At 71.7% G+C, this 56,018-nt stretch carries 49 protein-coding genes and 4 pseudogenes (1 of these 53 cut by a window edge); 28 read left to right on the forward strand and 25 right to left on the reverse strand.

The genetic code is table 11. From position 1 onward, the window contains the following. Nucleotides 1-2: 2 nt before the first annotated feature. The gene (locus tag AC3ETA_RS31115; RefSeq protein ID WP_432196217.1) at nucleotides 3-704 is read left to right on the forward strand and encodes an SDR family oxidoreductase; all 702 of its coding nucleotides are present in this window, start codon (nucleotides 3-5) and stop codon (nucleotides 702-704) included. A 7-nt stretch (nucleotides 705-711) separates the two neighbouring features. Here AC3ETA_RS31115 and AC3ETA_RS31120 read toward each other — a convergent pair whose 3' ends face one another. Together AC3ETA_RS31120 and AC3ETA_RS31125 are read right to left on the reverse strand one after the other, a co-directional pair. Continuing rightward, nucleotides 712-2,073, reverse strand: coding sequence for a vWA domain-containing protein (locus tag AC3ETA_RS31120; RefSeq protein WP_432196218.1), 1,362 nt, complete (start codon nucleotides 2,071-2,073; stop codon nucleotides 712-714). After that, nucleotides 2,070-2,927 (reverse strand): AAA family ATPase, encoded by an 858-nt coding sequence (locus AC3ETA_RS31125; RefSeq protein ID WP_432196219.1) that lies wholly within the window; start codon nucleotides 2,925-2,927, stop codon nucleotides 2,070-2,072. Before AC3ETA_RS31125 ends, AC3ETA_RS31120 begins: the two co-directional genes overlap by 4 nt. Nucleotides 2,928-3,122: 195 nt before the next feature. Between AC3ETA_RS31125 and AC3ETA_RS31130 the strand changes: the two genes are divergently transcribed. After that, nucleotides 3,123-3,692, forward strand: a complete 570-nt coding sequence (locus AC3ETA_RS31130; RefSeq protein WP_432196220.1) for a TetR/AcrR family transcriptional regulator — start codon at nucleotides 3,123-3,125, stop codon at nucleotides 3,690-3,692. An 83-nt stretch (nucleotides 3,693-3,775) separates the two neighbouring features. On the opposite strand, the gene AC3ETA_RS31135 is transcribed toward AC3ETA_RS31130, so the two are convergent. Both AC3ETA_RS31135 and AC3ETA_RS31140 read right to left on the reverse strand, forming a co-directional pair. Then, nucleotides 3,776-5,086 (reverse strand): FtsX-like permease family protein, encoded by a 1,311-nt coding sequence (locus AC3ETA_RS31135; protein WP_432196221.1) that lies wholly within the window; start codon nucleotides 5,084-5,086, stop codon nucleotides 3,776-3,778. A 3-nt stretch (nucleotides 5,087-5,089) separates the two neighbouring features. Next, on the reverse strand, nucleotides 5,090-5,881 hold the full coding sequence (locus tag AC3ETA_RS31140; RefSeq protein ID WP_432196222.1) for an ABC transporter ATP-binding protein: 792 nt from the start codon (nucleotides 5,879-5,881) through the stop codon (nucleotides 5,090-5,092). A 171-nt stretch (nucleotides 5,882-6,052) separates the two neighbouring features. On the opposite strand from AC3ETA_RS31140, the gene AC3ETA_RS31145 reads away from it, so the two are divergent. Further along, on the forward strand, nucleotides 6,053-6,643 hold the full coding sequence (locus tag AC3ETA_RS31145) for a hypothetical protein (RefSeq protein WP_432196223.1): 591 nt from the start codon (nucleotides 6,053-6,055) through the stop codon (nucleotides 6,641-6,643). A gap of 280 nt (nucleotides 6,644-6,923) precedes the next feature. Beyond that, nucleotides 6,924-6,974, forward strand: a pseudogene (locus tag AC3ETA_RS31150) (hypothetical protein); the annotation flags it as partial. Nucleotides 6,975-7,120: 146 nt separating this feature from the next. On the opposite strand, the gene AC3ETA_RS31155 reads toward AC3ETA_RS31150, so the two are convergent. The 6 genes from AC3ETA_RS31155 to rhaI form a co-directional block, all read right to left on the reverse strand. Next, nucleotides 7,121-7,792 (reverse strand): LutC/YkgG family protein, encoded by a 672-nt coding sequence (locus AC3ETA_RS31155; protein WP_432196224.1) that lies wholly within the window; start codon nucleotides 7,790-7,792, stop codon nucleotides 7,121-7,123. After that, on the reverse strand, nucleotides 7,789-9,267 hold the full coding sequence (locus tag AC3ETA_RS31160; protein ID WP_432196225.1) for a LutB/LldF family L-lactate oxidation iron-sulfur protein: 1,479 nt from the start codon (nucleotides 9,265-9,267) through the stop codon (nucleotides 7,789-7,791). The genes AC3ETA_RS31155 and AC3ETA_RS31160 overlap by 4 nt, the downstream gene beginning before the upstream one ends. Continuing rightward, nucleotides 9,264-10,019 carry a (Fe-S)-binding protein gene (locus AC3ETA_RS31165; RefSeq protein WP_432196226.1) on the reverse strand — a complete coding sequence of 252 codons (756 nt, stop codon included), beginning with the start codon at nucleotides 10,017-10,019 and terminating at the stop codon, nucleotides 9,264-9,266. Before AC3ETA_RS31165 ends, AC3ETA_RS31160 begins: the two co-directional genes overlap by 4 nt. Before the next feature lie 70 nt (nucleotides 10,020-10,089). Continuing rightward, nucleotides 10,090-11,538 (reverse strand): rhamnulokinase, encoded by a 1,449-nt coding sequence (locus AC3ETA_RS31170; protein WP_432196227.1) that lies wholly within the window; start codon nucleotides 11,536-11,538, stop codon nucleotides 10,090-10,092. Then, nucleotides 11,535-13,574, reverse strand: a complete 2,040-nt coding sequence (locus tag AC3ETA_RS31175; protein WP_432196228.1) for a bifunctional aldolase/short-chain dehydrogenase — start codon at nucleotides 13,572-13,574, stop codon at nucleotides 11,535-11,537. Before AC3ETA_RS31175 ends, AC3ETA_RS31170 begins: the two co-directional genes overlap by 4 nt. 137 nt (nucleotides 13,575-13,711) lie before the next feature. Next, nucleotides 13,712-14,872, reverse strand: a complete 1,161-nt coding sequence (gene rhaI / locus AC3ETA_RS31180) for an L-rhamnose isomerase (protein ID WP_432196229.1) — start codon at nucleotides 14,870-14,872, stop codon at nucleotides 13,712-13,714. Nucleotides 14,873-15,158: 286 nt separating this feature from the next. On the opposite strand from rhaI, the gene AC3ETA_RS31185 reads away from it, so the two are divergent. The 10 genes and pseudogenes from AC3ETA_RS31185 to AC3ETA_RS31230 all read left to right on the forward strand — a co-directional run bounded on the left by AC3ETA_RS31185 (nucleotide 15,159) and on the right by AC3ETA_RS31230 (nucleotide 25,904). Continuing rightward, nucleotides 15,159-16,676 (forward strand): sugar ABC transporter ATP-binding protein, encoded by a 1,518-nt coding sequence (locus tag AC3ETA_RS31185; protein ID WP_432196230.1) that lies wholly within the window; start codon nucleotides 15,159-15,161, stop codon nucleotides 16,674-16,676. Continuing rightward, entirely contained in the window at nucleotides 16,673-17,713 is a 1,041-nt protein-coding gene (locus tag AC3ETA_RS31190) for an ABC transporter permease (RefSeq protein ID WP_432196231.1), read from the forward strand. Before AC3ETA_RS31185 ends, AC3ETA_RS31190 begins: the two co-directional genes overlap by 4 nt. Further along, nucleotides 17,706-18,680, forward strand: a complete 975-nt coding sequence (locus AC3ETA_RS31195) for an ABC transporter permease (RefSeq protein ID WP_432196232.1) — start codon at nucleotides 17,706-17,708, stop codon at nucleotides 18,678-18,680. Before AC3ETA_RS31190 ends, AC3ETA_RS31195 begins: the two co-directional genes overlap by 8 nt. 101 nt (nucleotides 18,681-18,781) lie before the next feature. Then, on the forward strand, nucleotides 18,782-19,864 hold the full coding sequence (rhaS, locus tag AC3ETA_RS31200) for a rhamnose ABC transporter substrate-binding protein (protein WP_432196233.1): 1,083 nt from the start codon (nucleotides 18,782-18,784) through the stop codon (nucleotides 19,862-19,864). Between the two features lie 17 nt (nucleotides 19,865-19,881). Next, nucleotides 19,882-20,202, forward strand: coding sequence for an L-rhamnose mutarotase (locus AC3ETA_RS31205; RefSeq protein WP_432196234.1), 321 nt, complete (start codon nucleotides 19,882-19,884; stop codon nucleotides 20,200-20,202). A gap of 41 nt (nucleotides 20,203-20,243) precedes the next feature. After that, the gene (locus AC3ETA_RS31210) at nucleotides 20,244-21,674 is read left to right on the forward strand and encodes a BNR repeat-containing protein (RefSeq protein ID WP_432196235.1); all 1,431 of its coding nucleotides are present in this window, start codon (nucleotides 20,244-20,246) and stop codon (nucleotides 21,672-21,674) included. Between the two features lie 84 nt (nucleotides 21,675-21,758). Beyond that, nucleotides 21,759-22,784, forward strand: coding sequence for a LacI family DNA-binding transcriptional regulator (locus tag AC3ETA_RS31215; protein ID WP_432196236.1), 1,026 nt, complete (start codon nucleotides 21,759-21,761; stop codon nucleotides 22,782-22,784). Between the two features lie 101 nt (nucleotides 22,785-22,885). Beyond that, nucleotides 22,886-24,187, forward strand: coding sequence for an alpha/beta fold hydrolase (locus AC3ETA_RS31220; protein ID WP_432196237.1), 1,302 nt, complete (start codon nucleotides 22,886-22,888; stop codon nucleotides 24,185-24,187). Nucleotides 24,188-24,215: 28 nt separating this feature from the next. Next, a complete protein-coding gene (locus AC3ETA_RS31225) occupies nucleotides 24,216-24,959 on the forward strand; it encodes a PIG-L deacetylase family protein (RefSeq protein WP_432196238.1) in 744 nt (247 codons plus the stop codon). Between the two features lie 32 nt (nucleotides 24,960-24,991). After that, a pseudogene (locus AC3ETA_RS31230) lies at nucleotides 24,992-25,904 on the forward strand (sigma-70 family RNA polymerase sigma factor). A gap of 1 nt (nucleotide 25,905) precedes the next feature. On the opposite strand, the gene AC3ETA_RS31235 reads toward AC3ETA_RS31230, so the two are convergent. Beyond that, nucleotides 25,906-26,106: a DUF5999 family protein gene (locus AC3ETA_RS31235; protein WP_271667375.1), complete on the reverse strand. Its 201-nt coding sequence runs from the start codon at nucleotides 26,104-26,106 to the stop codon at nucleotides 25,906-25,908. 158 nt (nucleotides 26,107-26,264) lie between these two features. Here AC3ETA_RS31235 and AC3ETA_RS31240 point away from each other — a divergent pair, with 158 nt between their 5' ends. Beyond that, a complete protein-coding gene (locus AC3ETA_RS31240) occupies nucleotides 26,265-27,095 on the forward strand; it encodes a pentapeptide repeat-containing protein (RefSeq protein ID WP_432196239.1) in 831 nt (276 codons plus the stop codon). On the opposite strand, the gene AC3ETA_RS31245 is transcribed toward AC3ETA_RS31240, so the two are convergent. Beyond that, the gene (locus tag AC3ETA_RS31245; protein ID WP_432196240.1) at nucleotides 27,057-28,580 is read right to left on the reverse strand and encodes a cytochrome P450; all 1,524 of its coding nucleotides are present in this window, start codon (nucleotides 28,578-28,580) and stop codon (nucleotides 27,057-27,059) included. The genes AC3ETA_RS31240 and AC3ETA_RS31245 overlap by 39 nt on opposite strands. A 115-nt stretch (nucleotides 28,581-28,695) precedes the next feature. Here AC3ETA_RS31245 and AC3ETA_RS31250 point away from each other — a divergent pair, with 115 nt between their 5' ends. Together AC3ETA_RS31250 and AC3ETA_RS31255 are read left to right on the forward strand one after the other, a co-directional pair. Further along, complete coding sequence (locus tag AC3ETA_RS31250; RefSeq protein WP_432196241.1) at nucleotides 28,696-29,304, forward strand: TetR/AcrR family transcriptional regulator; 609 nt, start codon at nucleotides 28,696-28,698, stop codon at nucleotides 29,302-29,304. 104 nt (nucleotides 29,305-29,408) lie between these two features. Continuing rightward, nucleotides 29,409-30,134, forward strand: a complete 726-nt coding sequence (locus AC3ETA_RS31255) for a DUF2470 domain-containing protein (RefSeq protein ID WP_432196242.1) — start codon at nucleotides 29,409-29,411, stop codon at nucleotides 30,132-30,134. Here the strand turns inward: AC3ETA_RS31255 and AC3ETA_RS31260 are convergent. From AC3ETA_RS31260 to AC3ETA_RS31270, 3 genes are all read right to left on the reverse strand, one after another. Then, nucleotides 30,102-31,328, reverse strand: a complete 1,227-nt coding sequence (locus tag AC3ETA_RS31260) for a lactonase family protein (RefSeq protein WP_432196243.1) — start codon at nucleotides 31,326-31,328, stop codon at nucleotides 30,102-30,104. The genes AC3ETA_RS31255 and AC3ETA_RS31260 overlap by 33 nt on opposite strands. Before the next feature lie 133 nt (nucleotides 31,329-31,461). After that, nucleotides 31,462-32,505, reverse strand: coding sequence for a hypothetical protein (locus tag AC3ETA_RS31265; protein ID WP_432196244.1), 1,044 nt, complete (start codon nucleotides 32,503-32,505; stop codon nucleotides 31,462-31,464). Nucleotides 32,506-32,550: 45 nt separating this feature from the next. Next, complete coding sequence (locus tag AC3ETA_RS31270; RefSeq protein ID WP_432196245.1) at nucleotides 32,551-33,804, reverse strand: FUSC family protein; 1,254 nt, start codon at nucleotides 33,802-33,804, stop codon at nucleotides 32,551-32,553. A 259-nt stretch (nucleotides 33,805-34,063) separates the two neighbouring features. On the opposite strand from AC3ETA_RS31270, the gene AC3ETA_RS31275 reads away from it, so the two are divergent. Continuing rightward, entirely contained in the window at nucleotides 34,064-35,398 is a 1,335-nt protein-coding gene (locus AC3ETA_RS31275; protein WP_432196246.1) for an erythromycin esterase family protein, read from the forward strand. Nucleotides 35,399-35,412: 14 nt separating this feature from the next. Here AC3ETA_RS31275 and AC3ETA_RS31280 read toward each other — a convergent pair whose 3' ends face one another. Continuing rightward, nucleotides 35,413-35,907: an FBP domain-containing protein gene (locus AC3ETA_RS31280; RefSeq protein WP_432196247.1), complete on the reverse strand. Its 495-nt coding sequence runs from the start codon at nucleotides 35,905-35,907 to the stop codon at nucleotides 35,413-35,415. A gap of 84 nt (nucleotides 35,908-35,991) precedes the next feature. On the opposite strand from AC3ETA_RS31280, the pseudogene AC3ETA_RS31285 reads away from it, so the two are divergent. Next, a pseudogene (locus AC3ETA_RS31285) lies at nucleotides 35,992-36,408 on the forward strand (DUF3626 domain-containing protein); the annotation flags it as partial. A 178-nt stretch (nucleotides 36,409-36,586) separates the two neighbouring features. Here AC3ETA_RS31285 and AC3ETA_RS31290 read toward each other — a convergent pair. Next, nucleotides 36,587-37,180, reverse strand: a complete 594-nt coding sequence (locus tag AC3ETA_RS31290; RefSeq protein WP_432196266.1) for a PAS domain S-box protein — start codon at nucleotides 37,178-37,180, stop codon at nucleotides 36,587-36,589. 190 nt (nucleotides 37,181-37,370) lie between these two features. On the opposite strand from AC3ETA_RS31290, the gene AC3ETA_RS31295 reads away from it, so the two are divergent. From AC3ETA_RS31295 to AC3ETA_RS31305, 3 genes are all read left to right on the forward strand, one after another. After that, nucleotides 37,371-40,529, forward strand: coding sequence for a cytochrome P450 (locus AC3ETA_RS31295; protein ID WP_432196248.1), 3,159 nt, complete (start codon nucleotides 37,371-37,373; stop codon nucleotides 40,527-40,529). A 60-nt stretch (nucleotides 40,530-40,589) separates the two neighbouring features. Further along, entirely contained in the window at nucleotides 40,590-41,867 is a 1,278-nt protein-coding gene (locus tag AC3ETA_RS31300) for an ROK family protein (protein ID WP_432196249.1), read from the forward strand. A gap of 64 nt (nucleotides 41,868-41,931) precedes the next feature. Then, nucleotides 41,932-42,171, forward strand: coding sequence for a hypothetical protein (locus tag AC3ETA_RS31305; RefSeq protein WP_432196250.1), 240 nt, complete (start codon nucleotides 41,932-41,934; stop codon nucleotides 42,169-42,171). A gap of 11 nt (nucleotides 42,172-42,182) precedes the next feature. Here AC3ETA_RS31305 and AC3ETA_RS31310 read toward each other — a convergent pair whose 3' ends face one another. The 3 genes from AC3ETA_RS31310 to AC3ETA_RS31320 all read right to left on the reverse strand — a co-directional run bounded on the left by AC3ETA_RS31310 (nucleotide 42,183) and on the right by AC3ETA_RS31320 (nucleotide 45,595). Beyond that, a complete protein-coding gene (locus AC3ETA_RS31310; protein WP_432196267.1) occupies nucleotides 42,183-43,190 on the reverse strand; it encodes an SDR family oxidoreductase in 1,008 nt (335 codons plus the stop codon). 100 nt (nucleotides 43,191-43,290) lie between these two features. Next, entirely contained in the window at nucleotides 43,291-44,253 is a 963-nt protein-coding gene (locus AC3ETA_RS31315) for an SDR family NAD(P)-dependent oxidoreductase (RefSeq protein ID WP_432196251.1), read from the reverse strand. Between the two features lie 331 nt (nucleotides 44,254-44,584). Next, nucleotides 44,585-45,595: a PHP domain-containing protein gene (locus AC3ETA_RS31320; protein WP_432196252.1), complete on the reverse strand. Its 1,011-nt coding sequence runs from the start codon at nucleotides 45,593-45,595 to the stop codon at nucleotides 44,585-44,587. Between the two features lie 137 nt (nucleotides 45,596-45,732). On the opposite strand from AC3ETA_RS31320, the gene AC3ETA_RS31325 reads away from it, so the two are divergent. Then, nucleotides 45,733-45,969 (forward strand): hypothetical protein, encoded by a 237-nt coding sequence (locus AC3ETA_RS31325; RefSeq protein WP_432196253.1) that lies wholly within the window; start codon nucleotides 45,733-45,735, stop codon nucleotides 45,967-45,969. Nucleotides 45,970-45,978: 9 nt separating this feature from the next. Here AC3ETA_RS31325 and AC3ETA_RS31330 read toward each other — a convergent pair whose 3' ends face one another. Next, complete coding sequence (locus AC3ETA_RS31330) at nucleotides 45,979-47,208, reverse strand: ricin-type beta-trefoil lectin domain protein (RefSeq protein WP_432196254.1); 1,230 nt, start codon at nucleotides 47,206-47,208, stop codon at nucleotides 45,979-45,981. A 509-nt stretch (nucleotides 47,209-47,717) separates the two neighbouring features. On the opposite strand from AC3ETA_RS31330, the pseudogene AC3ETA_RS31335 reads away from it, so the two are divergent. Next, a pseudogene (locus AC3ETA_RS31335) lies at nucleotides 47,718-48,395 on the forward strand (sulfite exporter TauE/SafE family protein); the annotation flags it as partial. Here the strand turns inward: AC3ETA_RS31335 and AC3ETA_RS31340 are convergent. Both AC3ETA_RS31340 and AC3ETA_RS31345 read right to left on the reverse strand, forming a co-directional pair. After that, entirely contained in the window at nucleotides 48,392-48,847 is a 456-nt protein-coding gene (locus AC3ETA_RS31340) for a VanZ family protein (protein WP_432196268.1), read from the reverse strand. The pseudogene AC3ETA_RS31335 and the gene AC3ETA_RS31340 overlap by 4 nt on opposite strands. 683 nt (nucleotides 48,848-49,530) lie before the next feature. Continuing rightward, nucleotides 49,531-50,193: a DUF4230 domain-containing protein gene (locus AC3ETA_RS31345; protein ID WP_432196255.1), complete on the reverse strand. Its 663-nt coding sequence runs from the start codon at nucleotides 50,191-50,193 to the stop codon at nucleotides 49,531-49,533. 201 nt (nucleotides 50,194-50,394) lie between these two features. On the opposite strand from AC3ETA_RS31345, the gene AC3ETA_RS31350 reads away from it, so the two are divergent. Next, a complete protein-coding gene (locus tag AC3ETA_RS31350) occupies nucleotides 50,395-51,348 on the forward strand; it encodes a ribose-phosphate diphosphokinase (protein WP_432196256.1) in 954 nt (317 codons plus the stop codon). Nucleotides 51,349-51,420: 72 nt separating this feature from the next. Next, entirely contained in the window at nucleotides 51,421-52,614 is a 1,194-nt protein-coding gene (gene tuf / locus AC3ETA_RS31355) for an elongation factor Tu (RefSeq protein WP_432196257.1), read from the forward strand. Nucleotides 52,615-52,651: 37 nt separating this feature from the next. Here tuf and AC3ETA_RS31360 read toward each other — a convergent pair whose 3' ends face one another. Further along, on the reverse strand, nucleotides 52,652-53,032 hold the full coding sequence (locus AC3ETA_RS31360; RefSeq protein ID WP_432196258.1) for an anti-sigma factor antagonist: 381 nt from the start codon (nucleotides 53,030-53,032) through the stop codon (nucleotides 52,652-52,654). 157 nt (nucleotides 53,033-53,189) lie between these two features. After that, nucleotides 53,190-53,627, reverse strand: a complete 438-nt coding sequence (locus AC3ETA_RS31365) for a MarR family winged helix-turn-helix transcriptional regulator (RefSeq protein ID WP_432196259.1) — start codon at nucleotides 53,625-53,627, stop codon at nucleotides 53,190-53,192. 103 nt (nucleotides 53,628-53,730) lie between these two features. Between AC3ETA_RS31365 and AC3ETA_RS31370 the strand changes: the two genes are divergently transcribed. Together AC3ETA_RS31370 and AC3ETA_RS31375 are read left to right on the forward strand one after the other, a co-directional pair. Then, a complete protein-coding gene (locus AC3ETA_RS31370) occupies nucleotides 53,731-55,182 on the forward strand; it encodes an aldehyde dehydrogenase family protein (RefSeq protein WP_432196260.1) in 1,452 nt (483 codons plus the stop codon). 23 nt (nucleotides 55,183-55,205) lie between these two features. Then, nucleotides 55,206-56,018, forward strand: partial view of an NAD(P)-dependent alcohol dehydrogenase gene (locus AC3ETA_RS31375; protein ID WP_432196261.1) — the 5' portion only. 294 nt of this gene lie beyond the right edge of the window; only the first 813 of its 1,107 coding nucleotides appear in the window; its start codon is at nucleotides 55,206-55,208; the stop codon falls past the right edge of the window.

Below are 56,018 nucleotides of genomic sequence, written 5' to 3' on the forward strand. Positions count from 1 at the left end.
TCATGACCACCATCGAAGGTTCCGTGGCCCTGGTCACCGGCGGCAGCCGCGGCATCGGCCGCGCCCTGGTCGCCGCCTTGTACGAGCGGGGCGCGAAGAAGGTGTACGCCACCGCCCGCGACCCGCACACCGTCACCCACCCGGACGCCGTGCCGCTGGCCCTGGAGGTCACCGACCCGGCGTCCGTGGCGGCCGCCGCCGAGCAGGCCCAGGACGTCACCCTGCTGATCAACAACGCGGGTGCCTCGGTCAACGCGAACTTCCTCGACTCGCCGGTCGACGACGTCCGGCGCGAGTTCGAGACCAACTTCTACGGACCGCTCCTGGTCACCAGGGCCTTTGTCCCCGTCATCGAAGGCAACGGCGGCGGCCACATCCTCAACGTCCACTCCGTGCTGTCGTGGGTCGGCATCGCCGGCTCCTACAGCGCCTCCAAGGCCGCCTTCTGGTCGCAGACCAACTCGCTGCGCCTGGATCTGAGGCCGCGCGGCATCGAGGTCACCGGGCTGCACGTCGGATACGTCGACACCGACATGGCCGCCCATGTCGATGCGCCCAAGTCCACGGCCGAGAGCGTCGCGGCGCAGGCCCTCGACGGGATCGCGTCGGGCGCCTACGAGGTGCTGGCCGACGACATCTCCCGGCAGGTGAAGGCCGGCCTGTCGGCGGATCCGGCCGCCCTCTACCCGCAGCTGGCCGCCTGACCAAGCCCTACTGGACCGGCAGCAGCCGCTCCACGAGCGCGCTGAGCTGCCGGGCGGTGCGGCACTCGTGCATCTCGACCAGCTCGGCGTAGGAAGGCGCGGCGGAGTCGCCCGTGCCCCAGCTGGAGCGCTGCTCCGGGTTCAGCCAGTACACGCGGCGTGCCTGGCCGGCGATCTGCCGTACGGCGGGCAGGTTCGGGTCGCTCATGTTCGTGCGGGCGTCGCCGAGGACGAACACCGTCGTGCGCGGTCCGACCGCGTCGCCGTACCGCTCGGCGAACTCGCCCAGCGCCATGCCGTAGTCGCTGCTGCCGTGATAGCCCGTGAGTGCGGCCTCCGCCTCGATCCGGGTGCTGAGCCCCTCCGGATCGGCGGTGCCGCGCTCCAGCAGCCCCGTCACTTCGTCGATCCGGTTGACGAAGGCGAACACGCGCACCTTGCTGAACTGGTCGTGCAGCGCCTGCACCAGCAGCATCGTGAAGTCCGAGAAGCCGGAGACCGACCCCGACACATCGCACAGCAGCACCAGTTCGGGGCGGGCCGGCCGCCGTCTGCGCAGCACCGGCCGCATCGGCACCCCGCCCGTCGACAGCGATCCGCGCAAGGTGCGGCGCAGGTCGATCGTGCCGCGCGCGGCACGGCGTCGGCGTGCCGCGAGCCGTGTCGCCAGCTTGCGCGCGAGCGGCTGAACGGCCCTGCGCAGCTCGGCCAGTTGGGCCTTCCCGGCGAACAGGAAGTCGACCCGGTCGGCGGTCGGGGCCACCGCCCGCCGGGCGATCTCGTCGCGCCCGCGCCGCTCGGCGACCCGGCGCCGCGCCTCCGCGGCCACCAGCCGGCGGAAGGTCTCGATGCGCCGCCGGATCTCGTCCTCCAGCAACCGGTCCGCGAACCCCGAACTCGCACCCCGCCCGCGGACGTCGTCGCGCACCCGGGCCAGCAGGGTCTGCGGGCGCAGCCGCTCCAGTGCCTGGTACGACGACCAGCCGTCCGACTCCGGAGAGGATCCGTAGCCACCGAAACCGTCCACCGCCTCCACCGCGAGGCGGCCCATCATGGCCTGGTCGTCGGCCGCCAGCGCCGCCGCCAGCCGGTCCCGCAGATCGTCCCGTCCCGCGGCCTTCTCCTCCGGCGCGCCGACACCGCGCGGGAAGTACAGGTCGAAGACCGGGTCGAACACCGGCCGTTGCCCTGTGCCGTGCAGCAGCGTCGCCGCCAACCCCTCCCGCAGCAGCTCCCGGTCCGTGAGGCCGAGCACCTCGATGGCCTGCGCCGCGTCCACGGTCTCGCCGGTACCGATCCGGATGCCGTGCGCGCGCAACGCGCCGACCAGGGAGGTCAACCGCTCCGCGACGCCCGTCGGGGTCGTCACAGGGCGTCCAGGTCGAGCTTCGCCGTCGCCTTGAGGACGTCGTCCTGATGCTTGAGCAGAACGCCGAGGGTGGCCTGTACGACCGTCTCGTCGAGCGAGTCGGCGCCGAGCGCGAGCAGGGTGCGCGCCCAGTCGATGGTCTCCGCGACCGATGGCACCTTGCGCAGGTCCATCGCCCGCAGCGCGCCGACGACGCGCACGACCGAGCGGGCCAGCGCCTCGTCGAGGCCGGGCACCTTCAGTCGTACGATCCGGCGCTCCAACTCCTCGTCCGGGAAGCCGATGTGCAGGAAGAGGCAGCGGCGGCGCAGCGCCTCGGACAGCTCCCGGCTGGCGTTGGAGGTGAGCACGACGAAGGGGCGGCGGGTCGCGGTGATGGTGCCGAGCTCCGGGACCGTGACCTGGAAGTCGCTGAGCACCTCCAGGAGCAGGCCCTCCACCTCGACGTCGGCCTTGTCGGTCTCGTCGATCAGCAGCACCTTCGGGTCCTCGCCCCGGATGGCCGTCAGCAGTGGCCGGGTGAGCAGGAACTCCTCGCTGAAGATGTCCGTGCGGGTCTCGTCCCAGGTCTCGTCGCGGCCCGCGCTGATGCGCAGCAGTTGCTTGGCGTGGTTCCACTCGTACAGCGCCCGGGACTCGTCGACTCCCTCGTAGCACTGGAGCCGTACCAGCTGTGCCTGCGCCACCTGGGCAACGGCCTTGGCCAGCTCCGTCTTGCCGACTCCGGCCGGGCCCTCCACCAGGAGCGGCTTGCCGAGACGGTCGGCCAGGAAGACGGTCGTGGCGACCGCGGGCGAGGCGAGATAGCCGGTCTCGGCCAGGCGCGCGGAGACGTCGTCGACGGATGTGAACAACGGGGGCCTCCAGCTCGGCGGCGACGGTCGGAACGGTCAGGACTGCCGGGTCGGTCGGGACCGTCATGGCGGACAGGCCGGACCGGGCACCTGTCTAAGCGCTTGTTCAGCGATGATGCCACGATGGCTCCCGGTACCGGAAGGTGGTAGACCGATCGGTTTCCTCTTGCTTTCCGGAGAGGTAACCTCGCCGGTATGGCCACAACAGACAAGGCGTCCACCAGGGACCGGCTGCTCGACGCGGCGGCCGAGCTCTTCTACCGGGACGGCGTCTCCATCGGCGTCGAGGCGCTGTGCCGGACGGCCGGTGTCTCGAAGCGGTCCATGTACCAGCTCTTCGCGAGCAAGGACGAGGTCCTCGCGGCCAGCCTGGCCCGACGGATGCCGGAGTACGAGGCCCAGCTGGCGCCGGACGTCCAGGACGCCGCCACCCCGCGCGAGCGGATCCTGAACGTCTTCGAGCGGCTGGAGAAGGCGTCCACGGAGCCCGCCTACCAGGGCTGCCCCTTCCTCGCCGCGCTGGTCGAGCTGAAGGATCCGGAACACCCCGCGAGCGCGGTCGCCCGCGAGGCGAAGGACTGGACGAAGGGCTACTTCCGCACCCACGCCGAGGACGGCGGCGCCCGCGACGCGGAACTGCTCGCCCGCCAGCTGATGCTGGTCTTCGACGGGGCCAGCGCACGGTCCGGGGCCCGGGTCGAGACGCTGGACGGGCTGACCGTCGCGACGGCGACCACGCTGCTGGACGCCGCCGGCGTGAAATGACGAGGCGGCCGCCGCAGCGACCGCCCTGCACGCCCACCTCTTCTCACGAGGCCACAGCGACCGCCCTGCACGCCCACCTCTTCTCACGAGGCCACGGCGACCGCCCCCACGGCCGGGGTGCGCAGCATCCGCCGGGCCGTCACCAGGCCGGTCCCCAGCGTCACCGCCGCCGCGACGCCGACGACCGCGAGTCCGATGCCGTACACCTCGCCCGGCAGCACCTCGTCGGAGCGGACCACGGTGAACGGGACGATCCCCGCGAGCGCGGCCAGCGCGCCGAACACGACGCCCGTGACCGTCAGGATCAGCCCCTCGACGCCCACCGTCCCGAGCACCTGCCCCGGCGTCGCCCCCGCGAGCCGCTGCTGCCCGAACTCCCGCGAGCGGTAACTCGTCGCCGCGTAAAGCGAGTTGACCAGCATCACGCAGACGAAGACCACGATGATCCCGACAACCGTGAAGTTCAGGGTCTCCAGGGTCTTGTCGTCGACCGACTTGGCGATGCCGAGGGCCTCGACGGTGTCGCTCTCCACCGCCTGCATGGTGAGCGTGGCCGTGGCCACCGCCGTGAACAGGATCAGCGACATCAGGATCCCGGCCAGCTGACCGGCCCGCTCCCGCAGATTGCGCACCGCCAGCCAGCCGCTCGCCCCGCTCAGCGGCAGCCGGTTCAGCACGCCCTCCAGCAGCCGCGGCGCGAGCAGTGCGAAGCCCACCGACAGCAGGATCGCCCCGTACGCGGGCGGCGCCATCAGGGCCGCGTCCGACGACGGGAACGCGAACGTGGAAGTGACCGACGCCGCCCCCACGAGGAGCGCCGCACAGGCGAGGAACGTCCGTGCCCCGCCCCGCTTCGCCGGCCCGCGCGTCGCCCGCCGTACGGCGAGGAAGGCAGCGCCGGCCGACGCCAGCAGCGTGATGTCGATGCCCGAGATCAACGCGATCGGGCCGAAGGCGTGCGGGACGGACTCGGCGACCTGACCGCTGTCCTGGAACAGGTCCAGCAGCGCCCGGCCGCCCAGCATCGCCGGCCCGATCGCCAGCGCCGCACCGACCAGGGCCACGACCACGGCCTCACCCACGACCATCCGCTTCAGCTGCGCCGGAGTCGCCCCCGAGCAGCGCAGCAGCTCCAACTCTGCCGCCCGCTGACGGACGTTGACCGTCAGGGTCGAGGCGACCGCGAAGAAGACCAGCAGGGTGCCGTAGCCGCCGACGACGCCCGCCGCGGTGGACAGGGTCTCCGCGCTGGTCGAGTCGACGCCGTCCCGCGCCGCCGTGTCGTGCATCGAGTTGAACGTCATGATGATGACCGCGCCCAGGAACGCGGACAGCAGCGTCGCGAGGAACCGTCCGGGCCGGTGCCGGATCGAACGCAGGGACAGCACGAACATCGCTCACACCCCCAGAGCCACATCGTCGCCCAGGTGCGCCAGGCGCTCGGCCACCGCGTCCGGGGTGGGCCCGTCCATCCGGCCGGCCAGCCGGCCGTCCGCCAGGAACAGCACCGAGTCCGCGTAGGAGGCGGCGACCGGGTCGTGGGTCACCAACACCACGGTCCGGCCGTGCACCCGTACCGCCTGCTGGAGCAGCCGCAGCACGTCACGCGCGCTGCGGGTGTCCAGGGCGCCCGTCGGCTCGTCCGCGAAGACCACCCGGGGCTCGGTCACCAGCGCGCGGGCGATGGCCACGCGCTGCCGCTGACCGCCGGACAACTGGTCGGGGCGGTGCCCGAGCCGGTCGCCGAGGCCGACGGACGTCAGAACCTCCTTGGCCCGGGCGCGGTCGACGCGCTGCCCGGCGAGCTTCAGCGGCAGCACCGTGTTCTGCGCGACCGTCAGCGTCTGAAGCAGGTTGTACTGCTGGAACACGAACCCGATCCGGCCCCGCCGGAACTTCGTCAGCTCCGCCTCACCGCCCCCGGTCAGCTCGGTGCCGTCCACCCGCACGATGCCGCTGTCGGGCCGGTCGAGCCCGGCCGCGCAGTGCAGCAGGGTGCTCTTGCCGGACCCCGACGGTCCCATCACCGCGGTGAAGGTGCCCCGCCCCAGGCCCAGCGTGATCCCGTCCAGAGCGGTCACGGAACTGTCCTGCGCGCCGTAGGTCTTGGTGACCTTGACCAGCCGCAGCGCCTCCGCGGCGGGTCCCGTGTCGTGCGTGCGTCGCGAACCTGCGCGAAACATCGTCATCACTCTCCGTCCGAGCACTCCCTGTGCCCTGCCGAAGAAGCTACGGAGAGGGCGACGGGAGCACATTGGGCGCAGAACCCGTCTTGCCGGGTGTACTCAGCGACACCCCCGACGGGAGGCCGGCCCCGGTGACCGACGGCGTTGTCAGTGGCGCGCTGTACCTTCCGACGCATGGGGATCTATCTGGTGAGCGTCGGCGCGCAGGAGTGGTTCGGCGAGGAGGAGGACGGCCGGGGGGACGTCGCCGCCGCGCTGAACGAGGAGTTGGGCAGGCGCGGGCTCCCGCCGTACACGGGTGTTCCCGAGGAGACCGACTTCGCACCCGGCTCCGGCACGGCCTTCGAGGAGAAGCTCGTCCCGCCCATGGACGGCTTCGTCGCGTTGTGCCGGGCGCACCTGTCGAAGGCCGAGGAGGAGCTCCTCCTCGGCTGGACGGTGCTGGTGCCGGTGCCGCTCGACGAGGAGATCGAGCTGCCGATCGAGTCCGCCTACGACCTGACGACGACCGTCGCCGCAGCCCCACAGGTCCTCGCCCTCACCGAGCGGCTCGCGGCGGCGCTGGAGCTGCCGACCGACGCGATACCGGCGACGTCCGACAACCTGGAGCTGACCTGCTGGTTCCTGGACGGTGAGGCGAAGCGGTCCGCGGCGGCCCGGCCGGGACGGTGGGCCGACGACCTCGACACGGCCTTCTACGCGGCGGTGTACCTGCGCGCCGCCCAGCACTCGGTACGACGCCGCTGCCCGATCGTCTACTCCTGACCGCGGCCGGCGGCAGCCGCTCCGTCAAATCGGTGACAGGGCTGGTGCCTTGGAAGACTTCCCCGGGCGCCCGCTGCCGGTACAGGTTCGGCCATGACGGAGAACGGGGGGCACCGCCAGGCGCGTTGCCTCGGCCGGCGGTACTGGGTGCGCAACGGCGCCACCACCATCCGGGCGCGCTGGAACTCCGCTTCCGGCACTTCTTCCTCAGGCCCACCTCGACCCGACCGGCAAGGTCACCCGGGTCGGCGGGACCCATCTCGCGCCCTGCGGCGAGATCGTGAGCGAGTGGCACAAGGACGACCGGAAGCTGACCCACCGGGCCGTGGCGCCCGCCAACAGCACCGCGGCCCTGCGCATTCCCGCCGCCGATCCGCCGACGGTCCGCGAGGGCCGCACGCCGCTGGCCCAGAACGGGGGCATCGAGTACCTGGGCTTCGCGGACGGTGTGGCCTCCTACCGGCCGCCGTCCCGCCGCTACGCGGTGACGTCCGCGCTCGCCCGATCCTCACCCACCAGCACCACCTCAAGGGTGCGCGGGCCGTGCACCCCCTCGACCCGGTCCAGCTCGATGTCGCTGGTCGCCGACGGACCGGAGATCCACGTCAACGGGCGGACCGGGTCGAGGCGTTCGAGAGCCTGGGGCACCGACGACACGACCTGCTCCGGAACCCGTACGACACAGATGTGGTGGTCCGGGACGAGCGTGATGCGGCGCCGGCCCTGATCGGGGGAGCCGTCCAGCACGATCGTGCCGGTCTCGGCCACCGCCACGGCACACGCCGTGACGACGCTGTCGACCTCGTCCAGTTCGTGCGGGGTGCTCTCCGGCCGGTCCGCGATCCGCTCGGCGTCGGCCGTCGCCAGCCAGCCGATGTCCAGGCCGGGCGGCACGAGCACCGTCTTCGCCCCGCGCGCCGCGAGCATCCCGGCGATCGTCGCCGCGAGATCGGCGGGTGTACAGCGGTGCACGATCGCCCGGTAGTCGGCGAGGTTCTCGGCCAGCAGATCGACCCTCTGCGCGACACCGCGGTCCCCGTGCTCGCGCAGATAGTCGCGCGGCACCGCCTGCTCGTACGGCGCCTCCTCGCGCGGCACGTCCGCGAGCGCGCGCCGCACCCGGCCCAGGATCCGTTCCCTGCTGCTCACTTGGCCCCGTCCTTTCCGCCCTGCGTGCGCTGCCACCAGTCCCGGAACGGCTCCGCGGGCACCGCCGGAAGATCCCGTGTCCCGCTCCACGCCCTGCCGGGTCCGGGCAGTGAACGCGGATGCAGCCGGCGGGTGCGCGAGGCGAGCCGCTGGCCGGTCCGCAGGGCGCCCGGGCGGCCGAACGCCCAGCGCGCCGCCCGCATCGCCGCCCGCTCGGCGGCATGCCCCTTGGCGGGCTTCAGCACCACCTTGTTGCCCTTGACCGTCACCTCGCCGCCCGTCACGACCCGCTCCCGCAGATGCACCAGCACCTCGGGGATGTCGATGGCGACCGGGCACACCTCGTAGCAGGCCCCGCACAGCGACGACGCGTACGGCAGCGAGGCGTCGATCTCGCTCGTCACGCCCCGCAGCTGCGGGCTGAGGATGGCGCCGATCGGGCCCGGATAGACCGAGCCGTAGGCGTGCCCGCCGGCCCGCTCGTACACCGGGCACACGTTGAGACACGCCGAGCAGCGGATGCAGCGCAGCGCCTGGCGGCCGACCTCGTCGGCGAGCGTGTCGGTGCGGCCGTTGTCGAGGAGGACCAGATGGAAGGTGCTCGGCCCGTCGCCGTCCGTCGTGCCGGTCCACATGGTGGTGTACGGGTTCATGCGCTCGGCGGTGGAGGAGCGGGGGAGGGTCTGCAGGAACACCTCCAGGTCCTGCCACGTGGGCACGATCTTCTCGATGCCGACGACCGAGATCAGCGTCTGAGGCAGCGTCAGGCACATCCGCCCGTTGCCCTCGGACTCCACGACCAGCAGGGTGCCGGTCTCGGCGACCATGAAGTTGGCGCCGGAGATGCCGACCTTGGCCCGCAGGAACTTCTCCCGCAGATGCAGACGCGCGGCCTCCGCGAGCTCGGCGGGCGTGTCGGTGAGGCCCTCGGGTGCGGGGCGCCCCCACTCACTCATCTCGCGCTCGAAGATGTCGCGGATCTCGCCCCGGTTGCGATGGATCGCCGGCACCAGGATGTGCGAGGGCCGGTCCTTGCCCAACTGCACGATCAGCTCGGCGAGATCGGTCTCGTAGGCGTGAATGCCCTCTTCGAGAAGCGCCTCGTTCAGCCCGATCTCCTGCGTGGCCATCGACTTGACCTTGACGACCTCCGACTCCCCGGTCGCCCTGACCAGATCGGCCACGATCCGGTTCGCCTCGTCGGCGTCGGCGGCCCAGTGGACGGTGCCGCCCGCCGCCGTGACCGACTCCTCCAACTGCACCAGATACCGGTCGAGATGACGCAGGGTGTGGTCCTTGATCCGCTTGCCCGCCTCGCGTAGCGCCGCCCAGTCGGAGACCTCCGCGACGGCTTTGGCCCGCTTGGCACGGATGGTGTGCGTGGCGTGACGCAGATTGCCCCGCAGAGTCGCATCGTGCACGGCCTCGTGCGCCGCCTTGGGAAAGGCCGGCATGCCCAGATACGTCCCGCTCATACGGCCGGTTCCTCCTCCGTGCTCGCCAGGATCTCCGCGATGTGCACCGGCCGCATGCCCGTCCGCAGCCGGGCCATGGTCCCGCCGATGTGCATCAGACAGGAGTTGTCGGCCGCGCACAGCACCTCAGCGCCCGTCGACTCGGCGTTGCGCACCTTGTCCGCGCCCATCGCCGCCGAGACATCGGAGTTCTTCAGGGCGAAGGTGCCGCCGAAGCCGCAGCACTCCTCGGCCCCCGGCAACTCCGTCAACTCAAGCCCCCGCACGGCCTGGAGCAGCCGCCGGGGCCGGTCCCCGAGGCCGAGGGCGCGCAGCCCGTGACAGGTCGGGTGGTACGTCACCCGGTGCGGGTAGTAGGCGCCCACGTCCGTCACCTCCAGGACGTCCACCAGGAACTCCGTCAGCTCGTACGTCTTCGGCACCACCGGCGCCAGCGTCGTCGCGAGCGTGTCCCCGCGTCCCTCGGCCCGGGCCCGCTCACCCATCCGCGGATAGAGCTCCCGCACCATCGCACCGCACGACCCCGACGGGGTGACGATCGCGTCGTACTCACCGAAGACATCGGAGAAATGCCGGGCGAGCGGCTCGGCCTCTTGCCGGTATCCGGTGTTGTAGTGCGCCTGCCCGCAGCAGGTCTGCGCCATCGGGAAGTCGACCTGGACGCCGAGCCTGGTCAGCAGTTTCACCACGGCGCGACCGGTGTCCGGATAGAGCGTGTCGTTGACGCAGGTCAGGAACAGGGCGACACGCATCGCGGCTCCTTCTGATCGATCATCGGATGAGTGCAGCGTAATGGGGCAGGGCGGCCGGCGGGAGACCCCGTCACCCGCCGGTGAGCCGGGCTTCCGCCTCCCGCCAGCGCGCCGCGTCCCCGCGCGGCTCGTACCGGGTCAACGGCTGGGTACGGGTGAGCAGGCGGCGCCCGTCGCCGAGGTCGCCGACCAGGCCGTGGGTCCGCGCCTGGACGAGGACGTTCCCGAACACGGCGGCCTCGGCCGGACCGGCCACCACCGGCAGCCCGCAGGCGTCGGCGGTCAGCTGGCACAGCAGGGCGTTGCGGGTGCCGCCGCCGACGACGTGCACGACGTCCACGGGACGGTCGGCGAGCCGCTGCGCCTCGTCGATCGCCCTGCGGTGGGCGAGGGCCAGCGAGTCGAGGATGCACCGCGTGACCTCGGCGGGCGAGTCCGGCACCGGCTGCCCCGAGGTCCGGCACGCCTCGGCGATCCGTTCCGGCATCCGCCCCGGCGCCAGGAACGCCGCGTCACCCGCATCCACGACCGACCGCAGCGCCGGCACCTTGCCCGCCTCCAGCAGCAGCGCGCCCAACTCCGGCTCGCCCCAGGCCCGTAGGCACTCCTGGAGCAGCCACAGCCCCATGATGTTGCGCAGATACCGGACCGTGCCGTCGAGCCCCAGCTCATTGGTGAAGTTGGCCGCGCGGCTCTCCTCGGTGAGCACGGGCGCGTCCAGTTCGAGCCCGGCCAGCGACCAGGTGCCGGTGCAGATGTAGGCGAACCGCTCGCCGTCGGCCGGCACGGCGGCCACCGCGGAGGCGGTGTCGTGCGACCCGACCGCCGTCACCGGCACCGGCCCGGTGAGCCCGGTCTCCTCCAGCACCTCGGCACGCAACAGGCCCGCCGGATCGCCGGGTTGCCTGAGCGGCGCGAACAGGCCCAGGTCGATGCCCAGCCGGGAGGCGATGCCGTACGACCAGTCGCGGGTGCGGGGGTCGATGAGCTGGGTCGTGGAGGCGTTGGTGAGTTCGGTGCCCTGCTCGCCGGAGAGCCAGTACGTCAGGAGGTCGGGGATGAGCAGAAGCCGCTCGGCGTGCGCCAGTTGGGCAAAGTGACGCGCCGCCGTCAACTGGTACAGCGTGTTGAAGGGCGCGTACTGCACCCCGGTCGCGGCGTACAGCTCCTCCGCCCCGACGGCCGCCCACACCTTCTCGGCGACCCCGTCCGTCCTGGGGTCCCGGTAGTGCACGGGATTCCCGAGCAGCGCCCCGTCCGCGTCCAGCAGCCCGTAGTCGACGGCCCAGCTGTCGATGCCGACGGAGTCGACCTGCCCGGCCGCCCGCAGCCCGTCCAGCACTCCGGCGTACAGCCCGAGGACGTCCCAGCGCAGGCCCTCGGGCGTCCGCACGGGCCGGTTCGGGAACCGGTGTGCCTCGGTCAGCTCCAGGCTGTCGGGGCCGACGCGGCCGACCATGACCCGTCCGCTGGACGCGCCGAGGTCGACCGCGGCGTACGACTTCACGCGCGCGCTCATCGCAGGAACGCGGCCGCGACGCCGGCGTCGACCGGGATGTGCAGCCCGGTGGTGTGCGTCAGGTCCCCGCCGGTGAGGGCGAAGACGGCGTTCGCGACATGCTCGGGCAGCACCTCGCGCTTGAGGATGGTCCGCTGGGCGTAGAACTCACCGAGCTTGGCCTCCTCGACCCCGTACACGGCGGCACGCTGGGCACCCCACCCGCCGGCGAAGATCCCCGACCCGCGCACGACACCGTCCGGGTTGACGCCGTTGACGCGGATGCCGTGCTCGCCCAGCTCGGCGGCCAGCAGCCGTACCTGATGGGCCTGGTCGGCCTTGGTGGCGGAGTAGGCGATGTTGTTGGGCCCCGCGAAGACGGCGTTCTTGGAGGCGATGTAGACGATGTCGCCGCCCAGCCCCTGCGCGATCATCACCCGGGCCGCCTCGCGGGAGACGAGGAAGGAACCGCGGGCCATGATGTCGTGCTGGAGGTCCCAGTCCTTGGCGGAGGTCTCCAGCAGCGGCTTGGAGATGGAGATGCCGGCGTTGTTGACCACCAGGTCCACGCCGCCGAAGGCGAGCACGGCCGTCTGGAAGGCGTCGGCGATCTGCTCCTCGGAGGTGACGTCCACGGTCACGGCGACGGCCTGGTCGGGCCCGCCGAGCTCCTCGGCGACGGCGGCGGCGTTGCCGGCGTCGAGATCGGCGACGACCACACACGCGCCCTCGGCGGCCAGCCGACGCGCGATGGCCTTGCCGATCCCGCTGCCCGCGCCGGTCACCAGCGCGACCCGCGTCGCCAGCGGCCTGGGCCTCGGCATCCGCTGAAGCTTGGCCTCTTCCAGGGCCCAGTACTCGATGCGGAACTTCTCGGACTCCTCGATGGGCGCGTAGGCGGAGACGGCCTCGGCGCCCCGCATCACGTTGATGGCGTTGACGTAGAACTCACCGGCCACCCGTGCGGTCTGCTTGTCCTTGCCGAAGGAGAACATGCCGACCCCCGGGACGAGGACGATCGCCGGGTCGGCGCCGCGCATGGCGGGGGAGTCGGGCAGGGCGTGCCGCCGGTAGTAGGCGGCGTACTCCTCGCGGTACTCGGCGTGCAGCTCCTTCAGCCGTGCGACGGCCTCGTCGAGAGGCGCGGTGGGCGGCAGGTCGAGGACGAGCGGGCGCACCTTGGTCCGCAGGAAGTGGTCCGGGCAGGAGGTCCCGAGCGCGGCGAGCCGCGGGTGCTCGGCCCGCGCCAGGAACTCCAGGACGGCCTCGGAGTCGTCGAAGTGCCCGACCTGGGCCCTGTCCTGGGAGGCGAGGGCGCGGACGTACGGCGCGAGGGCGGCGGCCCGCTCACGGCGCTCAGGGATGTCGAGCGCGCCGTACCCATCGATGACGGCCCCGAAGGGCTCGCCCTTGCCGCGCTCCTGCAGGAACTGCTCGGCGGTCCGGATGATGTGCAGCGAGTTGCGCTCGCACTCCTCGGACGTGTCGCCCCAGGCGGTGATCCCGTGCCCGCCGAGCACACACCCGACGGCCCGCGGATTGGCGGCCTTCACGGCGGCGATGTCCAGCCCCAGCTGGAACCCGGGCCGCCGCCACGGCACCCACACCACGGTGTCCCCGAAGCACTCGGCCGTCAGCTTCTCCCCGTCGGCGGCACAGGCCAGCGCGATGCCCGAGTCCGGGTGCAGATGATCGACGTGCGCCGCCTCCACGAGCCCGTGCATGGCGGTGTCGATGGACGGAGCCGCCCCGCCCTTCCCATGCAGGCAGTAGTCGAACGCGGCGACCATCTCGTCCTCGCGCTCGACGCCGGGGTAGACGCCGGCGAGGGCCCGCACACGGTCCAGCCGCAACACGGCCAGCCCCGCCTCGGTGAGCGTCCCGAGGTCACCACCGGACCCCTTCACCCACATCAGCTCGACGTCACCCCCGGTGACGGGGTCGACGTCGGTGCCCTTGGCGGAGGCGTTCCCGCCGGCGTAGTTGGTGTTACGGGGATCGGAGCCGAGCTGCCGGGACCGGGCGAGGAGGGCGGCGGCTTCGGGATGGGTAGCCATGTGTCAGTCCTTGGAAGAAGCAAGAGGGAAAGGGAAGGGAGGATCAGGCGCGCAGCGCCGATCCTCAGGGGCGCGGGGAACTGCGCGACCAGCCACATCCGGCCCGCGGCCCACAGACGACAGAACGCGGCAGCCGCTTACGCCCCCCACCCGGCCTGCTGCCCACCGACCCGCTCGGCCACGATCTTCTCGGCCCACCCGGACCCCCGATACGCAGCGATCGGGTCCGCGTCCAACCCCATCTCGCCCCGCACCTCACGCAGCAACGGCCGCACATCGGTGTTGTACGCATCCATCAGCACGGCATTGGCCTCGAGCACATCCCCGCCGGCCTGCGCCGCAGCCAAGGCGGACCCATCGACCAGCAATGCCTTCGCCGTGGCCTCCTGCACATTCATCACCGACCGGATGATCGCCGGAATCTTCGCCTCGATGTTGTGGCACTGGTCGAGCATGAAGGCCACGTCCGATGTGAACCCACCCCCGCGTACGACCTCGTACATGATCCGGAACAGCTGGAACGGATCGGCCGCCCCCACCATCAGGTCGTCGTCCGCATAGAACCGCGAGTTGAAGTCGAACCCCCCGAGCTTCCCCTCCCGCAGCAGCGTCGCGACGATGAACTCGATGTTGGTGCCGGGCGCGTGATGCCCGGTGTCGACGACGACCTGCGCCTTCGGCCCGAGCTTCAGGCAGTGCGCGTACGCCGTCCCCCAGTCCGGCACGTCCGTCGTGTAGAAGGCCGGCTCGAAGAACTTGTACTCCAGCAGCATCCGCTGCCCGTCACCGAGCCGCTCGTACACCTCGGCCAGCCCCTCGGCCAGCCGGTCCTGACGTCCCCGGATGTCGTCCTGCCCGGGATAGTTCGTGCCGTCCGCGAACCACAGCTTCAGATCCCGTGAGCCCGTCGCGTCCATGATGTCGACGCACTCCAGCAGATGACCGACGGCCTTGCGCCGCACCGCCGCGTCCGGATGGCAGACGCTGCCCAGCTTGTAGTCGTCGTCCTGGAAGGTGTTGGAGTTGATCGCGCCCAGCCGCACCCCGCGCTCCTCGGCGTGCTTGGCCAGCGCCGCGTAGTCGTCGACCCTGTCCCAGGGGATGTGCAGTGCGACGGTCGGCGCCACGCCGGTGAACTCGTGCACCTTCGCGGCGTCGTCCAGCTTCTCCCGTGGTGTCCGGGGCACACCCTGCTGGGCGAACACCTTGAACCGCGTCCCCGAGTTCCCGTACGCCCACGACGGCGTTTCGACGGCCTGGGTCTTGAGTGCGGCCTTCACCGCGGCGAGCTCGGTCACTTCAGGGCTCCTGTGACGTCGGGACGGAAGCGTCGGACGGGGGGCATCTGAAACGCTTCACTGTGAAACGATTCAAGACGGGAACGTATGGGCCCTCCGAAGGGGTGTCAAGCCCCGTGGCCAAGGCTGTTTCTTGTGACTCGGCCGTGACCTAACCTCATCGAAACTTTTTCGACACGGACCCATTGACGGGACATGCGCTCCGTGTCTAACGTCCCGGCAACCAAGTTGAAACCTTTCACGACGCCGGGAGGCCCGTCCCGCCGGCGTCGTCGAGGAGCCCCTCATGACCCACCCGTCCACCACGGGTCCGGCCCCGGTTCTGGCGCTCAGGGACGTCTCCAAGTCCTTCGGCGCGGTCCGTGCCCTGCGGGACGTCTCCCTGGAGCTGTTCCCCGGAGAGGTGCACGCCCTCGCCGGGGAGAACGGCGCGGGCAAGTCGACCCTGATCAAGACGCTCGCCGGCGTGCACCGGCCCGACGCCGGCCAGGTGCTGCTCGACGGCGCGCCCGTCGTCTTCCACGGCCCCGGCGACGCCCGCGACGCCGGCATCGCCGTGATCTACCAGGAGCCGACCCTCTTCCCCGACCTCTCGATCGCCGAGAACATCTTCATGGGCCGCCAACCGCGACGCGCCCTCGGCCGTATCGACCACAAGGCCACGCACACCGCGACCCTGGCCCTGATGCGGCGCCTCGGCGTCGAACTCGACCCCGACCGGCCCGCGCGCGGCCTGTCCATCGCCGACCAGCAGATCGTCGAGATCGCCAAGGCGCTCTCCTTCGACGCCCGTGTCCTGATCATGGACGAGCCAACCGCCGCCCTCACCGGCAGCGAGGTCGCCCGCCTCTTCGGAGTGGTGCGCACCCTGCGCGAACAGGGCGCCGCCGTCCTGTTCATCTCCCACCGGCTGGAGGAGATCTTCCAGATCTGCCGGCAGGTGACGACCCTGCGCGACGGTGCGTGGATCGCCAGCGAGCCGGTGGAGGGCATGACCGAGGACGACCTCGTGCGCCGGATGGTCGGCCGCGACCTCGACGAGCTGTATCCCAAGCAGGACGTGAAACCGGGCGAGATCGCCCTGAGCGTGCGCCGGCTGACCCGGGAGGGCGTCTTCACCGACGTCTCCTTCGACGTGCGGCGCGGCGAGATCGTCGGCCTCGCAGGACTCGTCGGCGCGGGCCGTACCGAAGTCGCGCGGGCCGTGTTCGGCATCGACCGCTGGGACGCCGGCGAGGTGTCCGTCGGCGGCAGGGCCCTCACCAACGGCGCCCCCTCCACCGCCATGGCCTCGGGCCTCGCCCTGGTCCCCGAGGACCGGCGCGCCCAGGGTCTGGTGATGGACATGTCCATCGAGCGCAACATCGGCCTCACCGGACTGCGTACGACCGTCCGTGCGGGGCTGATGGACCGCGGCGCCGAACGCAGCCGTGCCCTCGACTGGGCCGTCAAGCTCCAGGTCAAGTACGCGCGGATCGCCGACACGGTCAACACCCTGTCCGGCGGCAACCAGCAGAAGGTCGTCCTCGCCAAGTGGCTCGCCACCGGCCCCAAGGTGCTCATCGTCGACGAGCCCACCCGGGGCATCGACGTCGGCACCAAGGCCGAAGTGCACCGGCTGCTCAGCGAGCTGGCCGCCGACGGGGTGGCCGTCCTGATGATCTCCTCCGACCTGCCCGAGATCCTCGGCATGGCCGACCGCGTGCTCGTGATGCACGAGGGCCGGCTGACCGCCGAGATCCCGCGCTCCGAAGCAACCGAGGAAACCGTGATGGCCGCAGCCACCGGGAGGGCCGCCGCATGACGGTCACCACTCCCCAAGAGGCTCCCGTGACCGACGTGGCGGGGTCCAGCGGCACCCGCCTGGTCGACCGCGTCTTCAAGATGCGCGAACTCGCCATCCTGGCCGTCTTCGTGGTGATGATCGTCGTCACCCAGCTGGGCAACAGCGAGTTCCTCACCGAGCAGGGCATCAAGGACCTGCTGCTGAACGCGACGATCCTCGTCCTGGTCGCCACCGGCCAGTCCCTGGTGGTGATCACACGGAACGTCGACCTGTCGGTCGGCTCCACGCTCGGCATCAGCGCCTTCGCCGCCGGTACGTTCCTCCAGGGCGGCGGGAACCCGGTCCCGGCCGTGCTCCTGGCGGTCCTGACGGGCATCGGCTTCGGCCTGCTGAACGGCCTGCTCGTCAGTCTCGGCCAGGTCCCCGCGCTCGTGGTCACCCTCGGCACCCTCTACATCATCCGAGGCATCGACTCCATCTGGGTCGGCTCCCGGCAGATCACCGCGGCCGATCTCCCCGACGGCTTCGTCGACTTCGGCTCCGGCGGCATCTCCGCCGTGCCGTGGCTGGCACTCATCGCGTCCGTCGTCCTCGTGGTCACCGCCTACTACCTCAAGCACTACGGCAGCGGCCGCGAGCTGTACGCCCTCGGCTCCAACCCGGAGGCCGCCCGCCTCGCCGGCATCCCGGTGCGCAAGCGGATCCTCGCCGCGTACACCTTCTGCGGCGGGCTCGCCGGACTCGCGGGCGCGCTGTACCTGGCCCGGTTCGGCAACGTCGACTCCGGCACCGGCACCGGCTACGAACTCACCGTCGTCAGCGCGGTCGTGGTCGGCGGCGTCGTCTTCACCGGCGGCTCCGGCAGCGTCTACGGCGCGGCCCTCGGCGCGCTGCTGCTGACCTCCGTCAACAGCGTGCTGCCCGCCCTCGGCGTCAGCTCCGTCTGGGTGCTCGCCATCAACGGCATCCTGCTCATCCTCGCCATCGCGGTCGACCGGATCGTCGCCCTGCGGGTGGCCACCGCCCTGAAGAAGAGGAACGCCCGCCATGGCTGACTTCTCGCTCGCGCGCGCCGTTCGCTGGGACACGGTGGTCGGCGCTCTCCTGATCGTCGTGCTCCTGCTGTCCTTCGGGACGGTCGACGGGTTCGGGAACGCGCTCAACCTGTCGTTCCTGATCGGCAACACCCTTCCGATCGCATTGATCGCCCTGCCCATGACGCTCCTGGTCGTCTCGGGCGAGATCGATCTTTCGGTCGCCTCCACCGCCGGCCTCTCGGGCGCGGTCATGGGCGCGCTGTGGAACCAGGGCATGACGATCGAGACGATCATTCCGATCTGTCTGCTGCTCGGTGTGGTGTGCGGTCTGATCAACGGGCTGCTGGTGACCAGACTGGGGCTGCCGTCCCTCGCCGTCACCATCGGCACGCTCGCCGCGTATCGCGGTATCGCGCAGATCGTGCTCGGGTCCGACGCGGTGACCGACTTCCCGACGCAGTATCTGGACTTCGCCGCCGGGCGGATCGGCGACACGTTCATTCCGTACGCGCTTCTTCCCTTCCTCGTCCTGCTCGCCATCGCGGTGGTCGCGCTGCACGCCACGCCGTTCGGACGGTCGCTGTTCGCGATCGGGGCGAGCGAGGAGGCGGCGCGGTTCGCCGGGATCCGGGTCAAGCGGCAGAAGCTGATCCTGTTCACGGTGACGGGGCTGATGGCATCGCTGACCGGGATCTTCTGGGCGCTGCACTACGCGAGCGCCCGCTACGACAACGCCACCGGTCTTGAACTCTCCGTCGTCGCCGCGGTGTTGCTCGGGGGCATCGACTTCGACGGGGGCAAGGGCACGTTGGGCGGTGCCGTCGCCGGGGTGTTTCTGCTGGGGGCGCTGCAGAACGTGATGAGCCTTCAGGACGTTTCGGCGCAGTCGCAGATCGTGGTCACGGGTGTCCTGCTCGTGCTTTCCGTCCTCGGGCCGCGGGTGGCTCGGCAAATCGCCGTCGCGCGGGCTCAGCCATCCGGCTGAAGGCCGTAAGCGGTTGATCGCGCCCACGCGGCGGAGCCGCACATCGAATACGGCCCCGTGCCCCCAACAGCATCCACTCACCTCTGTCAGAAGGAACCGTCATGCGTAAGTCATCCCTGCGGCGTGTCTGTGTGACCCTCGCCGCCGTCACCTCCCTCGCTCTCGCGGCCACCGCCTGCGGCGGTACCACCAAGGAGGACGTCAAGGACGAAGGGGCCTCCGCGGCCACCGCCGGCAAGGCCGATCCGAACGCCGAGCTGAAGAAGGGGCTGACCGTCGGCTTCCTGCCCAAGCAGGTCAACAACCCCTACTTCACCTCCGCCGACAAGGGCGGCGAGGCGGCCCTGCAGGAGCTGGGGTCCAGCTACAAGGAGGTCGGGCCGAGCAGCGCCACCGACACCGCCGGGCAGGTGAGTTACGTCAACACGCTCACCCAGCAGCAGGTCGACGCGATGGCCGTGTCCGCGCAGGACCCGGGCGCGCTGTGCACCGCGCTCAAGCAGGCCATGAAGAACGGCATCAAGGTCGTCACCTACGACTCCGACACCACCGCAGGCTGCCGCAACGCCTTCGTCTCGCAGGCCTCCGCCGAGGACCTGGGCCGCACCGAGGTGCAGCTGCTCGCCGAGCAGCTTGACTACAAGGGCGAGATCGCGATCCTGTCCGCCGCGCAGACCGCGACGAACCAGAACACCTGGATCGACTTCATGAAGGACGAGCTCAAGGACCCCAAGTACAAGGACATGAAGCTCGTCAAGGTCGCCTACGGTGACGACGACGCCCAGAAGTCCTTCCAGCAGACCCAGGGCCTGCTCCAGGAGTACCCGAACCTGAAGGGGATCATCTCCCCGACCACGGTCGGCATCAAGGCCGCCGCCCAGTACCTGTCGGGCTCCAAGTACAAGGGCAAGGTCAAGCTGACCGGCCTCGGCACCCCCAACGACATGCGCAAGTACGTCAAGAACGGCACCGTCGAGGCGTTCGAGCTGTGGGACCCGGCGAAGCTCGGCGAGCTCGCCGCCCGCACCGCCGTGGCCCTGGTCTCCGGGCAGATCACCGGCAAGGAGGGCGAGACGTTCAAGGCCGGTGACATGGGCGACTACACCATCGGCAAGGACGGTGTGATCAGCCTCGGCAAGCCGACCGTCTTCGACGCCGAGAACATCGACCAGTTCAACTTCTGACATCCGGAGGGTTGTTGATGCAGCGTGTGTGCTTCCTGCTGAAGGTCAGGGCGGACCGCCTGGAGGAGTACCGCGAGCGGCACGCGGCCGTGTGGCCCGAGATGCTGCAAGCGCTCTCGGCCACCGGCTGGCGGAACTACTCGCTCTTCCTGCGTGACGACGGCCTGCTCGTCGGCTACCTGGAGACCGAGGACTTCGCCGCCGCCGTGGCCGGCATGGAAGCCACCGACGTCAACGCCCGCTGGCAGGCGGACATGGCGCCGTTCTTCGAGTCACTGGACGGCGCCCGGCCCGACGAGGCCATGAAGCCGCTCACCGAGGTGTTCCACCTCGCCTGACCCACCCCTCCCCGCTCCTCGCCGACAACGGAGTCCCCGAGATGAACAGACGCACCCTGCTGGGCGCCGCACTCGCCGGAGCCGTCGTGCCCCCCGCCCTCGCCTCCGGCACCGCCCGCGCCGCCGACCCCGGCCCGTCCCTCACCCTGACGGGCACCACCACCCTCGACACCCAGGCCATCTACTTCGTGTCCTACGACGGCCTGGTCAACAACAACGCCTTCCAGAAGAACGGCCTGCTGACCTACAAGGGCCACCAGTACGCCGCCTGGTACACCGCCGACCGAGGCGCCGTCATCGGCCGCCGCGCACTCGGTTCCCCCACCTGGTCCACCCTCAAGGCCGGCCACGCGCTCCGCTACAACGACTCCCACAACGTGATCTCCATGGGGATCTCGAAGGCCGACGGGCGCCTCCACCTCAACATGGACTCGCACAGCGACGGCTTCACCTACGTCAAGTCGGTCGCCGGACTGGTCGACAACCCGGCCGGCCTGAGCTGGACCGCGAGCCGCTTCGGCGCGCCCCAGTCGACACTCGACGGCCTCGCCCTCACCTCGCAGTTCACCTACCCGCAGTTCGTCTCCACCCCCGAGGGCCGACTGCAGCTCAGCTACCGCGTCGCCGTCTCCGGCAACGGCCGCAACGCCCTCGCCGAGTACGACGGTTCGGCCTGGACCGATCTGGGGGAGTGGAGCAGCTCCACCGGCACCTACAGCAGCGAGCACGGGTCCTCCACCGCCCGCAACATGTACCTGCACGGCATCGACTACGACCGAGCCGGACGCCTGCACTCCTTCTTCACCTGGCGCGAGCAGAACGGCGCCGTGATGTGCAGCAGCGGCGGCATCACCAACCACGACACCGGCTACGTCTACTCCGACGACCGCGGCCGCACCTGGCGCAACAACGCGGGCACCGTCGTCGGCACCACCGGCGGCTCCGACAAGGTCGCCGTCACCGACGGCGGACTGGTGATCGACCCGCTCAACCCGGACCACTCCCTGATGAACCAGGAGAGCCAGTTCACCGACTCCGCCGGCCTGCCGCACGCGATCATCAGCTACGTCCCCGGCCGGTTCGGGCAGTGCACCACGAACTACGTCGCCGACCGCACCGCCCACGGCCGCGCGTTCCACGTCCGCAAGAACGCCTCGGGCACCTGGCGGAAGACCGAGATCCCGGTCCCTCTGAACTCCAGCCAGCGCACCAAGCTGATCCTGGACAAGTACGACAACGCGTACGCGATCTTCCCGTTCTGCCGCATCGCCGGAGCCTCCAAGGCCTCCGGGTACACGGACTGGGCGATCCTGTACGACGGCGTCGGCGCCGGCCTGAACGCCTTCGGAGAGGTCGTCGTCGACGAGACCCGCGTCGCGCAGGACCACTTCCTGTCGATCATGTACCAGGAGAAGTCCAGCGGTACGACGCCCTCGGCGCTGCGCAACCTCAACTTCCGCCTGCCTGCCTGATCGCAGCCGTTGTGGGCGGCATGACGGTAATGTTCCTTCGCGCCGCTCCCACGCACCACAAGTCTTTCTGGAGGTCCCTGCCCGATGGCCCAGTCGGTGGGTATCAAGGACGTCGCCCGCGCCGCCGGAGTCTCCGTCGGCACGGTCTCGAACGTCATCAACCGTCCGGACTCGGTCGCGACCGAGACCCGGGCGCGAGTGCAGTCCGCGATAGACCGGCTGGGCTACGTCCGCAGCGAGTCCGCGCGTCAGCTGCGCGCGGGCCGCAGCCGGATCATGGGCCTGCTCGTCCTCGACATGGGCAACCCCTTCTTCGTCGACGTGGCGCGCGGCGCCGAGCGCACCGCACGGGACGCCGGGCTCGGCGTGATGGTCTGCAACAGCGCGCAGAGCGCGAGCGAGGAGGCCGACTACCTGTCGCTCTTCGCCGAGCAGCGGGTGCGGGGCGTGCTGCTCACCCCGGCGGACGCCACCGGCCGCAACATCGAGACCTTCCGCCGGCACGACATCCCCTTCGTCCTGGTCGACCGGGTCGCCGAGGGCACCACCGAGTGTTCGGTCTCCGTCGACGACGTCGCGGGCGGTGCCCTCGCCGTACGCCACCTCGTCGACGCCGGGCACCGCTCCATCGCCTACGTCAGCGGCCCGCCCGGCCTCAACCAGGTCCGCGACCGCCGTACCGGCGCCCTGAACGCGCTCAAGGAGGCCGGCCTCGGCCCGGAGAACCTGCGCGAGCTGCCCACCGAGCGGCTCGACGTCGCCGCCGGCCGCGATGCCGGCGCCCGCCTGCTCGGCCTCGCCGAGCGCCCCACCGCCGTCTTCTGCGCCAACGACCTGCTCGCCCTCGGTGTGCTCCAGGCCATGTACGCGGCGGGCGTCGGAGTCCCCGACGACCTGGCCATCGTCGGCTACGACGACATCGAGTTCGCGGCCGCCGCGGCCGTCCCGCTGACCTCGGTGCGGCAGCCCGCGGTCACCATGGGCACCCTCGCGGCGGAGATGCTGCTGGAGGAGACGGAGGCGGAGACCGGCGCGAAGAAGCACGAACACCGGCGGGTCGTCCTCCAGCCGGAGCTGGTGGTCCGGCGGTCCAGTCTCCCGGCCCGCTGATCGGCCGTTCAGTACGATTTCATGATCCCGGGGCTCGGTCCGCGCAGGAACATGTGCTGAACTGGGACGCGGCCCGAAAACCCTCCGTCCCGGGAGCACCGTTGACCGTCAGTTACCGCCAGCCCGGCGTCGTCCTCACCGACCGCCGTTTCACCGTGCCCCTCGACCACGCCGACCCGGCGGGAGAGACGATCGAGCTCTACGCCCGTGAGGTCGTCGCCGGCGACAAGGCGCACCAGGAACAGCCGTGGCTGGTCTACCTCCAGGGCGGCCCCGGCTTCGGGGCGAACCGTTTCGTCGGCAAGGGGGCCTGGCTCGGCCGGGCGCTGAAGGAGTTCCGCGTCCTGCTGCTGGACCAGCGCGGCACCGGCCACTCCACGCCCGCCAACCGCCAGACGCTCCCGCTGCGCGGCGGCCCCGCCGAACAGGCCGACTACCTCACGCACTTCCGCGCCGACTCGATCGTCCGCGACTGCGAGCTGATCCGCCGGGAGGTGACCGGCGGCGCCCCCTGGACCGTCCTCGGCCAGAGCTTCGGCGGTTTCTGCACGCTCAACTACCTGTCCACCGCCCCCGAGGGCCTGACCGCCGCCGTGATCACCGGCGGCCTGCCCTCCCTGGACGCGCACGCCGACGACGTCTACCGCGCGGCTTTCCCGCGCATCGAGCGCAAGGTCGCCGCGCACTACGCCCGCTACCCCCAGGACGTCGAGCGCGCCCGCCGGATCGCCGACCACCTCCTGGCGAACGACGTGGTCCTGCCGAACGGCTACCGCTTCACCGCCGAGGCCTTCCAGTCCCTCGGCATCCTGCTCGGCGGCGGCGAAGGCAGCCACCGTCTGCACTACCTGCTGGAGCATGCCTTCGTCCGTACCCCGCAGGGCACCGCCCTCTCGGACGCCTTCCAGGAAGAGGCGCAGAACCTGCTGTCCTACGCGGGCCACCCGCTGTACGCCCTCGTCCACGAGGCGATCTACGGCCAGGACGACCGGCCCACCGACTGGTCCGCGGAGCGGGTGCGCGCCGAGTTCCCGCAGTTCGACGCGGCCAAGACGCTCGCCGGGGACGGCCCGCTGCTGTTCACCGGCGAGTCGATCCACCCCTGGATGTTCGACTGCGACCCGGCGCTGCGCCCGCTGCGCGAGACCGCCGAACTCCTCGCCGCCCGCACCGACTGGACGCCCCTGTACGACTCCGCGCGTCTGGCCGCCAACGAGGTGCCGGTCGCGGCGGCCGTCTACCACGACGACATGTACGTCGACACCGCTCACTCGCTGGCCACCGCCCGTGCCGTGCGGGGCCTGCGGACCTGGGTCACCGACGAGTTCGAGCACGACGGCGTCAGGGCCGGCGGCCCCCGCGTCCTGGACCGGCTGCTCGCGCTCACCCGTGACGAAGCGTGATGTCACCGTGACGCGTTAGGGTGCGGGCATGACCGGGCCGACGATCACTCAGCTCCGAGCGATGCCCGACGACTGGCAGCGCGCGCTCGCCGTCGTCGCGCACCCGGACGACCTCGAGTACGGCTGCTCGGCGGCGATCGCCACCTGGACCGACGCGGGCCGTGAGGTCGCCTATGTCCTGGCGACCCGCGGCGAGGCCGGCATCGACACCCTGGAACCCGAGAAGTGCGCCCCGCTGCGGGAGCGCGAGCAGCGGGCCAGTGCGGCCCGCGTCGGTGTGACGGCGGTGGAGTTCCTCGACCACGAGGACGGCGTGATCGAGTACGGCACCGCCCTGCGCCGCGACATCTCCGCCGCGATCCGCCGGCACCGGCCCGAGCTGGTGATCACGCTCAACCACCGGGACACCTGGGGCGGCGTCGCCTGGAACACGCCGGACCATGTGGCCGTCGGCCGTGCCACGCTGGACGCGGCCGGGGACGCGGGCAACCGCTGGATCTTCCCGGAACTGATCGAGCAGGGCCTTCAGCCGTGGAGCGGCGTCCGCTGGGTCGCGGTGGCCGGCTCCAGCACCCCCACCCACGCCGTGGACGTGACTGGGGGACTGGAGCGGGCGGTGCACTCCCTGCTCGAACACCGCACCTACATCGAGGTGTTGACCGACGAGGACCCCGAGACGTACGTCCGTGGCTTCCTCACCGGGAACGCCCGGACGACGGGGGAGCGGTTCGGCGGCAGGCCGGCCGTCGCGTTCGAGCTGTTCGGCCGGTAGTTCCGGCCGGCGACGCGGGAGACGGGGGCACGGTGAACGACACGAACGGCACGCACGACACCGAGGTGCCGGCGGTCCGCTTCGAGGAGCACCGCGGCCGGCTCAAGGCGGTCGCCTACCGCATGCTCGGCTCGCTCGCCGAGGCGGAGGACGCCGTCCAGGAGGCATGGCTGAAGCTGAGCCGCACGGACGCGGACGCCATCGACAACCTCGGCGGCCGGCTGACCACGGTGGTCGGCCGGGTCTGCCTGGACCTGCTCCGCGCCCGTACGCGACGCCACGAAGAGCCCCTGGAGGACACCTTCGTACCGGACCCGGTGATCCGTCCCCTGACGCAGATCGACCCGGAACAGGAGGTGCTCCAGGCCGACTCGGTGGGGCTCGCCCTGCTCGTCGTGCTGGAGACGCTGGAGCCGGCCGAGCGGATCGCGTTCGTGCTGCACGACACGTTCGCGGTGCCGTTCGACGACATCGCCCCGATCGTGGAGCGGTCCTCGGCCGCCACCCGGCAGCTCGCGAGCCGTGCCCGGCGCCGGGTGAAGGGGCGCCACCCCGTCGAGCGAGCCCGACCTCGGGCGGCAGCGGCAGGTTCTCGACGCCTTCATGACCGCCGCCCGCGCGGGCGACTTCGAGGCACTGCTGACGGTTCTCGACCCCGAGGTGGTGCTGCGCGCGGACTCCGGACCGCTGGTGCGGGGCGCGGCGGCGTCCAAGCTGGTGCGCGGTGCGAAGCCGGTCGCCGAACAGGCGCTGCTGTTCGCGCGGCTCGCACGGTACGCGCAGTTGGTGCTGGTCAACGGGGAGATCGGGGTGCTGCACGCGCCGGCGGGACAGCCGCAGTCGGTCATGGGCGTCACCGTCGCCGACGGCCGGATCGCGCACATGTACATCCTCGCGGACCCCGAGCGGCTCGGCGGGCTCGGCCTGGCGGACCTCGGCGGCTGAGTCAGGCCGCCACGGCCAGCGTGCCGACCGTGCGGCGCGGGCCGACCACCCGCCCGTCGGGCAGGAGTTCACCGGTGTCGTCGAAGACGATGGTGCCGTTGCACAGCAGGCTCCAGCCCTGTTCGGGATGGGCCGAGACGATCACGGCGGCGTGCGGGTCGGGGCTGTCGGCGGTGGGGCACGGGGGCTGGTGGCTGCACATGACCTCTCCTCGGAATCCTCGATGCGGTGCTGCTCCTGCTTTCGTCGGCTCCAGTACCAGTGGTAGCCGAACTTGTTTTCCGCTGTATGAGAGGACCCCCACATCGCCGGAAACGCATCGGTGAGTTTCCGTGCCGGGCCGGACATTAGGCTGGAGACATGCAAGATCACCCCGGCGATCTCGTCGACCTGCGCGGAGACTGCGCGAACTGCTTCGGGCTGTGCTGTGTGGCGCTGCCCTTCACCGCCTCGGCGGACTTCGCGCTCGACAAGGACGCCGGTACGCCCTGCCGGAACCTCCGGGACGACCACCGCTGCGGCATCCACGCCCGGCTCCGGCAGAGCGGCTTCACCGGTTGCATGGTCTACGACTGCTTCGGCGCCGGGCAGAAGGTCTCGCAGGTCACGTTCGCCGGGAAGGACTGGCGCGCGGCCTCCCGCGAGCACGCCCGCCGGATGTTCGACGTCTTCCCGGTCGTCCGCCAGCTGCACGAGCTGCTCTGGTACCTGACCGAGGCACTCACCCTGCCCCCCGCTCGTCCCGTCCACGGCGAACTGCGCGAACTCCGGGACGAGACGGACGCTCTCACCCGCCGGACCGCGGAGGAACTCGCCTCACTGGACGTGGCCGCGCACCGGCAGAAGGTCAACGTCCTGCTGCTGAGGACCAGCGAGCTGGTGCGGGCGGGAGTGCGGGGCCGCAAGAGGGATCGCCGGGGCGCGGACCTGATGGGCGCCCGCCTCAGGGGCGCGGATCTGCGGGGCGCGAACCTGCGCGGTGCCTATCTCATCGCGGCCGACCTGACCGGCGCCGATCTGCGCGGGGCGGACCTCATCGGTGCCGACCTGCGCGACACCGACCTCACGGACGCCGATCTGACCGGCGCCTTCTTCCTGACCCAGCCCCAGCTCAACGCGGCCCGGGGCAGCGCGGGCACCCGGCTGCCCGCCTCAGTCGCCCGTCCCGCGCGCTGGACAGCCGAGCGCTGACGGAGCCTCCTCCGCGGCCGGGGGCGACACGGCCGGGCCCGGCACGGACACGGCCGCCCGCCGCTCCAGGTTCAGCCGCAGCCCCTCCGGCATCAGCGTCAGCCGTTCCGTCACCCGCAGCCGGTACGCCGGGTCGCTCCTGAACTCGTAGCGGCGCAGCAGCAGCCCCAGCACCAGCGTGGCCTCGTGCAGCGCGAACTGGCGCCCGATGCACGCCCGCGCACCCGTCCCGAACGGCTTGAAGGTGTGCGGCGCCCGCGTCCGTACGGCCTTCGGGTCGAAGCGGTCCGGGTCGAACCGCTCGGCGTCCGCGCCCCAGACCTCCGGATCGCGATGCAGCATCGCCGTGAGCACCAGTGCCCAGGCGCCCCGCCGCATCGGATGCACCCCGCCGAGCACGGTGTCCTCGCGGGCCTCCCGGGCGAAGGCGGGCGCCGTCGGCCACAGCCGCAGCGCCTCGTCCAGCACCCGGCGCACATAACGCAGCCGCGCCACCTGGTCGTAGCCGGGCGTCGCCGTCGGGCCCCAGACGCGGTCGACCTCGGCCCGGGCGCGGGCGGCGACGTCCGGGTGGCGGGAGAGGTAGTGCAGGGCGAAGGAGAGCGCGCCCGAAGTGGTCTCGTGGCCGGCCACCAGGAAGGTGATCACCTGCCGGCGGACGTTCTCCGCGGACAGCCGCACGCCGGTCTCCGGGTGCGAGGTCCCGAGCATGCGGTCGAGCAGGTCACCGTCCCCGGGACCGTCGGCGATCCGGGCGCGGACCAGGTCGTCGACGGTGTCGTTGAGGTGGGCGATGTCGGCCTCGTTGCGGCGCGCGGCCCGCCGCAGCAGGAACGGCCACGGCACGGTGTTGAGCCGCTGGGCATAGCCGAGCGTGCCGACCATCGCCGTCACGAAGGGGTGCGGGCGCGAGCGTTCGAAGGAGCCGAAGTCGTGCCCGAATCCGGTGCGGGCGATGGTCTCCAGGGTCAGCTTGGTCATGTCGCCGGGCACGTCCACCGACCGGCCCGCGGTGAGCGCGCGGTCCCAGTGGTCCATGAGCCGGTCGGCGACGGCCAGCATCATCGGGTGGTAGCCGGCCATGGCCTCCCGGCTGAACCCGGGTGCCAGGACGTCGTGCGCCAACTGCCAGTTCGGCTCGTGGTTGTACGCCGTGAACAGGCCGTCCCCGGCGACCGGACGGAGGTTGGCGACCCCGAGCCCGACATGCTTGGCGAAGCGCGCCTCGTCCGCCATGTCGGCCGCGAGCTCCGCGCCCCACACGAAGACGAACTCCCGGTCGAACGCCCGGCGCCGGAAGATCGGCCCCAGCTCGCGCGCGAAGCGCAGGGAGTCCTGGAGCGGCGTGCGCCTGCTCGCGCCCAGTACGTCGCCGAGCAGCGGGAGCCGGTGCGGCGGACGGGGTATGCGGAACAGCTCCGGCCAGCCCTGCTCGGCGCTGCGGAACCCCTTCGGAAGTCCGGTCCCGGTCGTCGTCTCCGCCATGACGCGATCTCCCTTGATCCGGCGACACCTTGCGACGGGCGCTCGTTGTACGTGGGTTCAATAACGCGGTTCAGTCTGATCCCGCTATTGAATCCACGTCAAGTAAAGTGCGGGCATGGCCGCGAACCAGGGTGGGCGCACACGACGCCGGCTCAGCACCGAGGAGCGTCGTGAGCAGCTTCTCGCGGTCGGGGCGCGGCTGTTCTCGGAGAGTCCGTACGACGAGGTGTGGATCGAGCAGGTCGCCGAGATCGCCGGAGTCTCACGCGGGCTGCTCTACCACTACTTCCCGACCAAGCGGGACTTCTTCGCGGCCGTCGTCGAGCGTGAGAGCGCGCGCATGCTGCGGATGACGGCCGCCGTGCCCGGTATTCCGGTGCGCGAACAGCTCGGTGCCGGCCTCGACACGTTCCTGGAGTACGTCGAGGCCCACGCCCATGGCTACCGGGCCTTCCATCGCGCCGACGCGGCCGGGGACCAGGCCGTGCGCAAGGTCTACCAACGAGCCCTGGCCGCACAGGAGAAGCAGATCCTGGAGGCGATGGCCGCCGACCCCGAGTTCGGCCCGGTCTGCGCGCGACGTCCCGACGTCCCGCTCGCCGTGCGGGGCTGGCTGGCGTTCACCACCGCGGTCTGCCTTGAGTGGCTGCGCGGCGCCGGCCTCTCCCGGGACCAGGTGCGCGACCTGTGCACCCGCGCCCTGCTGGGCGTCATCGCCCCCTGATCGCCTCTCGCCCCCGCAAAGACATCGCACAGGATCGGCGGTGCCGGTTGGCCTGCGGCCCGATCTTCGATAGGTTAGGCAAGCCTTACCTTAGGAGGAATGGGATGGGTGACAGCCAAACCTGGACTGCCGCGCCTTCCGCGGCGGAACGGGCCCGGTCGGTGCTGGCCGGCGCGTGGTCCTGCGGAGTGACCGCGGAGAGCTGCCGCGAGGAACTCGTCGGCGCGCACACCGTGACCGACGACGGCCGTGTCCTGCTGGAGGTGCCGGAGGACAGTGTGCTCGTCACGGCCGCGATCTGCGCGCCGCGCGGAGAGCCCTCCGCCGTCCTGGAGTTCGCCGACGTCGCCCCCGTGCCCGTCCGCAACCGGATCCGCACCCGGCTGTGGATGTCCGGCTGGTTCACCCCCGAGGACGGCAAACTCGCCTTCCGGGCCACGCGCGTGGTGCTGCGGCTGCCATCCGGCGCCGTCGTCGTCGACCCGGAGGAGTTCGCCACCGCCGCGCCCGACCCGCTGGCCACCGCCGAGGCCCGGCTGCTCACCCATCTCGCCGACTGCCACCCGGACGCCGTCGAGCGGCTGACCCGCCTCGTCGACTCCGGCAGCCTGCACGGCGCCGTCCGCGTCCAGCCGCTCGCCGTCGACCGGCACGGAGTCACCCTGCGCATCGAGCGCGCCCGCTCCCACGGCGATGTACGGCTGCCGTTCCACCGGCCCGCCGACGACGTCGCCCAGCTCACCGAGCGCATGCACGTCCTGCTCTCCCAGGCCGGCGCCGCCTCCTGCCCGCGCGCCCTACAGCGGCAGCGCACAGACGGCGACGGGTGATGCGAACGGCTCGCCCGCGAGCCGCAGTTCACCGCTCGCCCGGTCGACGCGAAAGACGCTGACGCTGCTCGACCGCTGGTTCGCCGCGAACAGCAGCGCGCCGTCCGGAGACAGAGCGATCTGCCGCGGGAAGTCCCCGGACACCGGCACCGTGTCGAGCAGCCTGAGCCGGGCGCCCTTCGCCTCCACCGCGTAGCGCGCGAGGCTGTTGTGGCCCCGGTTGGCGAGATAGGCGAACCGGCCGTTCGGCGTCACCACGATCTGCGCCGGATAGCTGGTGCCCGAGCCGGTGCCCGTCTCCTGCTCGGCGCCGACGGTCAGCCGGCCCGTGGCCGGGTCGTACCCGCAGACCGCGACGCTGTTGTCGACCTCGTTGGCCAGATAGGCGTAGCGGCCGCCCGGGTGGAAGGTGAGATGACGCGGGCCCGCACCCGGCTTCGTCCGTGCCCGCGCGACCTCGCCGAGCGTGCCCGCCTTCTCGTCGAGGCGATAGGTGTAGACGGTGTCCGTGCCCAGGTCGACGGCGAGCACATGGCGGCCGTCGGGGCTCGTGACGAACTGGTGGGCGTGCGGGCCGTCCTGGCCGGGACCGGGCGCCGGACTGGAGTGCGTGACCAGGTCGGTGCGCTCGCCGAGCGCGCCCGAGGCGTCGATCGGGTGCACGGCGACGCTGCCCGAGCCGTAGTTGGCGCTCAGCAGCCAGCGTCCGCCGGGATGCACGGAGAGCTGGCAGGGCGCCGCGCCGCCGGTGCCGCGACTGCCCAGAACCTCGCGGTCGGTCACGCGTACGGCGGTCACGGCGCCGTCGTCGCGCTCGTTCACGGCGTACAGGGTCCGGCCGTTCGGGTGCAGCGCCAGATACGACGGGTCGGCGACGCCGTCGATCGTCCCGGTGCCCGTGACGGCGCCCGTGGCGGGGTCGTACGTGGCGAGGCCGATGCCCTTGCCGCCGCCCTCGGCCGACGTGTAGGTGCCGAGGTAGAGGGGACGCGGACCGGACGGCCCGCGGCTCTCGGACTGGGCGCTCGGGCGGGTCTCGGCGCCGGACGTCCTGGAGGTCGCCGCGTCGGCCGTGTCCGCGGGGGCGGGCGCGTCGTCGCAGGCCGTGGCCGCCGGGAGGGTCACTCCGGCGGCCGACCCCGCGAGGGTCCCGACGAACCGGCGCCTGCTCAGCCCACCACTGCCCATGTGCACACCTCAGGTCGTCGGTCGTCGGGGTCGCGACAGCAACTCTGGCGTGGATCACCCGCCGGACGCAAGAACAGCAACCGGCGTTGCGCAGTGCGCAATGGCGGGCGGGGTGAGGTGGTGGACCGACGCGAGCCGGCTACCAGTCGCCGTCCGCCACCGGCTTGCCCTGGGCGTCCTTCAGCGGCACCACCTGGCCCGGCGCCGGAGCCTGCCAGGGCTCGTGGTCGTCGCCGAGCCAGTCACCGACCGGCTGCACCGCACCCAGCGTGTCCGTCGGGGCGAGATCCCCGGCGTCCTCGTCGTAGTAGTCGAACCAGGGCAGCCCCGCGCGCGTGTACGCCGCCCGGTCGACCGGCGACGGCGGGGGAGCCTCACCGGTGATCCGGCGCCACTGCGGAGGCGTCACCAGATGGACGAACACCCGGCCGCCGGGCCGCTCGGCCCAGTCGTCGAGCGGACGGTCGTCCTCGTAGACCTCCTGGCGCATCGAACCGCCGACGCCCAGCCCCATCGCCGCCGCGGCCCGGGGCGCCCCGCCACCCGGAGCGGGGGCCGAACCCGGAGCGGGCGGTGCCGCCATCGGCATCGCGGCGCCGTACCCGCCGAACTGCGGCGCGGGTGCCTGCGCCGCCCGGCGCCGCTGCTCCTCGCGCCAGGCCGCCAGCTTCGGCTCCTTCAGCGCGAAGGACTGAAGCTGTACGCCGCCCCAGACCTCCTCGCCGGTGACCTGGCCCTCGACCGTCGCGCCGAGCCCCAGCGGCACCGCCACGAACTGGCGGACCGTGCCCTTGCCGGAGTTGATGCCGTCCAGCCAGGGCTGGCGCGGCAGCACGAGGTAGTTCTGCGGCTTGCGGGCAAGCCGGTCGCTCCAGGGCTTCCCCGAGACCGCGCACACCTTGCCCACCCCGACCTGGAGGGCGGCCGGCTCCGCGGTGCCGCCGAAGCTCAGCCACATCGCCTCGCGAAGATACACCGGGAGCATCACCCCGCCGCGCGCCCGCCACGCCTCGGGAACGGTGTCGGGAAAGTCCGCCACCCGCCGGACCGGGAACTCGCCGAGCCCCGGCGACAGCGGATGCGTGCCCGACTCCGGCAGCCGCAGCGTGCGGATGAACCGCACCGCCACGTCGCCCGGCAGCCGCAGTGTGTTCCCGTCGATCCGTACGGTCGTGCCGGCCATCCGTCCGCTCCCTCGCCTCCGGCGCCGGCCCCGTCCCGGCGCTCCCTAGCGAGAACGTCCGTCCATGCCGGTACGGTTCCGCCACAGCTGCTCCTGGACGCCCATGCGTTCACGCAGCCGGGTCAGCCCCGGCACCCGCACGCGCTGCTCCTGCGACACGCGGTCCAGCTCCTCCAGCAGCCGGCGCGAGCGGTGCTCGGTGTCGAGCTCGTCGATCATGCGGTTCACCTCGGTCAGGACGGCGCCGAGCAGCTGCCAGTGCCGTGTCTCGCGGTGGGCCTCCTCGCGCAGCAGCAGGGCCAGCTTGTCGCGGGTGCTCGCCGCCGTACGGAGTTCGGCCGACAGCCGGGACTCCGCGGCGTCGGCGTTGCTGCTGACGTGCGTGGTGACCAGCACCGAGAAGCTGACCACCGCGTCCGCGATCTCGGACAGCAGCTGCTCCAGGACCGCGCCCGTCTCGTTCGCGAACAGCGGATCGGGCTCGCGGTCCTTGGCGAGGTCGGTGAGGGTGCGCGCGAGCACCCTCAGGACGACCGTGCAGATCTCCAGCGTGTCGAGGCCGGTGCGCAGCACGACGCGGTGCAACAGGCTGTCCCGTACGCGGGGATTGAACCGCAGGCTGTCCTCTGCCTGTCGGAGGTCCGCGTCCACCTCCACGATCTCGTGGTCGAGCCGGCGCGCCTCGTGCAGCCGGGCCGCGGCCTGCTCGTAGGGCTGCCGGCCGGCGGCCTCCTCACCGATGCGCAGCATCAACTGCCGCAGCCGGCGGGCCAGTGCCTCCATCGACTCCCCGGCCTCGTCCACCCACACCGGCGGCGCGAGCAGCAGGTTGAAGCCGAGCCCGACCACCGCGCCGATCAGCGTCTCCAGCACCCGCGCCCACGCCGTGTCCCCGACGGTCGTGACCCCGAGGACCAGCATCGCGCTGATCGCCACTTCGGGAACGTACTCGTTCACCCGCACGACATGCCCGACGGCCAGCGACGCCACGATCAGCAGGGCGAGACTCCACCAGGTCAGGCCGACCAGGAGGCTGAAGGCGATGGCCACCAGGACGCCGGCCACCACGGAGTTCACCCGGCGGATGCCGTTGGTGAGCGTGGCGTAGAAGGTGACCTGGACGACCAGCAGCGCGGTCAGGGGCGCGGTCAGCGGTGCCGCCTCGGGACTCAGGCGCAGCGCGATGACGTAGGCGATCGTCGCCGCGGCCGCCGACCGCAGTGTCTGGACGACCACGGGGTCCCGGCCCAGCTTCGCCAACCGCTCCCGGAAGGGTGTCTCCTCACGTGCCACAAGCATCCTCGGGCTGTTCCCTTTCACCGATGCGTCCCACACACCGCTTGCGGAACGTAACGGTCCGCAAGGAACCCCAGATTGATCGCTGTGGCCGTGTCACGGCAAGAGGCCGGGCCGGTGATCGTCGACACCCGCGCGGGGCCGGGCGGCCGACCGGGTCCGGGACTGGGGAGAACCCCCGCCGCCACCCCGTGGTTGTCCGCATCCGGGAACGGAGGACCGCCGGATGGTCCCCGCGCGCCCGCAGCGCAAGCCTTGGATCATGAGACGGCATCGGACCGGATTAGTACTGACCCTGTTCATCATCCTCGCCGCCCTGACGACCGGCATCCCGGCCACGGCGGCGCCGCCCCCCACCACCGTCGTCCAAGCGCTCGACCGTGCGGCCCGCCCGCTGCGCACCGTCGAACCGGGCGGCGACAGCCGTGATCTGCGTCCGCTGGACCGGATGATCGGCGGCGCCCGGGTCGTCGGCCTGGGCGAGGCCACCCACGGCTCGCACGACTTCTTCGCCCTCAAGGACCGCGTCTTCCGTCATCTCGTGCGGGAGAAGGGCTTTCGCACCTTCGCCCTGGAGACGCCCTGGAGCACCGGCCTGCGCCTCAACGACTACGTCCTGTACGGCAAGGGCGACCCCCGGCGTGTCATGCGCGAGGAGTTCCAGCGGGACTACCTGTGGTGGAACAACACCGACTCGCTGCGGCTCGTCGAGTGGATGCGTGCGTACAACGTCCGCCACCCCGACGACCCCGTCCGCTTCATCGGCGACGACATCGCCTGGACCGGACCCGAGTTGTACGACGCCGTCGAGGACCACACGTCCCGCGCCCACCCCGGGCTCGGCGCACGGCTGGCCGAGCTGTACCGCGGGCTGCGGCCCACCGTGCAGACCGGTGAGTACATCGAGCGGTACATGAACCTGCCGTACGCCGAACGGAAGGACCGCGCGGCGCGTACGGGCGAGGCGCTGCGGCTGCTGGAGCGGCAGACGCCGGGCGCCGACCGCGATGCGTACGAGCGGGCCGTCCAGCACGCGAGGGTGATCGACCGGACCGCCCGGCAGTACGCCTTCGACTTCACCGACCCGGCCGGGATCGCCGCCGCCATGCGCTACCGCGACGGGGCGATGGCGGCCAACGTGGTGTGGTGGCAGAAGCACACCGGCACCAAGGTGCTGCTGTCGGCGCACAACAATCACGTCGGCTATGTGCCGGAGAAGCCGGAGCAGAACCCGAAGGTGCAGGGCGCGTTCCTGCGCGAGAGCCTCGGCGCGGGCTATGTCAGCGTCGGCCTGACCTTCGGCCGCGGCTCCTTCAACGCCACCGGCCAGGACGACGACGTCATCCGCCGCTGGACCCTGGGACCCGCGGACCCGGGCAGCAACGAGCGGATCCTCGACCGGGTGCGGTACCGGGACCACATGCTCGACCTGCGGTCCGTCGGGGCGCCGGCCCGTGACTGGCTGCGGCAGGCGCGGCCGACGCGCGGCATCGGCACGGCCTACCCGGACGGCCCGTACGACATCGCGCTCGCCCGGAGCCACGACGTGCTGATCCATCTGCACCGGGTGGAGGCGTCGCACCTGCGGGACCGGTAGGGCGGCGAGGCCCCTCAGGCGTACAGCTTGTCGAGGAAGGAGGACAGATTGCCCCGCGTCCGGGCGATCTGCTCCTCCACCGTCAGGCTCTCCTCGAAGCGGCTGCCCGGTCCCGGGGCCTTCTTGCCGCGGACGTAGAGGGAACACGCGAGGTCGGTGCACATGTACAGGCCGACCGAGTTGCCCTCGCGTCCGGCCGCGCCCGTCTTGCGGGCCGTCATCAGCGAGACCCCGCCGCCCGGATGGGTCGTCAGGCACAGCGAGCACATGCTGCGGTGCAGGAAACCGCGGTGCGAGGACGGGAAACGGAAGGTGACGCCCACCGGCCGCCCCTCCCGCTCGGTCACCAGACAGCTGCGGTCGGGCGCTCCCGGATCCCGCCAGCCCAGGAAGTCGAGGTCGTCCCAGGGGCGTTCGTCGAGATCGCGGGGGAGGGACACGCGCTTGGCCTCCCCCTTCGAGCAGTTGACAAATGAGTTGCGGATGTCCTGCTCGGCGAGTGGCCTCATGGGGAGCCTCCTGGGAGTCGATCTGCGAAACCTGGGGGTCCTAGGTTTGCGGCTAGATTAGGCAGGCTGGGCGAAGGGGAGCCAGTGGATTTCAGCGATCTCGGGGCACCGCGCGCCCGGGCGGCACTGCGGTATGTCGCGGCCTTCTCCGCGGGTCCGGCCCTCGACCCGGATGTGCGCCTCACCCTCAACTTCCATCCGGACCGGCTGGTGCGGGGCGTGCCGATCCTGCGCGCGCTGGCCGAGGACGGCACGTACCACTCGCAGTTCGTCACCGGCACCAGCAACGGCGGCCTCACCGCCCACCCGGGCGGCGACCGCTGGCGCTGGGAGAGCCGGATCTTCGGTGGGGCGTACGACGAGGCGAGCGCGCCGGAGCGGCCCGTGTACGGCGCGCTGAACTTCCGTCGCCAAGTCGTCGGCGCCGCCCCGCGGTTCGGCTCCTCGCACTTCCGCCTGACCCACGAGCCCCTCACCCGCGCCACCTTCTGCTACCCGGACGAGCAGCTCCGCTGGAGGTGCCGCGCTGTGCCGTTGTCCGTCTGCGGCGCCATCGTGGCCGGTCGCGCAGTTCCCCGCGCCCCTTAGGGGTGTTGCCGCACCGCCGGCGGACTTCGTACTGCTTGGCGTGGTGCGCCGCGTCACCGCGGACGTCCGAACCGATCCCGCCCGCGAGGACCTATACATGTAAGGGTGCGGGCGCCGGCGGCCACACCCCCGCCGCGAGCACCCCCAGCGCATAGGCCCGGGCAACCAGTTCCGTCCGGTTGGTCGCGTTCCAGCGGGCCGACAGGCGTCGCAGGTGGTAGTTCACGCCGTCCACCGTCAGGTCGGTCTCCCGGGCGGCCCGCGCGGTGGTGGCGCCGCCGGCGAGCAGTGCCAGGACGCGGGCCTCCATCGGCGTGACCCGGGTGGGCGGCGCTTCGGGGGACGGCTCTCGCTCGCCCCGGACCCGCAGCATCACCAGCAGCGCCGGCGTCTCCTGCACGGTGTCGCTCACCGGGTCCGCCGTGAGTTCCCCGTAGCGCTCCGTGCCGTCGGGGGAGCGCCAGCACACCGACACCTGGTAGCGCGAGCGGTGCCGCAGCCGCAGCGCCTCGGCGATCCGCTCGACCTGCGTCGCCTCCTGCGGCCGGAACAGCTCCAGCACATCCCGGCCACGCAGCCGCCCCGGAGTCGTACCGCACTCGGCCGCCATCGCCGGATTGGCCAGCCGGACCGCGCCGTACACATCACACACCGCGACCGGTACGGCGACGCGGTCGAAGACCATCAGGGCGCGGTTGCGCCACACGACGGCCTCCGGGTGGGTCCGGTCCACCAGGCACCTCCCGTGACTCGGTGCAAGAGCGGCTCATGCCTGCGCACTACACAATCATGTAGTCCCGGTGCTCGGGCGGACGGGGCCGGTCGACCAACCTGGATCGCAGTACTCCCGTACCGCGAAAGGCAGTTGTCGCGTCATGCCCCCCACCGCGCTCGACCCGCAGACCGCAGAGACCCTCCCCGGCGTTCCCCTCGTCGACATCTCCGCCACCGGACCCGGCGGCACCCCCGTGCAGCAGGCCATGGAGCTGATGCGTGAGCACGGGTCCGTGTTCGTGCGGCGGCTCCACGGGCGGGACGCCCTCTTCGTGGGCGACCCCGACCTGGTGGCCGAGCTCGCCGACGAGCGTCGGTTCGCCAAGCACATCGGACCCGGTCTGCAGAACGTCCGCGAGTTCGCCGCGGACGGCCTGTTCACCGCGTACAACGACGAGCCCAACTGGGCCAAGGCGCACGACGTCCTCATGCCCGCCTTCGCGCTCGGCTCGATGCGCACCTACCACCCCGTGATGCTGAAGGTGGCCCGCCGGCTCATCGACTCCTGGGACCGCGACGCCCGCGCCGGACGGCCGGTGAACGTCCCCGACGACATGACGCGCATGACCCTGGACACCATCGGGCTGGCCGGCTTCGACTACGACTTCGGCTCCTTCGAGCGGCCCGAGCCGCACCCCTTCGTCGAGTCCATGGTCCGCTGCCTGGAGTGGAGCATGAAGCGGCTCGCCCGGATCCCCGGCCACGACCACTCGGCTGCCGACGCGGCCTTCCGGGACGACGCCGCCTATCTGGCCCGGGTCGTCGACGACGTCATCGGCGCGCGCACCGGCACCGACCAGAGCACCGCCGAGGACCTCCTCGGCCTGATGCTCACCGCCGCGCACCCCGCCGACGGCACCACCCTCGACGCCGCCAACATCCGCAACCAGGTCATCACCTTCCTGATCGCCGGCCACGAGACCACCTCCGGCGCGATGTCCTTCGCGCTGTACTACCTGGCCAAGCACCCGACGGCACTGGAGCTGGTGCGGCGCGAGGTCGACGCCCTGTGGGGCGACGACGCCGACCCGGAGCCGTCGTACGACGAGATCGGCAGGCTGACGTACACCCGCCAGGTTCTCAACGAGGCCCTGAGGCTGTGGCCGACGGCCGCGGTGTTCGCCCGGCAGGCCCGCGAGGACACGCTTCTCGGCGGACGCATCCCGCTGCGCGCCGGACAGGCCGCCCTCGTGCTCACGCCGATGCTCCACCGGCAGTCCGTCTGGGGTGACAACCCCGAGCGGTTCGACCCCGCACGCTTCACGCCGGAGGCCGAGCGGGCCCGGCCGGTGCACGCCTTCAAGCCGTTCGGAACCGGTGAACGTGCCTGTATCGGCAGGCAGTTCGCGCTGCACGAGGCGACCATGCTGCTGGCGATGCTCGTCCACCGCTACCGGCTGCACGACCACGCCGACTACCGCCTGACCGTCAAGGAGACCCTCACCCTCAAGCCCGAGGGCTTCACCCTCACCCTGACCCCGCGCAGCCCCGCCGAGCGCCACCACACCCAGTTGCCCGGAAGCGCGCCGGCCGAGGCGCCCGGGGACACCGAGACGTCGGCGCCGCCCGCCCGTGTCCGCCCCGGCACCCGCGCCCTGTTCCTGCACGGCAGCAACTACGGCACCTGCCGGGAGTTCGCCGCGTCCCTCGCCGACGAGGCCGCCGCCGTCGGCTGCGAGACCGAGATCGCGCCCCTGGACGCCTACGCCGACGGCCTGCCCACCGACCGGCCCGTCCTGATCACCGCCGCCTCGTACAACGGCCGCCCCACCGACGATGCCACCGCCTTCATCGCCGGCCTGGAGGACACGCACGACCTGACGGACGTCAGCTACGGCGTCCTCGGCGTCGGCGACCGCAACTGGGCCGCCACCTACCAGCAGGTCCCCACCCGCATCGACGACCGCCTCGCCGAGCTCGGCGCCACCCGCCTCCTCGACCGCACCGCCGCCGACGCCTCGGGCGACCTCACCGGTACCGTCCGCGACTTCACGGCCCGCCTGCGCGCCGCACTTCTGGAGCGCCACGGCGACCCCGACGCGGCCGTCCCCGCCGACGAGCCCACCGCGGCCTACGAGGTCCGCGCCCTGACCGGCGGCCCGCTGGACGCCGCCGCCGAACGGCACGGACTCCTCCCCATGACGGTCACCGAGGCGTACGACCTCACCGCGCCCGGTCACCCGCGCCGCAAGCGCCTCGTCCGCCTCGCCCTCCCGGAAGGCGTCACCTACCGCACCGCCGATCACCTCACCGTGCTGCCGGCCAACACCCTCGCCCTGGTCGAGCGGTTCGCCGCCGCGCTCGGTGTCGACCTCGACACCGTCCTGGACATCCGCGCCGCCCGCCCGCGCCGCGACGGCCTCGCGATCGACCGGCCCCTGACCGTGCGCCGGCTCCTCACCCACCACGTCGAGTTGCAGGAGCGCCCGAGCGCCGCCCAGCTCGCCGCCCTCGCCGCCGTCAACCCGTGCCCGCCGGAGCGCCTCGCCCTGGCGGGGCTGAGCGACGATCCGCGCACCCTGGTCGAGGTGATCGAGGACTTCCCCGCCCTGCGCGGCGCGCTGGACTGGCCGACCCTGCTCGACCTGCTCACTCCGCTGCGCCCGCGCCACTACTCGATCTCCTCCTCGCCCGCCGTCGACCCCGGCCACGCGGACCTGATGATCTCCCTGCTCCAGGCCCCCGCCCGCTCCGGCAAGGGCATCCACCGGGGCACCGGATCCGGCTACCTCACCGACGTCCGCCCCGGCGACACGGTGTACGCCCGCATCCAGCCGTGCCGGGAGGCCTTCCGCATCGAGACCGGCGCACCGGTCGTGATGGTCGCCGCGGGCACCGGCCTCGCCCCGTTCCGCGGCGCCGTCGCCGACCGCACCGCGGCTCTCGTGGCCGGCACCGAACTCGCCCCGGCCCTGTGCTACTTCGGCTGCGACGCCCCCGACGCCGACTTCCTGCACGCCGACGAGCTGCACGCCGCCGAGTCGGCCGGAGCCGTCTCGCTCCGCCCCGCCTTCAGCACCGCCGGAACCTTCGTGCAGCACCGCATCGCCGCCGAGGCCGACGACGTCTGGGAGCTGGTCCGCGCGGGCGCCCGCGTGTACGTCTGCGGCGACGGCGCCCGGATGGCGCCGGGCGTGCGGGAGGCCTTCCGTACCCTGTACCGGGACCGCACGCCGGGCGCCGACGACGCGGCGGCCGAGCGCTGGCTGGACGCCCTGATCGCGGACGGCAGGTACGTGGAGGACGTCTACGCGGCGTAGGTCACAATGGGAGCCGGTCCGAACACGGCGGGGGACCAGGGCTGATCCGGAGGGAGCCGCATGGCGGGGCGTAATGGGCGCACGGTACGGGACCTCAGGCGGGGCAACCGTACCGCCGTACTTCAGCGCCTGTACTTCGACGGCCCGCTCAGCCGCTTCGAGCTCGGCCCGGCCACCGGCCTCAGTTCCGGCTCCGTCAGCAACGTCGTCGCCGAGCTGATCGCCGACGGCCTGGTCGAGGAGGCCGGCAGTGTCGACTCCGACGGCGGCCGGCCCCGCATCCTGCTGCGCGTCGCCCCGGGCAGCGGCCACATGATCGGCGTCGACGTCGGCGAGACCCGGGTGCGGATCGGCCTGTTCGACCTGACCCTCACCGAACTCGCCCGCGCGGAAAGGCCGTTGACCCGGGAGCGGTACGAGGTCGAGGGCATCGTCGGACACATCCGCGACGGCATCGCCGAGGTGCTCACGCAGGCCGGCATCGGCCCCGGGCGGCTGCTCGGCGTCGGCATCGGTGTCCCCGGCATCGTCGAGGACACCGGCGACCTCGGCGCCGTGGTGCACGGGCAGACCATCGGCTGGGACGCCGTACCGCTGGAGAAGCTCCTGCGCGACGGCACCCAGCTCCCCGACGGCGTGCCGTACTTCATCGACAACGGCGCGCGGACCCTCGGCCAGGCCGAGATGTGGTTCGGCGGCGGGCGCGGCGCCCGCAACGCCGTCGTCGTGCTCTTCGGCTCCGGCGTCGGCGCCTGCCTGGTCACCCCCGAGGTGGAGCACGGCCGTGCCGTCGAGTGGGGGCATCTCACGGTACGGGTCAGGGGGCGCCGCTGCCGGTGCGGAGCCCTCGGCTGCCTGGAGGCCTACGCGGGCGCCGAGTCGCTGCTCGACCGCTGGCGCGAGCAGGGCGGGGACGTGCCGGAGGGCGCCGACGAGGAGACCGCGCTGACGGCGATGCTGACCGGCGCCTACCCGGCCGAGGGCCGCGATGCCGACCCGGTGGCCGTCGCCGTGCTGGAGGAGACCGCCGAGTACGTGGGTGCGGGCCTCTCCGACCTGATCAACCTGTTCCAGCCCGAGCGGATCCTGATCGGCGGCTGGGCCGGCCTCCAGCTCGGCACCCGCTTCCTGCCCGCCGTACGCCGGCACGCGGCCTCCTACGCCCTGCGGCATCCCGCCCACAAGGTCACGATCGACCTCGGCAGGCTCGGCCCGGACGCGGTCACCGTCGGCGCCGCGATCCTGCCGCTCGCCGACTTCTTCGCCCACGGCGGCCGCCGCGCCGAGCCCGCTCCCGAGGCGCCGTCCACGGACCTGCCCACCGCGGTGCCGCACTGAGGTTTCGCCGTGGGCGGGGACGGTACTCGCGGGCCCTCGGGGCGATGTGAGGAGAGGTGCCACCATGACCGACGGTCGTCGGGGAACAGCCGACCGCAGGCGCGAGCCGGTGCCGAGGGACCTGCCGGACCAGCAGGCCGACGCGGGTGAGGACCGGTGGGAGGTGCCCGTCGAGCCCGCCGACGGCGCCACCGAGGCGGACGACGTGCCCGACACGGACGAGGCGGGCACGGGCCGGCAGGGAGCGAGCCGGCCCGGCACGGTCCACCCGGAACATCCGGCGCCCGAGGAGTCACCGGGCTGAGCCGGCCGACGTCAGCCCACCTTGCGGCCCCGCAGCGGCTCGGTGGCCGCGCCGGCGCCCTGCTGGAGACCCTGGAGGAACTCCTCCAGCACCTCGGGCGCCGTGCGCTGCGGATGCCAGCCCAGCTCGGTACGCGCGCGCGTGCAGTTCATCAGCGGCAGCCTGAGCACGGCGTCGAACAGATGCGGTGAGGCGGGCAGCAGGTGCAGGCCCCACGCGGCGGCGACCGCCGACCGTGCCGCCGTGCGTGGGAGCCGCAATGGGCGAGCCCCGAGCATCTCGCCCAGCAGGGCCGCGTCGACCGGTGGGTCGGCCGCGAGATTGAACGCGCCCCGGACGTCGGACTTCACCGCCAGCGCGTACGCGGTCGCCGCGTCGTCGGTGTGCAGGGCCTGCACCCGCAGTCCCGGGATGTCGGGCAGGAACGGCAGCAGCTCCGGGCGGGCCAGTGGGCCCGGCAGGAAGCGGCCGCCGAAGATGCGGCGCTGCCCGCTCGCCGACTCCCGCTTGAACAGGAACGCCGGCCGCATCCGCACCACCCGGACCCGGGGATGGGCGCGGTCGAAGGAGTCCAGCACCCGTTCCAGATAGGCCTTATCCCGGCAGTACGCGGCGTCCGGCCAGTGGTGCGTCGGCCAGGACTCGTCCACGACGTGGTCCTTGGGGCCCGGTGAGTAGGCGCCGACCGACGACGCGTGGACCAGCTTCGGCACCCTGGCCGCTGCCGCCGCCTCGAACACATGCAGGCCGCCCAGCACATTGGTCCGCCAGGTCGTCGCCGGATCGTGCGTGGGCTGGAACGCCCAGGCCAGATGGATCACGGCGGTGGCGCCCGCGAACAGCTCCGCGAGATCGCCTCGCTCGGCGGCCAGGTCCACCGCCGCCCAGTCGGTCTTCGGCGGTGACCGGTCGGGGATCCGGCGGGCCGGCCCCAGGACGGATCCGACCTCCGGATCCTCCGAGAGCAGTCGCACCACGGCGGTACCGACATTGCCGGTGGCGCCGGTGACCGCGATCATGCGAGCCGCTTCACCGCTCACCTGCGGCTCCTCCCGGAGAGTGGGGACGGGAGCCTGCGAGTACCCCGATCCGGGGCGTTCGCACGCTCCCGGTCCCGCGCTACGCGGCGAACGCGTCCACGCCCGTCAGCTCCGCCGACAGCGCCCACAGGCGTGCCGCCTGCTCCGGGTCGGTCGCCCATGCCTTGACGCCGCTGCGCTCCCCGCCGTCGACGGCGGGCTCGGCGATGTCGCAGTCCTCCAGGTAGACCCCGCCCATGCCGTCCAGCTGCGGGGACGTCGCCGCCCACACCTGCGTGGCCGCACCCTCCTCGGGGCTCTTGAAGCCCTCGGGGTTCAGTACGTTGCCCTGCTCGTCGATCCAGCCGCGCTCCACCATCTCCGCCTTCGGGAGGTGGCGCTGGAGCGGGGTGATGATGCCGCCGGGATGCAGCGCGAAGGCCCGCACGCCCCGGTCGGCCGCGAGCCGGTCGAGGTGGACGGCGAACAGGACGTTCGCGGTCTTGGCCTGGCCGTAGGCCTCCCACTTGTCGTAGCCCTGCCGCCAGTGCACGTCGTCCCAGCGGATGCCGGAGAGGTGGTGGCCGCGCGACGACACGGACACCACCCGGGCGCCGCCCGGCTCGATCGCCGGCCACAGGCGGTTGACCAGGGCGAAGTGACCGAGGTGGTTGGTCGCGAACTGTGCCTCCCAGCCGGGCCCCACGCGGGTGTCCGGGCAGGCCATGATCCCGGCGTTGTCGATCATGAAGTCGATGGTGCGGCCGGAGGCGAGGAAGCGCTCGGCGAAGCCGCGCACGCTCTCCAGGTCGCCGAGGTCCAGCTCGTCCACCTCTACGCCGTCGAGGCCGGCCAGTGCCTCCTCGGCGGCGGCCCGGCGGCGGGCCGGGACGACGACCCGCGCGCCGGCCTTGGTGAGGGCCCGGGTGGTCTCCAGACCGAGCCCTGAGTAGCCGCCGGTGACGACCGCGAGCTTCCCGGCCAGGTCGATGCCTTCGAGGACCTCGTCGGCGGTGCTGTTCGCCCCGAAGCCGGAGCCGATCTTGTGCTGTGCAGTGCTCATGCCCGAAACGCTACGAATTGGAGTGCTCTCGAAGTCAAGCCGAGCCACGGGGGCACACGCGGGCCGGCGCGTCGGGGCAAGGAAAAGCCCCGGCCGGACGGGGGATTCCGGTCGGGGCGGTCAGAGGTGGGCGCGGATGGCGGTCGCCTCTCGGCGAAGGGCTCCACAGGGCTTCAGCCGAACGATCTTCCCTGTGGGCGAAAGGTGAGGCCCGGGGACACTGTCCCATCCGCACCCACGGCTGGTTCAACGGGAAACTACCGGCCGGTGTTCCTGAGTCTGTCGAGATGCGCGGTGATCTGCGTCACGCCCGAGGGCACGGCTCTCGCCCTCACTTCCTGTCGCGCGTCCAGTCCAGCAGTTCGTCCGCGGTCCAGGTGGTCAGGACCCGCTCGGCGGGAACCCCGCACTCCTGCGCGCGGGCACAGCCGTACCGCTGCCAGTCGAGTTGCCCCGGGGCGTGCGCGTCGGTGTCGACGGAGAACAGCACGCCCGCGTCCACGGCCCGGCGCAGCAGCCGTCGGGGCGGGTCCAGACGCTCGGGCCGACTGTTGATCTCCACCGCCGTACCGGACTCGGCGCAGGCGGCGAACACCTCGTCCGCGTCGAAGTCCGACTCCGGCCTGCCCCGCCCGGTGATCAGGCGTCCGGTGCAGTGACCGAGGATGTCGGCGTGGGGATCGCGTACGGCGGTGACCATCCGGCGGGTCATCGCCCGGGACTCCATGCGCAACTTGGAGTGCACCGACACCACCACGACGTCGAGCCGCTCCAGCAGCTCGGGTTCCTGGTCGAGAGAGCCGTCCTCCAGGATGTCGCACTCGATGCCGGTGAGCAGCCGGAACGGCGCCCAGGTCGAATTCAGCTCCGCCACCACGTCCAACTGCTCGCGCAGCCGGTCGGCCGACAGTCCGCGGGCGACGGTCAGCCGGGGTGAGTGGTCGGTCAGCGCCGCCCACTCGTGGCCGAGCCCGGCCGCCGTGCGGCCCATCTCCTCGATCGGGCTGCCGCCGTCCGACCAGTCGGAGTGCAGATGGCAGTCGCCTCGCAGCAGCTCCCACAGCGGCCCGCCCTCGGGCGGCTCGGCCTCCGGCCGGTCCTCCAGGTCCGACAGGTACCCGGGGACCTGTCCGGCCAGCGCCTCGCGCACCACCTTCGCCGTCTTCGGCCCGACGCCCCGCAGCGACTCCAGCGTCCCGGCCTCGGCCCGTGCCCGCACCTCGTCCTCGGGCAGCTCCGCCAGGACCCGGGCGGCCGTACGGAAGGCCCGTACGCGATAGGTCGGCGCAAGGGAGCGCTCCAGCAGAAAGGCGATCCGGTCCAGCGCCTGCACGGGATCCATCGGCACCTCCACCCCCCCAGGGTTCCCCGGCGGCACCGCCCCCGCACGGCGGGCGGGCGGCGCCGCGGTCCGAAGGCGTCCCCGCGGCGGACGACCTGGAGGATTCGTTGACGCGCGTCGCGCTCTACGCTCTATTCATGACCGAAAGCGCGAGTCCGCACATCACACAACCGCGGATCATGGTGCTCGGGGTTCAGCCGGGCACGCCTCCGTTCCGCATCATGGAGATCGACGGTGTGGTCGTCGGTTCGGCGAGGGCCGTCACCGATGTCCTGGAGACCGCCGCTCTCTACGGCATCAGCGTCCACGACCTCGACGACCCGGACGTGATCCGCTGGGTCGGCGGCGACAAGTTCACCTGGCATCGCCACTAGCCGGACGGGTCACCCGACCGTCCACTTCTGGTTGCCGGCGCCGGTGCAGGTCCACAGCTGGAGCCGGGTGCCGTTGGCCGAGTTGTTCCCGGTCACGTCGAGGCACTTGTCCGCCTGTGGATTGACGATGTCGCGCGCTCCCGTGACGGTCCATCTCTGGTTCGGTCCGCCGGTGCAGTCCCACAGCTGGACGGTCGTGCCGTCCGCCGTGCCGTTGCCGGTGGCGTCCAGGCACTTGCCGAGCGCCCGGAGCGTGCCGTCCGAGCCGACCGTCCACTGCTGGGCTCCGGTGCCGTTGCAGTCGTAGAGCTGCACGGGAGTGCCGTTCGCGGAACTCGCGCCCGCCACGTCGACGCACTTGCCGCCGAGCCCCCTGATCGCGCCGCCGCTCGCGCTGTCACCGGTCGTCACCGAGACGTGGTCCACCACGAGCTGCTGCGGGAACACCGTGGAGCCGTCCGGGTCGCCGGGCCAGTAGCCGCCCACGGCGAGGTTCAGAATCAGGAAGTACGGCTTGTTGAAGACCCACTGCTTGCCGCCCAGGTCGGCCGGCGTGCGCCGCTGGTAGACGTTGCCGTCCACGGACCAGGTGATCGAGTCGGGCGCCCAGTCCACGGCGAAGGTGTGGAAGGCGTCGGCGAAGGCCTGACCGCCCGGCAGCGAGTAGCCGGCGCCTATGCCGCCCGACCCGGAGTAGCCGGGCCCGTGGATGGTGCCGTGCACGGTCGAGGGCTCGAAGCCGACGTTCTCCATGATGTCGATCTCGCCCGAGTCCGGCCAGTTCACCGGGGTGCCGAGCATCCAGAACGCGGGCCACATGCCCTGCCCGCGCGGCACCTTCATCCGGGCCTCGACGTGCCCGTACTGCGCGGTGAACTTCCCGGAGGTGTTCAGCCGGGCCGAGGTGTACTGGCAAGTGCCGTACCAGCACTGGTAGTTGGCGGGGTTCTCACGCCGGGCCGTGATCACGAGATGGCCCTGGCCGTCCAGCGCCGCGTTCTTGTTGCCGGACGTGTAGTACTGCCGCTCGTGGTTGTTGACGTTGTCGCCGGTCTCGATCTGCCACTTCGACGAGTCGACCGCGGCCCCCGCGGGCCCGTCGAAGTTGTCGGAGAACGTCACGGCGGCGGCCGAGACTTCGGGTGGTTCCGCCTGGGCGGGCCCGATCGCGGCCGATGCGACCAGGACGCCGGACAGGGCGGCGAGCAGAACGTTGCGGAGCAGACGTGGGGAGGCCATGGTGCTCCCTTCCGTGCGGCGACCCGGTGGACGGGTGCGCCGACCGTGGTGGGGGGGTGAAGGTGTCGCCACTTGATTTAAGGAGTGAGGAAAGGGGGCGTCAATACTTTGGTACGGACCAGTAGTTGGCGGGGGTCACGACTGCCCGGATCGGCCCGCTCTGTCCACCGGTCCCCTTCGTCCGCCGCCGAACTGTTGCGTTCCTGGGCTTCCCGCCATGGACGCCGCACGCATCGGCGAGCTGCTCGCCGTCCTGGGCGCCGGCGCAGCCGCCGGTGCCGTCAACGCCGCCGTCGGGTCGGGCACCCTCACCGGCGACACCCGTCGACAGGACCAGCGAGCGGGCGGGCAGCCGGTGCGGCAGGCGGTGCGCGGCAGCCCACGCCAGGGCGAGGCCGAGGATCGCGGAGCTGAAGGGCCCGGCGAACGAGTCGCCGGGCCCTCCCGTGATGTCTGCCGCGTCGGCGCCCTGTTACCGGCCGCCGGATCCCTGACGCCACCGACCGGCGTTCCCGGTACTGCTCGCGACCGGCCTGCCACCGGTCACCGCCACGGTCTCCAACGCGCTCGGCCTGATACCCGGCTCGATCAGCGGAGCCATCGGATACCGGCGCGAACTGCGCGGCCGGCGACGGCGCATCCTGAAGTGGGGCGCCGACGCCCCGCTCGGCAGGCTCACCGGCGCGACGCTGCTGCTCACCCTGCCCGCCTCGGCGTTCGAACGGATCGTGCCGGTCCTGGTCGGACTCGCCCTCGTACTGGTCGCCCTCCAGCCGCTGATCAGCAGCAGCCTCCGCGATCGCCGGGCCCGCACGGGACGGTCCGCACGCCCGGACGGCGGCCCCCTGCTGCTCGTCGGGCCGGCCCTGGCCGGCGTCCACGGCGGCTGCTTCTCGGCCGCCCAGGGCATCATCTACGTCGCCCTGATGGGCATGCTCCTCGACGACGACCTGCAACACCTGACCGCGGTCAAGAACGTCCTGGTCGCCGTCGTCAACTCCGTCGCCGCGCTGTTCTTCCTCGTCGTCGCCGACTTCGACTGGACGGCCGTGGCCCTCCTCGCGGCCGGCTCCGCGGCCGGCGGCCACTGCGGAGCCACCGCGGGGCGCCGGCTGCGTCCCGGCGTACTGCGCGCGTTCATCGTGGTGGTCGGCACGGTCGCGATGGCCCAGCTGGTGCTCCGCTAGGAGGAGCGCGGCTTGCGGGCGTGCACCAGGCGGCTCATCCGCCGGCCCAGCAGCAGGTAGCCGACCAGCGCGCCGGTCGTGTTGAGGATGACGTCGTCGATGTCGAAGGCCCGCCCCGTCACCATCGCGCCCTGCGCGAACTCGACGAGGAGCATCACGGTCGCCGTCAGCAGCAGCACGCGCAGCAGGCCGCGCGTCCTCGGGGCGACGACGGGGACCAGGACGCCGAACGGCACGCCCAGCACCACATTGCCGCCGATCTGCTTGACGGCGTCACGCAGCTCGGGCTGGTCGAGATAGGCCCGCAGTGTGCTGCCGGGCTGGAGATTGGTGTGTGTCAGGGCCTCGGACGCGGGCGACGGCTGAAGGGTGAGCTTCGCCAGCACGACGGCGAAGGCCACCATGAAGAGGAAGGCGCACAGCATCGCCAGGAGGCGAGCGAGAATGCGCAGAGGACTTCGCGAGGGTTGCGCGGCGGGCCGGGACCCGCCGGGCGGCTTGGGCCGGGCGGCACCCCCGGACCCGGTGGCGCGTCCGAACCAGGTGGAGCGTTCCGACTTGGCGGGGCGACCGGACCTGGCGGAACTCTTCGGCTTCGACTTCGCGGCTGCACCCTTCGACTTCGCGGCTGCACCCTTCGACTTCGCACCGCCCTTGGTTTTCGCACCGCCCTTGGCTTTGGCGGCACCTGACGTCTTGGGAATGCCGAGGTGCAACGCGACACGCGAACGTGAGGTTCCACCGGCCATGCTGTCCTCCAGTCTTCAACATCCCTTGGTGGTTGACCGCTTACCCTCGAACCGGGCTGCGACGCGGTCGCTTTTCGCCGCTCGCTCACGACGCCCACCGGCTTCTCCGTACGCTGCCGGGGCACTCCGGGCAGACCCGTGCGTACCGTCGCCGTGGTGCCAGGGGCGGTGCTCGGACGGCGTGGAGCAGGCGGAGAAGGGACAACCCGGGCACGGGGAGGGTGGTGACCCGGCCGGGGGTGGCTCTCCGCCGCCTCCCCCGGCACCGGGCACTGCTGCTGCGGCTCCTCCGGTCCGGGCACGTCGGGGACTACCTGGCCCGGGTGCTGCTCGTGGGCGCCACCGTGCTCGGCGCGCCGGCAGTGCCCGGAGCTACGCGACGGCGGTCAGGCCGCGTACAGCACCTTCACCTCCTTGAAGCCCAGGGAGTGGAGCAGCCCTTCGAGCATGTCGGTCGTGTTGGTCTCGGCGCGCCTGGTCAGCCCGCTCTCCTTGGCGGCGTCGCCGATGTGCCGCACCGCGAGCTTCTGGACGGCCTGCTCGCTGTTGGGGTTGTCCGAGAAGAGGTCGCCGAGGCGGTCGAGCAGACCGCGCTGCTTGGAGACGGCGTAGGAGCGGTCGGGGTCGAGGGACGGCTCGCCGAGGGCGGCGTGCGGCAGACGGAGCGTGGCGGACGTACGGTCGTCATTGACCGTGACGTCGTCGGCGCCGACCTTTCCGAGGTCGACATAGGCGTCCACGGTGCCCGCGCCCACGTAGAGCGTGCGGGTGCCGCGGATCGCGTCGGGCAGGAACTTGGCGTCCTTCTCCAGATCCACGACGATCTGGAAGTTGCCGGAGGCGGCGTCGTAACGGCTCATGTCCTGGATGGACTGGAGCAGTGCCGGACCCGAGCGGTCGTTGGTCTCGGTGCCGAACAGGTCTTTCAGGCCGGGGAGCACGCTCAGCCGGATCCCGGCGAAGAAGACGACGAGCACGAGAACCAGGGCGCTCACCGCCTTCGCCCAGCCGGGCATGCGCTTGTTGATGCGCTTGATGGAAGTCGTCATGTCGACGTTCCTCCTTCCCTATGGTTCGGAGTACCCCCAAATCCCTTGTCGGACCTGTGTGTTGGCTGATTGTCGCCGCAGACCGGTGCGGGGCGGCGCACCAGGGGCGACCGCGACGCGCGCACGGGCCGGGCAGCAACGTTTCTGCTGAGGTAAGTAGCATGAGCCCGCCACCCGTAATGATCATGCGAGGAGCGGATCGTGCGAGAGATCGCCGTGTTCAGCGGTAGTGCCCACCCCGAGCTGGCGGCGGAGGTCTGCGCGCAACTGGGGGTACCGCTCAGCCCGACCCGGGTCAGCCGGTTCGCCAACGACTGCCTGGAGGTGCAGCTCCAGGCCAACTGCCGGGAGCGGGACGTCTTCCTGATCCAGCCGCTGGTCCGGCCGGTCCAGGAGCACCTCGTCGAGCTGCTGCTGATGTGCGACGCGGCACGCGGGGCGTCCGCCAGCCGGATCACCGTCGTGATGCCGCACTACTCCTACGCCCGCTCCGACAAGAAGGACGCGCCCCGTATCTCCCTCGGCGGCCGGCTCGTCGCCGACCTGATGGTGGCGGCCGGCGCGAGCCGTGTTCTCGCCATGACCCTGCACGCGCCCCAGGTGCACGGCTTCTTCACGGTGCCGGTCGACCACCTGCACGCGCTGCGCGAGCTCGCCGCGCACTTCCGGCAGTACGACCTCTCCCGTACGACCGTCGTCTCCCCGGACCTCGGCAACGCCAAGGAGGCCGCCGCGTTCGCGCGCCTCATCGGCGCCCAGGTCGCCGCCGGTGCCAAGCAGCGGTTCGCGGACGACCGGGTCAGCATCAGCTCGGTCATCGGCGAGGTGGCCGGCCGCGACGTCATCATCCTGGACGACGAGATCGCCAAGGGCAGCACGGTCATCGAACTCCTCGACAGGCTGCGGGAGCTGGGTCCGCGCTCGATCCGCGTCGCCTGTACGCACGGGCTCTTCGCGGCCGGCGCGCTGAAGCGGATCGGCGAGCAGCCGGACGTACTGGAGATCGTGTGCACCAACACCGTGCCGATCCAGGCCGAGGAGCGCACCGAGAAGCTGAAGGTCCTGTCCATCGCCCCGGCGCTCGCCGAGGCCGTGCGCCGCATTCACAACGGGGAGTCCGTAAGCGCCCTGTTCGACGCGCCGGGAAGCGAATAGACAGGGAGGTGGCCGAGCCGGCGTCACCCGGATGCACGGCTCGGCATCACCGGATGCTCAGGAGGGCCCGCCATGGCGAAGGCGAAGTTCGAACGGACCAAGCCGCACGTGAACATCGGGACCATCGGCCACATCGACCACGGGAAGACCACCCTCACCGCGGCCATCACCAAGGTGCTGCACGACCGGTTTCCCGACCTGAACCCGTTCACGCCGTTCGACATGATCGACAAGGCGCCCGAGGAGCGTCAGCGGGGCATCACCATCTCCATCGCGCACGTCGAGTACCAGACGGAGCGCCGGCACTACGCGCACGTCGACTGCCCGGGGCATGCGGACTACATCAAGAACATGATCACCGGCGCGGCCCAGATGGACGGCGCGATCCTGGTCGTCGCCGCGACGGACGGCCCGATGCCGCAGACCAAGGAGCATGTCCTGCTGGCCCGTCAGGTGGGCGTGCCGTACATCGTCGTGGCGCTCAACAAGACCGACATGGTCGACGACGAGGAGATCCTGGAGCTCGTCGAGCTGGAGGTGCGCGAGCTGCTCACGGAGTACGAGTTCCCCGGTGACGACGTCCCGGTGGTGCAGGTCTCCGCGCTCAGGGCACTGGAGGGGGACCCGGCGTGGACGCAGGCGGTGCTCGATCTGCTGGACGCCGTCGACACGGCCGTCCCCGAGCCGGAGCGTGACGTCGACAGGCCGTTCCTGATGCCGATCGAGGACGTGTTCACCATCACCGGGCGCGGCACTGTCGTCACCGGCCGGATCGAGCGCGGCCGGCTGCTGGTGAACAGCGAGGTCGAGATCATCGGCATCCATGACCACAAGACGAAGACGACCGTCACCGGAGTGGAGATGTTCCGCAAGCTGCTCGACGAGGGCCGGGCCGGCGAGAACGTGGGGCTGCTGCTGCGGGGCGTCAAGCGCGAGGACGTCGAGCGCGGCCAGGTGGTCATCAAGCCCGGGTCGGTCACTCCGCACACCCGGTTCGAGGCGCAGGCCTACATCCTGTCGAAGCACGAGGGCGGGCGGCACACGCCGTTCTTCGACAACTACCGCCCGCAGTTCTACTTCCGCACGACGGACGTGACCGGCGTGGTCACCCTGCCGAGGGGCACAGAGATGGTCATGCCGGGGGACAACACCGGCATGCTCGTCCAGCTGATCCAGCCCATCGCGATGGAGGAAGGGCTGAAGTTCGCCATCCGCGAGGGCGGGCGGACGGTGGGGGCCGGTCAGGTCACCAGGATCATCGAGTAGGGATGTCACGGGCCCGGCCGGGCCCGCATGGCGGCCCTCATAACGTGCCGGACGTGGCCTCGGGCTGGCCGAGCGCCGCGTCCGGTGTCGGATGCGGCGGCAGCAGGCGGTTCAGGCCGGTGATCCTGAGCACGCGCAGGGTCAGCGGGTGCGTGCAGACCAGGTGCAGCTGCCCACCGTGGTCGTGGGTCCGGCTCAGGGCCCGGTACAGCAGGCGAAGCCCGGAGCAGTCGAAGAACTCGATGCCCCGCAGGTCGATCACGATCCGCGCTTCGGGATGTGCCGTCACCCGGTCCAGTAACGGGGCGATCTCCACCGCGGCCGCGATGTCGATCTCGCCGAGCAACTCCAGCACCGTGTGGTCGCGGTGCCGGTGGACGCGCAGATGCCGGCTGAACGGCGCAGGATCCTGCTGCACGACGACATCGCCTCCAACCAACCTGTTCACTTGCGGCGGGCTGCTCAAATCCAGTCCCCGCACTGCAAGTTACCCTCGATTGAGCGAATCTGAGCATGTTCGATTGACATATGTCTTCGATTTGCGACAGATGCTTCGCGTGATGTGCGAGGCGTGACTACGACAGCGCGTGCCAGGCCCTGGAGAGTGCCTGCCGGAACTGCTCGGTCTGATGAGCCGTGAGCTCCCGCACCATCCGCTCCTCCAGCTCCCGTACCTCTCCCTCGTGCCGGGCGAGCAGCTCGCGGGCGGTGTCGGTGAGCAGGATCAGCAGCTCGCGGCGGCTCTGCGGATTGCGCTCGCGACGCACGAGCCCGCGGGTCTCCAGGCTCCGCACCAGATCGGCGATCGACTGCGCCGTGACGAAGGAGGCCCTGGCCAGCTGGGCGGCGGACAGTCCGTCGTGCCGCTGGAGCACGGTGAGGGCCGTGTACTGGAGTGCGGTGATCCCGGACGGCTTGACCAGCTCGTCCAGGTGTGAACGCACCACGAGCTCCACCTGTTTGACCATGTAGAGGAGCGACGGCGGTGCCTTGGCTGCCTGGGCGTCGAGCATGACTTCAGCCTAGAGCATTGACAGGAATCCTGTCCGTAATGAGACTGCGGACAAACAGGAATCCTGTTTGTTGAAAACTTGGCGACGATGCTGAGGAGCGGCGATGACCACCTTCGAGATCGAACCCGGGCGGCTGTTCATCGGGGGCCGGTGGCGCGAGGCCGCCGACGGAGCGCGTACCGAGGTGGTCGACCCGTCCCGCGGCGCGGTCCTCACCACCGTCGCGGACGCCGGCGCCACCGACGTGGACACCGCCGTACGCGCCGCGCGGGACGCCTTCGACGACGGCGCCTGGTGCGGGCTGAGCGGCCGGGAACGCGGCCGGATCCTGCACCGGGTCGCCGAGCTGATCCGGGAGAACGCCGACCGGATAGCCGAACTGGAGAGCCGTGACGTCGGCAAACCGATCACGCTCGCGCACGCCGTCGACGTCACCAACGCGGCAGGCGACTACGAGCACTTCGCCGCTCTCGCCCACACCCTGGACGGCGCCGTCCGGGACACCCCCATGAACGCCCTCGCCTACGTCCGGCGCCGGCCCATCGGGGTGGTCGCGGCGATCACGCCGTACAACTTCCCCCTGATCCTGGCCGGTTCGAAGATCGCCCCGGCGCTCGCGGCCGGCAACACGGTGGTCCACAAGCCGGCCGAGGAGACCCCGCTGAGCGCCCTGTACATGGCGGACCTCTTCCAGCGGGCCGGCGTCCCCGACGGCGTGGTCAACGTCGTCACCGGCGGCCCCGCGGCCGGCGAGGCGCTGCTGCGGCACTCCGGCGTGGACAAGGTCGCCTTCACCGGCTCGACCACCGTCGGCCGGAAGGTCGCCGCCGTGGCGGGGGAGGCGCTCAAGCCGGTCACCATGGAACTCGGCGGCAACGCGGCCCACGTCGTCTTCGAGGACGCCGACCTGGAGAAGGCCGTCGGCGCGATCATCAAGGGTTTCGTCTTCAACACCGGGCAGTTCTGCATGGGCGGACCCCGGCTGCTGGTGGCCCGCCAGGTCCACAGCACCCTGCTCGGCATCCTCGCCGACGCCGTGCCCGGCGTCCCGGTCGGCGACCCGCGCGCGGCCGGGACCGTGGTCGGCCCGATGGCGGGGGAGCGGCATCTGCGCAAGGTCGAGGAGTACGTCGAACTGGCCCGCAAGGAGGGCGGCACCATCGTCTGCGGCGGCGAACGGCTCGATCTCGACGGCGGCTACTACTACAGGCCCACCGTCATCGCCGACCTGCCGAACGACTCCCGGGTGATCCAGGAGGAGATCTTCGGCCCGGTCCTCACCGTCCAGCCCTTCGACTCCGAGGACGAAGCCGTCGAGCTGGCCAACTCCACGCCGTACGGCCTGGCCGCGGGCGTGCAGACCGGGAACCTGGCCCGCGCCCACCGGGTCGCCGAACGGCTGGACGCCGGGATCGTCTGGGTCAACGACTGGGCGATGCTCGACCCGGCGGTCCCCTTCGGCGGGGTCAAGGACTCCGGCTTCGGCCGTGAGTACGGGCCCGAGGCACTGGACGCCTACACCACCACCAAGTCCGTCGTCGTCTCGCTCGACTGAGCGCAGCCAAGGAGAGTCACGCGATGTCCATCCCCACCCGTGCCGCCGTCGTCGAGTCGGGCGGAGCCCCGTTCACCCTGTCCGACGTGGAACTCGACGAGCCCGGACCGCACGAGGCCGTCGTCCGCATGGTCGCGACGGGCCTGTGCCACACCGATCTCGGCGTGGCGAGCGGAGCGCTGCCCTTCCCGCTGCCCGGCGTCCTCGGCCACGAGGGCGCCGGCGTGGTGGAGGCCGTCGGCGCCGCCGTGACCGGCGTCGCGCCGGGCGACCACGTCGTGCTGTCGTTCACCTCCTGCGGCGGCTGCCACGACTGCCGGGGCGGCCACCCGGCGTACTGCGCGACCTGGCTGCCGCTGAACCTCATCGGCGGCCGGCGGGCCGACGGCACCGGCACCATCAGCCGGGCCGGGGAGGAACTCGGCGGCCACTTCTTCGGCCAGTCCTCCTTCGCCGAGCGGGCGTTGGTGGACGAGCGAAGCCTGGTGAGGGTCGACCCGGAGGTGCCGCTCGCCTCGATCGCCCCACTGGGCTGCGGGGTGCAGACCGGGGTCGGCGCCGTCTGGAACGTCCTGAAGCCGGCCACCGGCAGCACCGTCGTCGTCCTCGGCGCCGGAGCGGTCGGCCTGTCCGCCGTCATGGCAGCCGCCCTGACCCCCGCCACCGACATCGTCGCCGTCGACCGAGTCGCCGAACGCCTCACACTTGCACGCGAGCTGGGTGCCACGCACACCGTCGACGCGGCCGGGACCGACCTCGCCGGGGCGCTCGCGGAGATCACCGGCGGCCGGGGTACCGACGGCGTCGTCGAGACCACCGGCAACGTCGGTGTGCTG

It is taken from the genome of Streptomyces sp. bgisy027, from assembly GCF_057710365.1.

Bases quoted from the DNA above. Each gene is read 5' to 3' on its own strand.
- AC3ETA_RS31245 (WP_432196240.1), bottom strand. From the start codon at position 28,580: ATGGCGGAGACGACGACCGGGACCGGACTTCCGAAGGGGTTCCGCAGC.
- AC3ETA_RS31170 (WP_432196227.1), bottom strand. From the start codon at position 11,538: ATGAGCGCGCGCGTGAAGTCGTACGCCGCGGTCGACCTCGGCGCGTCC.
- AC3ETA_RS31265 (WP_432196244.1), bottom strand. From the start codon at position 32,505: ATGGCCGGCACGACCGTACGGATCGACGGGAACACACTGCGGCTGCCG.
- AC3ETA_RS31235 (WP_271667375.1), bottom strand. From the start codon at position 26,106: ATGTGCAGCCACCAGCCCCCGTGCCCCACCGCCGACAGCCCCGACCCG.
- AC3ETA_RS31175 (WP_432196228.1), bottom strand. From the start codon at position 13,574: ATGGCTACCCATCCCGAAGCCGCCGCCCTCCTCGCCCGGTCCCGGCAG.
- AC3ETA_RS31325 (WP_432196253.1), top strand. From the start codon at position 45,733: ATGACCGAAAGCGCGAGTCCGCACATCACACAACCGCGGATCATGGTG.
- AC3ETA_RS31145 (WP_432196223.1), top strand. From the start codon at position 6,053: ATGGGGATCTATCTGGTGAGCGTCGGCGCGCAGGAGTGGTTCGGCGAG.
- AC3ETA_RS31320 (WP_432196252.1), bottom strand. From the start codon at position 45,595: ATGGATCCCGTGCAGGCGCTGGACCGGATCGCCTTTCTGCTGGAGCGC.
- AC3ETA_RS31365 (WP_432196259.1), bottom strand. From the start codon at position 53,627: ATGCTCGACGCCCAGGCAGCCAAGGCACCGCCGTCGCTCCTCTACATG.
- AC3ETA_RS31225 (WP_432196238.1), top strand. From the start codon at position 24,216: ATGACCGGGCCGACGATCACTCAGCTCCGAGCGATGCCCGACGACTGG.
- AC3ETA_RS31290 (WP_432196266.1), bottom strand. From the start codon at position 37,180: ATGGTCTTCGACCGCGTCGCCGTACCGGTCGCGGTGTGTGATGTGTAC.
- AC3ETA_RS31240 (WP_432196239.1), top strand. From the start codon at position 26,265: ATGCAAGATCACCCCGGCGATCTCGTCGACCTGCGCGGAGACTGCGCG.
- AC3ETA_RS31190 (WP_432196231.1), top strand. From the start codon at position 16,673: ATGACGGTCACCACTCCCCAAGAGGCTCCCGTGACCGACGTGGCGGGG.
- AC3ETA_RS31315 (WP_432196251.1), bottom strand. From the start codon at position 44,253: ATGAGCACTGCACAGCACAAGATCGGCTCCGGCTTCGGGGCGAACAGC.
- AC3ETA_RS31160 (WP_432196225.1), bottom strand. From the start codon at position 9,267: ATGAGCGGGACGTATCTGGGCATGCCGGCCTTTCCCAAGGCGGCGCAC.
- AC3ETA_RS31345 (WP_432196255.1), bottom strand. From the start codon at position 50,193: ATGACGACTTCCATCAAGCGCATCAACAAGCGCATGCCCGGCTGGGCG.
- AC3ETA_RS31300 (WP_432196249.1), top strand. From the start codon at position 40,590: ATGGCGGGGCGTAATGGGCGCACGGTACGGGACCTCAGGCGGGGCAAC.
- AC3ETA_RS31140 (WP_432196222.1), bottom strand. From the start codon at position 5,881: ATGACGATGTTTCGCGCAGGTTCGCGACGCACGCACGACACGGGACCC.
- AC3ETA_RS31270 (WP_432196245.1), bottom strand. From the start codon at position 33,804: ATGCTTGTGGCACGTGAGGAGACACCCTTCCGGGAGCGGTTGGCGAAG.
- AC3ETA_RS31185 (WP_432196230.1), top strand. From the start codon at position 15,159: ATGACCCACCCGTCCACCACGGGTCCGGCCCCGGTTCTGGCGCTCAGG.
- AC3ETA_RS31165 (WP_432196226.1), bottom strand. From the start codon at position 10,019: ATGCGTGTCGCCCTGTTCCTGACCTGCGTCAACGACACGCTCTATCCG.
- AC3ETA_RS31370 (WP_432196260.1), top strand. From the start codon at position 53,731: ATGACCACCTTCGAGATCGAACCCGGGCGGCTGTTCATCGGGGGCCGG.
- AC3ETA_RS31130 (WP_432196220.1), top strand. From the start codon at position 3,123: ATGGCCACAACAGACAAGGCGTCCACCAGGGACCGGCTGCTCGACGCG.
- AC3ETA_RS31255 (WP_432196242.1), top strand. From the start codon at position 29,409: ATGGGTGACAGCCAAACCTGGACTGCCGCGCCTTCCGCGGCGGAACGG.
- AC3ETA_RS31250 (WP_432196241.1), top strand. From the start codon at position 28,696: ATGGCCGCGAACCAGGGTGGGCGCACACGACGCCGGCTCAGCACCGAG.
- AC3ETA_RS31205 (WP_432196234.1), top strand. From the start codon at position 19,882: ATGCAGCGTGTGTGCTTCCTGCTGAAGGTCAGGGCGGACCGCCTGGAG.
- AC3ETA_RS31330 (WP_432196254.1), bottom strand. From the start codon at position 47,208: ATGGCCTCCCCACGTCTGCTCCGCAACGTTCTGCTCGCCGCCCTGTCC.
- rhaS (WP_432196233.1), top strand. From the start codon at position 18,782: ATGCGTAAGTCATCCCTGCGGCGTGTCTGTGTGACCCTCGCCGCCGTC.
- AC3ETA_RS31115 (WP_432196217.1), top strand. From the start codon at position 3: ATGACCACCATCGAAGGTTCCGTGGCCCTGGTCACCGGCGGCAGCCGC.
- AC3ETA_RS31310 (WP_432196267.1), bottom strand. From the start codon at position 43,190: ATGATCGCGGTCACCGGCGCCACCGGCAATGTCGGTACCGCCGTGGTG.
- AC3ETA_RS31305 (WP_432196250.1), top strand. From the start codon at position 41,932: ATGACCGACGGTCGTCGGGGAACAGCCGACCGCAGGCGCGAGCCGGTG.
- AC3ETA_RS31210 (WP_432196235.1), top strand. From the start codon at position 20,244: ATGAACAGACGCACCCTGCTGGGCGCCGCACTCGCCGGAGCCGTCGTG.
- AC3ETA_RS31215 (WP_432196236.1), top strand. From the start codon at position 21,759: ATGGCCCAGTCGGTGGGTATCAAGGACGTCGCCCGCGCCGCCGGAGTC.
- tuf (WP_432196257.1), top strand. From the start codon at position 51,421: ATGGCGAAGGCGAAGTTCGAACGGACCAAGCCGCACGTGAACATCGGG.
- AC3ETA_RS31275 (WP_432196246.1), top strand. From the start codon at position 34,064: ATGAGACGGCATCGGACCGGATTAGTACTGACCCTGTTCATCATCCTC.
- AC3ETA_RS31295 (WP_432196248.1), top strand. From the start codon at position 37,371: ATGCCCCCCACCGCGCTCGACCCGCAGACCGCAGAGACCCTCCCCGGC.
- AC3ETA_RS31280 (WP_432196247.1), bottom strand. From the start codon at position 35,907: ATGAGGCCACTCGCCGAGCAGGACATCCGCAACTCATTTGTCAACTGC.
- AC3ETA_RS31135 (WP_432196221.1), bottom strand. From the start codon at position 5,086: ATGTTCGTGCTGTCCCTGCGTTCGATCCGGCACCGGCCCGGACGGTTC.
- AC3ETA_RS31195 (WP_432196232.1), top strand. From the start codon at position 17,706: ATGGCTGACTTCTCGCTCGCGCGCGCCGTTCGCTGGGACACGGTGGTC.